General features: G+C 38.1%; 56 protein-coding genes (2 of these 56 running past the window's edge). 25 read left to right on the top strand and 31 right to left on the bottom strand.

The window, feature by feature from the left end:
• Window positions 1-1,493 carry the 5' portion of a glycoside hydrolase family 172 protein gene (locus EA772_RS07110; RefSeq protein ID WP_168187493.1) on the bottom strand. It extends 391 nt beyond the left edge of the window, so the window shows 1,493 of its 1,884 coding nt (coding positions 1-1,493); the start codon lies at window positions 1,491-1,493; its stop codon lies off the left edge, out of view.
• A gap of 231 nt (window positions 1,494-1,724) precedes the next feature.
• On the opposite strand from EA772_RS07110, the gene upp reads away from it, so the two are divergent.
• The 10 genes from upp to EA772_RS07060 all read left to right on the top strand — a co-directional run bounded on the left by upp (window position 1,725) and on the right by EA772_RS07060 (window position 10,155).
• Window positions 1,725-2,369: a uracil phosphoribosyltransferase gene (upp, locus tag EA772_RS07105; protein ID WP_124912096.1), complete on the top strand. Its 645-nt coding sequence runs from the start codon at window positions 1,725-1,727 to the stop codon at window positions 2,367-2,369.
• 9 nt (window positions 2,370-2,378) lie between these two features.
• Entirely contained in the window at window positions 2,379-2,696 is a 318-nt protein-coding gene (locus tag EA772_RS07100) for a low molecular weight protein tyrosine phosphatase family protein (RefSeq protein ID WP_124912094.1), read from the top strand.
• Window positions 2,697-2,735: 39 nt separating this feature from the next.
• Window positions 2,736-3,425 carry a YjjG family noncanonical pyrimidine nucleotidase gene (locus tag EA772_RS07095; protein ID WP_010599702.1) on the top strand — a complete coding sequence of 230 codons (690 nt, stop codon included), beginning with the start codon at window positions 2,736-2,738 and terminating at the stop codon, window positions 3,423-3,425.
• Window positions 3,426-3,445: 20 nt separating this feature from the next.
• Window positions 3,446-3,964 (top strand): DinB family protein, encoded by a 519-nt coding sequence (locus tag EA772_RS07090; RefSeq protein ID WP_124912092.1) that lies wholly within the window; start codon window positions 3,446-3,448, stop codon window positions 3,962-3,964.
• A gap of 37 nt (window positions 3,965-4,001) precedes the next feature.
• Entirely contained in the window at window positions 4,002-4,718 is a 717-nt protein-coding gene (locus tag EA772_RS07085) for a hypothetical protein (RefSeq protein ID WP_124912090.1), read from the top strand.
• A gap of 31 nt (window positions 4,719-4,749) precedes the next feature.
• Window positions 4,750-6,069, top strand: coding sequence for a flippase (locus tag EA772_RS07080; RefSeq protein ID WP_124912088.1), 1,320 nt, complete (start codon window positions 4,750-4,752; stop codon window positions 6,067-6,069).
• Window positions 6,066-6,713, top strand: a complete 648-nt coding sequence (locus tag EA772_RS07075; protein ID WP_124912086.1) for an FkbM family methyltransferase — start codon at window positions 6,066-6,068, stop codon at window positions 6,711-6,713. Before EA772_RS07080 ends, EA772_RS07075 begins: the two co-directional genes overlap by 4 nt.
• 8 nt (window positions 6,714-6,721) lie before the next feature.
• Entirely contained in the window at window positions 6,722-7,486 is a 765-nt protein-coding gene (locus EA772_RS07070; RefSeq protein ID WP_246834062.1) for a class I SAM-dependent methyltransferase, read from the top strand.
• Window positions 7,487-7,745: 259 nt separating this feature from the next.
• Entirely contained in the window at window positions 7,746-8,660 is a 915-nt protein-coding gene (locus EA772_RS07065) for a glycosyltransferase (protein ID WP_124912084.1), read from the top strand.
• A gap of 43 nt (window positions 8,661-8,703) precedes the next feature.
• Window positions 8,704-10,155 carry an alpha-L-fucosidase gene (locus EA772_RS07060; RefSeq protein ID WP_124912082.1) on the top strand — a complete coding sequence of 484 codons (1,452 nt, stop codon included), beginning with the start codon at window positions 8,704-8,706 and terminating at the stop codon, window positions 10,153-10,155.
• Here the strand turns inward: EA772_RS07060 and EA772_RS07055 are convergent.
• Both EA772_RS07055 and EA772_RS07050 read right to left on the bottom strand, forming a co-directional pair.
• A complete protein-coding gene (locus tag EA772_RS07055) occupies window positions 10,150-10,902 on the bottom strand; it encodes a bifunctional 2-polyprenyl-6-hydroxyphenol methylase/3-demethylubiquinol 3-O-methyltransferase UbiG (RefSeq protein ID WP_124912080.1) in 753 nt (250 codons plus the stop codon). The genes EA772_RS07060 and EA772_RS07055 overlap by 6 nt on opposite strands.
• A 165-nt stretch (window positions 10,903-11,067) precedes the next feature.
• A complete protein-coding gene (locus tag EA772_RS07050; protein ID WP_124912078.1) occupies window positions 11,068-14,256 on the bottom strand; it encodes a S41 family peptidase in 3,189 nt (1,062 codons plus the stop codon).
• 82 nt (window positions 14,257-14,338) lie between these two features.
• On the opposite strand from EA772_RS07050, the gene EA772_RS07045 reads away from it, so the two are divergent.
• The 4 genes from EA772_RS07045 to EA772_RS07030 all read left to right on the top strand — a co-directional run bounded on the left by EA772_RS07045 (window position 14,339) and on the right by EA772_RS07030 (window position 17,822).
• Complete coding sequence (locus tag EA772_RS07045) at window positions 14,339-15,610, top strand: glycosyltransferase (protein ID WP_246834061.1); 1,272 nt, start codon at window positions 14,339-14,341, stop codon at window positions 15,608-15,610.
• Between the two features lie 140 nt (window positions 15,611-15,750).
• A complete protein-coding gene (locus tag EA772_RS07040) occupies window positions 15,751-16,497 on the top strand; it encodes a glycosyltransferase family 2 protein (RefSeq protein ID WP_124912074.1) in 747 nt (248 codons plus the stop codon).
• Window positions 16,498-16,500: 3 nt separating this feature from the next.
• The gene (locus EA772_RS07035) at window positions 16,501-17,202 is read left to right on the top strand and encodes a hypothetical protein (RefSeq protein WP_124912072.1); all 702 of its coding nucleotides are present in this window, start codon (window positions 16,501-16,503) and stop codon (window positions 17,200-17,202) included.
• Window positions 17,203-17,261: 59 nt separating this feature from the next.
• A complete protein-coding gene (locus EA772_RS07030; RefSeq protein WP_116168629.1) occupies window positions 17,262-17,822 on the top strand; it encodes a type 1 glutamine amidotransferase domain-containing protein in 561 nt (186 codons plus the stop codon).
• 66 nt (window positions 17,823-17,888) lie between these two features.
• Here EA772_RS07030 and EA772_RS07025 read toward each other — a convergent pair whose 3' ends face one another.
• The 5 genes from EA772_RS07025 to EA772_RS07005 form a co-directional block, all read right to left on the bottom strand.
• Window positions 17,889-18,932 carry a hypothetical protein gene (locus EA772_RS07025; protein WP_124912070.1) on the bottom strand — a complete coding sequence of 348 codons (1,044 nt, stop codon included), beginning with the start codon at window positions 18,930-18,932 and terminating at the stop codon, window positions 17,889-17,891.
• Window positions 18,933-19,058: 126 nt separating this feature from the next.
• Window positions 19,059-20,249, bottom strand: a complete 1,191-nt coding sequence (locus tag EA772_RS07020; RefSeq protein ID WP_124912068.1) for a serine hydrolase — start codon at window positions 20,247-20,249, stop codon at window positions 19,059-19,061.
• Between the two features lie 32 nt (window positions 20,250-20,281).
• Window positions 20,282-21,199, bottom strand: coding sequence for a lysophospholipid acyltransferase family protein (locus EA772_RS07015; protein ID WP_124912066.1), 918 nt, complete (start codon window positions 21,197-21,199; stop codon window positions 20,282-20,284).
• A gap of 473 nt (window positions 21,200-21,672) precedes the next feature.
• Entirely contained in the window at window positions 21,673-23,478 is a 1,806-nt protein-coding gene (gene typA / locus EA772_RS07010) for a translational GTPase TypA (protein ID WP_124912064.1), read from the bottom strand.
• A 255-nt stretch (window positions 23,479-23,733) separates the two neighbouring features.
• Window positions 23,734-24,183, bottom strand: a complete 450-nt coding sequence (locus EA772_RS07005) for a VOC family protein (protein ID WP_124912062.1) — start codon at window positions 24,181-24,183, stop codon at window positions 23,734-23,736.
• Between the two features lie 116 nt (window positions 24,184-24,299).
• On the opposite strand from EA772_RS07005, the gene EA772_RS07000 reads away from it, so the two are divergent.
• Window positions 24,300-24,977 carry a TIGR02117 family protein gene (locus EA772_RS07000; protein ID WP_124912060.1) on the top strand — a complete coding sequence of 226 codons (678 nt, stop codon included), beginning with the start codon at window positions 24,300-24,302 and terminating at the stop codon, window positions 24,975-24,977.
• A 6-nt stretch (window positions 24,978-24,983) separates the two neighbouring features.
• Here EA772_RS07000 and EA772_RS06995 read toward each other — a convergent pair whose 3' ends face one another.
• Window positions 24,984-25,796 carry an esterase family protein gene (locus tag EA772_RS06995; protein ID WP_124912058.1) on the bottom strand — a complete coding sequence of 271 codons (813 nt, stop codon included), beginning with the start codon at window positions 25,794-25,796 and terminating at the stop codon, window positions 24,984-24,986.
• A 167-nt stretch (window positions 25,797-25,963) separates the two neighbouring features.
• Here EA772_RS06995 and EA772_RS06990 point away from each other — a divergent pair, with 167 nt between their 5' ends.
• The 9 genes from EA772_RS06990 to EA772_RS06950 all read left to right on the top strand — a co-directional run bounded on the left by EA772_RS06990 (window position 25,964) and on the right by EA772_RS06950 (window position 33,609).
• Entirely contained in the window at window positions 25,964-26,671 is a 708-nt protein-coding gene (locus tag EA772_RS06990) for an esterase family protein (RefSeq protein WP_010599722.1), read from the top strand.
• 98 nt (window positions 26,672-26,769) lie between these two features.
• Window positions 26,770-27,867, top strand: coding sequence for a hypothetical protein (locus tag EA772_RS06985; RefSeq protein ID WP_124912056.1), 1,098 nt, complete (start codon window positions 26,770-26,772; stop codon window positions 27,865-27,867).
• A 28-nt stretch (window positions 27,868-27,895) separates the two neighbouring features.
• A complete protein-coding gene (locus EA772_RS06980) occupies window positions 27,896-28,996 on the top strand; it encodes a carboxylate-amine ligase (RefSeq protein ID WP_010599724.1) in 1,101 nt (366 codons plus the stop codon).
• Window positions 28,997-29,004: 8 nt separating this feature from the next.
• A complete protein-coding gene (locus EA772_RS06975; RefSeq protein WP_124912054.1) occupies window positions 29,005-29,832 on the top strand; it encodes a type 1 glutamine amidotransferase in 828 nt (275 codons plus the stop codon).
• 121 nt (window positions 29,833-29,953) lie between these two features.
• Window positions 29,954-31,141, top strand: coding sequence for a hypothetical protein (locus EA772_RS06970; protein WP_124912052.1), 1,188 nt, complete (start codon window positions 29,954-29,956; stop codon window positions 31,139-31,141).
• Between the two features lie 53 nt (window positions 31,142-31,194).
• A complete protein-coding gene (locus EA772_RS06965; protein WP_010599727.1) occupies window positions 31,195-31,353 on the top strand; it encodes a FeoB-associated Cys-rich membrane protein in 159 nt (52 codons plus the stop codon).
• Window positions 31,354-31,365: 12 nt separating this feature from the next.
• Window positions 31,366-31,956, top strand: a complete 591-nt coding sequence (locus EA772_RS06960; protein ID WP_010599728.1) for a Crp/Fnr family transcriptional regulator — start codon at window positions 31,366-31,368, stop codon at window positions 31,954-31,956.
• Window positions 31,957-32,130: 174 nt separating this feature from the next.
• Entirely contained in the window at window positions 32,131-32,661 is a 531-nt protein-coding gene (locus EA772_RS06955; RefSeq protein WP_010603319.1) for a YceI family protein, read from the top strand.
• A 78-nt stretch (window positions 32,662-32,739) separates the two neighbouring features.
• Window positions 32,740-33,609, top strand: coding sequence for a pirin family protein (locus EA772_RS06950; protein ID WP_124912050.1), 870 nt, complete (start codon window positions 32,740-32,742; stop codon window positions 33,607-33,609).
• A 531-nt stretch (window positions 33,610-34,140) separates the two neighbouring features.
• Here EA772_RS06950 and ispF read toward each other — a convergent pair.
• The 3 genes from ispF to EA772_RS06935 form a co-directional block, all read right to left on the bottom strand.
• Window positions 34,141-34,620 carry a 2-C-methyl-D-erythritol 2,4-cyclodiphosphate synthase gene (ispF, locus tag EA772_RS06945; protein ID WP_010603320.1) on the bottom strand — a complete coding sequence of 160 codons (480 nt, stop codon included), beginning with the start codon at window positions 34,618-34,620 and terminating at the stop codon, window positions 34,141-34,143.
• 49 nt (window positions 34,621-34,669) lie between these two features.
• Entirely contained in the window at window positions 34,670-35,857 is a 1,188-nt protein-coding gene (porV, locus tag EA772_RS06940) for a type IX secretion system outer membrane channel protein PorV (RefSeq protein WP_124912048.1), read from the bottom strand.
• Between the two features lie 214 nt (window positions 35,858-36,071).
• Window positions 36,072-38,657 carry an AsmA-like C-terminal region-containing protein gene (locus EA772_RS06935; RefSeq protein WP_124912046.1) on the bottom strand — a complete coding sequence of 862 codons (2,586 nt, stop codon included), beginning with the start codon at window positions 38,655-38,657 and terminating at the stop codon, window positions 36,072-36,074.
• 253 nt (window positions 38,658-38,910) lie between these two features.
• On the opposite strand from EA772_RS06935, the gene EA772_RS06930 reads away from it, so the two are divergent.
• Window positions 38,911-40,593, top strand: a complete 1,683-nt coding sequence (locus tag EA772_RS06930) for an SUMF1/EgtB/PvdO family nonheme iron enzyme (RefSeq protein WP_168187492.1) — start codon at window positions 38,911-38,913, stop codon at window positions 40,591-40,593.
• Between the two features lie 64 nt (window positions 40,594-40,657).
• Here EA772_RS06930 and EA772_RS06925 read toward each other — a convergent pair whose 3' ends face one another.
• The 19 genes from EA772_RS06925 to EA772_RS06835 form a co-directional block, all read right to left on the bottom strand.
• A complete protein-coding gene (locus EA772_RS06925; RefSeq protein WP_124912044.1) occupies window positions 40,658-41,158 on the bottom strand; it encodes an acetyl-CoA carboxylase biotin carboxyl carrier protein subunit in 501 nt (166 codons plus the stop codon).
• Between the two features lie 2 nt (window positions 41,159-41,160).
• The gene (locus EA772_RS06920; RefSeq protein WP_124912042.1) at window positions 41,161-41,880 is read right to left on the bottom strand and encodes a DUF4159 domain-containing protein; all 720 of its coding nucleotides are present in this window, start codon (window positions 41,878-41,880) and stop codon (window positions 41,161-41,163) included.
• Window positions 41,877-42,581, bottom strand: coding sequence for a 16S rRNA (uracil(1498)-N(3))-methyltransferase (locus EA772_RS06915; protein WP_124912040.1), 705 nt, complete (start codon window positions 42,579-42,581; stop codon window positions 41,877-41,879). The genes EA772_RS06920 and EA772_RS06915 overlap by 4 nt, the downstream gene beginning before the upstream one ends.
• Window positions 42,582-42,589: 8 nt before the next feature.
• Complete coding sequence (locus EA772_RS06910; protein ID WP_116168644.1) at window positions 42,590-44,014, bottom strand: hemolysin family protein; 1,425 nt, start codon at window positions 44,012-44,014, stop codon at window positions 42,590-42,592.
• Window positions 44,014-44,565: an inorganic diphosphatase gene (locus EA772_RS06905; RefSeq protein ID WP_010602599.1), complete on the bottom strand. Its 552-nt coding sequence runs from the start codon at window positions 44,563-44,565 to the stop codon at window positions 44,014-44,016. The genes EA772_RS06910 and EA772_RS06905 overlap by 1 nt, the downstream gene beginning before the upstream one ends.
• A gap of 2 nt (window positions 44,566-44,567) precedes the next feature.
• Window positions 44,568-45,224 carry a DedA family protein gene (locus EA772_RS06900; RefSeq protein WP_010602598.1) on the bottom strand — a complete coding sequence of 219 codons (657 nt, stop codon included), beginning with the start codon at window positions 45,222-45,224 and terminating at the stop codon, window positions 44,568-44,570.
• 48 nt (window positions 45,225-45,272) lie between these two features.
• Window positions 45,273-46,646, bottom strand: coding sequence for an NADH-quinone oxidoreductase subunit N (locus EA772_RS06895; RefSeq protein ID WP_010602597.1), 1,374 nt, complete (start codon window positions 46,644-46,646; stop codon window positions 45,273-45,275).
• A 3-nt stretch (window positions 46,647-46,649) separates the two neighbouring features.
• The gene (locus tag EA772_RS06890; protein ID WP_124912038.1) at window positions 46,650-48,113 is read right to left on the bottom strand and encodes a NuoM family protein; all 1,464 of its coding nucleotides are present in this window, start codon (window positions 48,111-48,113) and stop codon (window positions 46,650-46,652) included.
• Between the two features lie 20 nt (window positions 48,114-48,133).
• Window positions 48,134-50,035: an NADH-quinone oxidoreductase subunit L gene (gene nuoL, locus EA772_RS06885; protein WP_371683161.1), complete on the bottom strand. Its 1,902-nt coding sequence runs from the start codon at window positions 50,033-50,035 to the stop codon at window positions 48,134-48,136.
• A 13-nt stretch (window positions 50,036-50,048) separates the two neighbouring features.
• Window positions 50,049-50,378 (bottom strand): NADH-quinone oxidoreductase subunit NuoK, encoded by a 330-nt coding sequence (gene nuoK / locus EA772_RS06880; RefSeq protein WP_010601897.1) that lies wholly within the window; start codon window positions 50,376-50,378, stop codon window positions 50,049-50,051.
• Window positions 50,378-50,881 (bottom strand): NADH-quinone oxidoreductase subunit J, encoded by a 504-nt coding sequence (locus EA772_RS06875; RefSeq protein WP_010601898.1) that lies wholly within the window; start codon window positions 50,879-50,881, stop codon window positions 50,378-50,380. Before EA772_RS06875 ends, nuoK begins: the two co-directional genes overlap by 1 nt.
• Before the next feature lie 113 nt (window positions 50,882-50,994).
• Entirely contained in the window at window positions 50,995-51,498 is a 504-nt protein-coding gene (locus tag EA772_RS06870; RefSeq protein ID WP_010601899.1) for an NADH-quinone oxidoreductase subunit I, read from the bottom strand.
• A gap of 2 nt (window positions 51,499-51,500) precedes the next feature.
• Window positions 51,501-52,538, bottom strand: coding sequence for an NADH-quinone oxidoreductase subunit NuoH (gene nuoH / locus EA772_RS06865; protein WP_010601900.1), 1,038 nt, complete (start codon window positions 52,536-52,538; stop codon window positions 51,501-51,503).
• Window positions 52,538-53,548 carry a 2Fe-2S iron-sulfur cluster-binding protein gene (locus EA772_RS06860; RefSeq protein ID WP_124912036.1) on the bottom strand — a complete coding sequence of 337 codons (1,011 nt, stop codon included), beginning with the start codon at window positions 53,546-53,548 and terminating at the stop codon, window positions 52,538-52,540. Before EA772_RS06860 ends, nuoH begins: the two co-directional genes overlap by 1 nt.
• Window positions 53,549-53,715: 167 nt before the next feature.
• A complete protein-coding gene (gene nuoF, locus EA772_RS06855; RefSeq protein ID WP_116168648.1) occupies window positions 53,716-55,083 on the bottom strand; it encodes an NADH-quinone oxidoreductase subunit NuoF in 1,368 nt (455 codons plus the stop codon).
• 74 nt (window positions 55,084-55,157) lie between these two features.
• The gene (gene nuoE / locus EA772_RS06850; RefSeq protein ID WP_010601903.1) at window positions 55,158-55,670 is read right to left on the bottom strand and encodes an NAD(P)H-dependent oxidoreductase subunit E; all 513 of its coding nucleotides are present in this window, start codon (window positions 55,668-55,670) and stop codon (window positions 55,158-55,160) included.
• Window positions 55,663-56,877, bottom strand: a complete 1,215-nt coding sequence (locus tag EA772_RS06845; RefSeq protein ID WP_010601904.1) for an NADH-quinone oxidoreductase subunit D — start codon at window positions 56,875-56,877, stop codon at window positions 55,663-55,665. Before EA772_RS06845 ends, nuoE begins: the two co-directional genes overlap by 8 nt.
• A 5-nt stretch (window positions 56,878-56,882) precedes the next feature.
• A complete protein-coding gene (locus EA772_RS06840; RefSeq protein WP_010601905.1) occupies window positions 56,883-57,383 on the bottom strand; it encodes an NADH-quinone oxidoreductase subunit C in 501 nt (166 codons plus the stop codon).
• Window positions 57,383-57,671, bottom strand: the 3' portion of a protein-coding gene (locus EA772_RS06835) for an NADH-quinone oxidoreductase subunit B (protein ID WP_039472971.1). It continues 254 nt past the right edge of the window; only the last 289 of its 543 coding nucleotides appear in the window; the start codon falls outside the window, past its right edge — the gene reads right to left on this strand; it ends in the stop codon at window positions 57,383-57,385. The genes EA772_RS06840 and EA772_RS06835 overlap by 1 nt, the downstream gene beginning before the upstream one ends.

Here is a 57,671-nt window from a genome sequence, read left to right as displayed (position 1 = left end):
ATCGTATTCTTAGCATCTGGTAATTGGGATGTTGAAATCGCTCTATCAGCATAGTAGAAAGCCACCGAAGTATAGTCGGCGGGTTTATTATTTTGCTCCGGCCCATGTTCAATGGTATGCAAAATAGTTTTCTGAAAAGGCATTTTATCCGCTAAAAATAACCTGTAACCTCCGGTTCGGCTGAATGAGAGGGAATAATCCAATGAACCATGCAGCGGCAAACTCATTTTACGGTCCCAACGATCGAGCAAGGCATACCAGCCGCCATTAAAATAATCTTCAGATCCGGTTCCATGCATGGTCATTTTGCCATCAATTACGGTGTAATCATCGCCTTCAAAAAACAAAGTCATACCAGGATTTAGTCCCTGAGCCTGCAAAATTGTACCCACGTAATGTCCTCTACCTGCTCCTTGTAAAAAAACGTGTGGTTTACCCAATGCGGCATTCTTATCACTGTTCCAAAAAGTGTAAAACTTTCCTTCTGTTTCCGGATCATGCGGTAATGGCGAAAAATACCATCTTGCCTTTATTGTTAATGGCTCTGCATGTCCATTCGAAATGCCTTTACGATAAATCAATTCTACTTTTGCGTTTTTTTCAAACGGCATCGGGAAGTAATTGTAATTGGTGTTATTCGCGGTGCCGCTTATCAAACTTTGCATGGAAATTTTACCAAAAGCATAGCCAAAAAAATCAGCCAGGGGAAGGTAAGCTGATGGCTGGACTTCATCGTCCCAGGTTATTTTAATATCGATTAACTTTTCTAATCCTTCAAACTGTTTGGCATTCTCGATTTCGAAACCTAAAAAACGGCCGGGCTTTGATACGCTAACCAGTGATAAACTTTGGCCAGGTGACAGGATTTTATCAACCGCAATTGTTTCGATTCCGGGAGATGAAAGAATGTTTTCCTTAATGGCTGTCCACGATGAGCTTAGCTTTTCGAACGCTGCTTTTTCTGATGCTGATAAATTGGGGTTAAATGTTTTAACATTGGCGTTTTTTCCAAAATTACGATACTGGATTTGATAGAATTCTAATTTCTTACCCCTGAAAACAACTTTGCATCCATTTTTATATGGGATAGGGAAATAACAAAAATATCCACCTACCTGATTGCCGCAAAGTGGCAGGTTAAAGGGGTATATTTTGCCTGAAAACAAGTCTGAAAATTTTATGGAATAAGAGGGTTTCTTACTGCGATCAAAATAAAAATCAAGCGTATCACTTGTCGGTGTCGGTGTCCAAATACGATTGATCACGCCTGCGCCTTTATCTTCAAAAATGACCAGACTGCTATCTGGATTTTTTCTGATAAAAGAATACTTCCCACTAAAACCATCATCGTTATTCCCTGTTGTATCATAGGAAGAAAACTGCTTTACCACAGCGTCCGTATACTTTGGAAGATTCGATATGGTTGTCATCGATTCCAATTCTGATGTAACGTTAACACTACTTTTTTGTGCAGAAGCGATCGTAGAAGCCATAACCGCAATAAAGCAATTTAGGCATATGGCTTTGATAAACTTAGCGTAGCTCATGGTAAAATCAAGATTTATATTTGGTTAGTTGGCAACTAATACGATTTAGCTGAATCAAAAAGTAAAGTAGATAATATATTTAGCCTACCATAAATATCCATAAAGTTGTTACTTACTCTCAACCCAAAACAGTAATTTAGACCATCAGGCCTGGCCTGACCAAAACAATAAAACATCATGATTTTCGACCTGAGTAAAATTAAATCCATCGCCAATACTTTTATTTCTGAAATGAGAGATGAAAACATCCAAAAGGATTCCATGCGTTTTAGAAAGAATCTGGAACGTGTCGGGGAGTTTTTCGCGTATGAAATCAGTAAATCTTTACCATACACCACCCGAGAGGTAACCACGCCATTAGGGGTTTCGCCTTGTGAGGTCTTGGTGCAGCAACCTGTTTTAGCTACCATTTTAAGGGCGGGTTTACCCTTGCAGCAGGGATTGCTGAATATATTTGATAAATCTGAATGTTGTTTTATTTCTGCATACCGTAAGGTTAAAAAAAGCGGCGATTTCGTGATTCAGATGGATTACATCTCCTCGCCTGATTTAGATGGAAAAGTATTGATTATGGCCGACCCTATGCTGGCTACAGGCCAAAGCATGGTAATGTGTTGCAAAGAATTATTGAACAGGTATAAAATAGCCGAACTTCATATTGTGGCAGCAATAGCGAGTACAGAGGGCGTAGCGCATGTTCGAGCAAACCTACCGAAGGCAAAGCTGTGGCTTGGTGCCATTGATGAAGAAATGACAAGCAAATCATACATCGTTCCTGGTTTAGGCGATGCCGGAGATTTGGCTTATGGAGAAAAAGTATAATTGCAATAAATGAATATTCTCTTTGTTTGCAGCAGGAATAAATGGCGAAGTGCTACCGCAGAAACCATCTACAAAAACCACCCCGAGCACCAGGTAAGGTCAGCAGGCACTGAGCCCTCGGCAAGAATTAAACTCAATGCAAAACATGTTATTTGGGCCGACCTTATTTTTGTGATGGAAAAAAAGCACAAACAAAGGATTGAAGAAAAGTTCAGTGAAGAAATTGCAGACAAGAAAATTGTAATTATGGATATTCCAGATGAATACCAATACATGGACAAAGAACTTATCGAGGAATTGAATTCGAAAACCCTCGACTATTTATAAATCTGGAACATTAGCCTACCTTTGTGAAAATCATTTCCAATGAAAAAACATATTTTTTTCGACCTCGATCATACCATTTGGGATTTTGATCGTAATGCCGAAGAAACACTCAATGAACTTTATCACACCTACAAATTAAATGAGATAGGTTTAAATTCTTGTGCCGATTTCATTTTAAAATATACTGAAAATAACCACCAGCTTTGGGCAGATTATCATTTAGGAAAAATTACAAAAGATTTTTTGCGGGCCGAGCGGTTTAGCAAAACTTTTATTGAGTTGGGAATCCATCCTGATGCTGTGCCGCATCAGTTTGAAGATGATTACGTAAGCATATCGCCAACGAAAACAAATTTATTTGAAGCTGCAGAAGATGTGTTGGCTTATCTCCAGCAAAAATATACCCTACACATTATCTCCAATGGATTTAAGGAAACCACTTTAACTAAAATGAATCTATCCAATTTAAATCCATACTTCGAAAATGTGATTATTTCTGAAGATGTTGGTGTAAATAAACCCAACCCGATTATTTTTGAATACGCACTGGATAAAGCAAAAGCTTCAAAAGAAGAAAGTATTATGATTGGCGATAGTTTGGAAGCCGATATTTATGGAGCGCTTAATTTCGGAATGGAGGCAATTTTCTTCAATCCATTGGAGAAAGATAAACCTGCAGATGTGAAAAATCAAATCACTCACCTGAAAGAATTACTACAGTTATTCTAATTGTATCTTATCTTTATGAAATGACACCTGCAAAAGTAAATGCCTCTATACATAAAATAGTCGACGCTTATAAAGCCCGACTCTCTCAATACGACGAGGAAATTTTTCAGGTGACACCACCCATTAACGGATGGAGCTACAGCGAGGTGTATTCGCATATTTTTGATGCAAGTTTACTCTCATTAATTGCATTGGAAAACTGCATTAAAGGCAAAGGCGAAGATCAGCCCACACACTTTATCGTTAAAGTGATTTTGTTTTTAGGCGCATTTCCTCCCGCACAAAAATATAAAGTGCCAAAACGCATGGCAGACCGGGTGAAGAAAATAACCAAAGCCGAAGCACTTGATTTTATTTTAGAATTTGAGTCTTCATTGTTGCATATTTATCCATCAGTCGGCGGTGCAGATCAGAGCGTTAAAACCAAACATCCCCGTTTGGGCTATTTAAACTCCAGGCAATGGCTTCGTTTTATTGAAATACATTTGAAACATCATTTAAAACAGCTCATTAGGATCGAAGATAGTTTTCAGCGTTAAAATTATTTTATCATCTTTGGGTAAACCACAGCGCTTTATGAAAAATCTCCTTTACCTCCCGGCAATCTTCGTGTTTTTTTCATGTAACAGTGAACAAAAAGATGCGAACCAAACTGTGATCACTACACCGGCAGGGTTGGAAGGACTTCAAAAAACTAATACATCAGCTGTTCCAGCGGCACAAACCTCTACTAAAACGCTAATTTTTAATCCAAAACATGGTCAGCCAGGTCATACATGTGCTTTGGCAGAGGGAGCACCTTTAAACCAAACTGCGGTAGCTCAGCCCCAACAAAATATAACTCAGGTACAACCTGCAGCTGCAAGCATTCCAGTAAATACAGATAAGGGGAATGAAAAGCTAAATCCTAAACATGGCGAACCAGGTCACCGATGCGATATCGCAGTTGGTGCGCCTTTATCTTCAAAACCAGTACAAGCTGTTCAAACCAGCACGACACAGCCAGTGGTTGCGCAAACCGTTAATACAAAAGTTGCCAAAGGGATGAATCCGCCACATGGGCAGCCTAACCATAGATGTGACATTGCTGTTGGAGCGCCGTTAAACTCAAAACCTGTACGAGCTGCAAGTTCCACACCTGCGCAAACGATAAATAAAGCAGAAACTAAAGCACCTTTAATTTTTCCAAATGAAGCTAAAGCACCCGAAGGCCAGGCCGGTGCAAAGTTAAATCCAAAAAATGGGGAACCTGGCCACAGATGCGACATTGCAGTTGGTGCACCGCTCACATAATTAACGCACATTTTTTTACATCTTTGCGCTAATGAAACTACCTACCATAAAAGGTTTTGATGAGGAGGCATTTAACAAGTATTTAAAAAATACGGGTTGGTTAATGTTTGGCAAGCTATTAAGTTTAGTAGTTGGCTTATTTATTGCCCGATATTTGGGCCCCGATCTTTTCGGCGATCTTACCTTCGGTCTTTCATTGGTAGCAATTTTAGCTGCAATAGGTGCTTTAGGACTAGATACCTTCATCATCAGAGAAATTATAAAAGAGCCTTCCAAAAAAGATGAAATTTTAGGAACTTCCTTATGGTTAAGGCTCATTACAAATGCCGCAGCTATTCCTGTTGCAATGGCTATTTACTACATCAGCCATAAAATATCTAAAAATCCAGGTGAGCCTTTGACGATTATAGTGGGATTGCTTGCCCTAGCCTCATTTTTCAAATCATTTAATGTGATTGATGCCTATTTTCAATCCCAAGTTCAGTCGAAATATGTAGTTCAGGTTCAAAATATTTGCTTAATAATCTCAGCCATTGTTAAGTTGATACTAATCTATCTAGGGTTTCCTTTGATTTACATTGTTCTTGCTTTAGTGTTTGATGGATTTATTTTGGCGCTGGGTTTGGTCATTGTATATCAAAAGCGAGGTTTTAATATTTTTGATTGGAATTTTGATTTCAGCAGAGCAAAATCGCTACTGAAACAGTCATCTCCACTTATTCTGTCTGCAGTGATGGTTTCCATTTACATGAAGATAGATGTGGTGATGCTTAAAGAAGTAGGAAGTAAAGCGGTCGGAATTTATGGCGCAGCAGCTAATTTAAGTGAGGCCTGGTATTTTATACCGGTTGCGATCGTAACTTCTGTTTTTCCAGCACTTATCAATGCAAGAAAAACTGATCTGGAACGTTACCATAAAAGATTAGGAAACCTGTACGATTTACTTGTTTACATCTGTCTTCCAGTAGGTATTTTCATTAGTTTTACTGCAAACTTCATTATCCATTTATTGTATTCAAATGAATATGAAGGCGCCGGAACAATGCTTTCTATTCATATTTGGTCTGGGATATTTGTATTTTTAGGAAGTGCCAGCTCACAATATCTGATTGCTGAAGGATATACAAAAATTGCTTTTTACCGAACTACGGCTGGAGCTATAGTTAATATTTTACTTAATCTTTGGCTGATTCCTAAATACGCGGGAATTGGTGCTTCTATCGCGACACTCATCGCTTGTTTTATTTCAACATTTTTCATCTTATTAATTCCAAAAACCCGACAGCAAGGAATAATGATGTTAAAATCATTATTTTTGATCACAACATTTCAAAAAATACTTAAACGTTGAGCACACTTAAAGCATTAGCCACACTACTTTCGAAACCTAACAGGTTAAAGGCACTATTATCATACGGACACAAAGGTTATTTAAATAGCATTGGCTGGTTTACAGCTTTTGATCAACAACAAGCTGTTGATGGAAATGGAAAAGCGCTTCCATGGGTAACTTATTCCTTTATCGATTTCATCAAAGAAAGAATCAATAACACACAGCATATTTTCGAATACGGTTCTGGAAATTCTACCATTTTCTATGCTGAAAAAGCAGCATCGGTAACTTCAGTAGAACATGATAAAAATTGGTTTGATAAGGTTAAAGGCAGCAGCCCTTCAAATGCAGAAATGATATACTGCGAGCTGCAACGCGACGGAGAGTATTCGAAAAAAGCTGCATTAATTGGCAAGAAATTCGATATCATCATTGTAGACGGGCGAGACAGAGTAAGATGTTGCAAATACAGCCTGGAAGCACTTTCTAAAAATGGTGTTATTGTGCTAGATGATAGTGAACGTGAAGTTTATGATCCAGCCCGAATATTTTTGAAAGAACAAGGCTTTAAGGAAATTAGTTTCAGCGGAATTTCTCCAGGTTTGTTCTATGAGAAAGCTACTTCTGTTTTTTACAAGGCAGATAACTGTTTAGGAATTTAATTTCAGAAATGATGTTAAGCGAAGAAGTAAAAACAGCCTACGATAACTTTTATACCAATAGCGATGTAGCCTGGCGCATGCTTGGCGCTAAATATAAGGCGCAAAATATTGTTGACGTATGTAAAGCTTTGAAACCTGGAAAAGTTTTAGAAGTTGGCGCTGGTGATGGAAGCATTTTACATTTTTTGAACGAATGGAATTTTGCACCTGAACTCTACGCCATTGAAATAGCCCAAAGCGGAGTAGATATTATTAACGGCAGAAAACTTGCCAGACTTAAGGAAGCACAAACTTTTGATGGTTATAAAATCCCCTATACTGATGACAGCTTTGATCTGGTAGTTCTTGCGCATGTGCTCGAACATGTGGAGCATGAACGCATTTTGCTTCGTGAATTAAAGAGAGTGTCCAAATATATTGTGGTTGAGGTACCAAAAGATTACCGTTTTGGTGTAGATACACGGATGAAGCATTTCCTGGATTATGGGCATATCAACATGTATACGCCAACCTCATTGAGGTTTTTATTACAAAGTGAAGGACTGGACATCCTTGAAGATAAAGTTTCGATGACCGCTCCAGAAACAGTAAAATTTAACGAATTTGTAAATAAGAAAGCACCAAAAACTTTTACAAAAAGCCTGAAGATTGAACTGGAATACAAAATCAAAAAAACCTTGGGTAACTTGCTAGGCAGGAAGAAACAGGAACAGTTCGCAAATGCCTATACCGTATTAACTAAGAAATCAGATCAAAATCTACATATATTTTAAGAATTACCTTGTAAGAATTTAAGGAAATATAAGTTCTTTTAAATCAGAAAGGTTAAATTTCCCTTTTAAAAATACATCCGTTAGCATTTAAATAACGATATATGTTTTTAACGAGGAAAGATTTAGGTTACAAAACAAACGCTGCGGCGATTGAAGTTTAAGGTCAGAAAATCTAAAATAACGAATTATATGAACGATTTTTTCAAGGCTATGGCTTAAATCAAACCTACATTACTTAAGTGGTAAAATAACATCAACAATGCAAAACCTCGCTCCTATAGCCCTTTTCGTTTACAATCGCCCACAACATACCGAGCGAACAATTAAGTTTTTGCAGCAAAATGATCTGGCCACTGAATCCAGATTATTTATTTTCTCAGACGGAGCAAAATCGCCTGCAGATGAAGATAAAGTAGCTAAAGTAAGGGCAATTATTAATAACGTTGATGGATTCAAATCTGTAAAGGTTTTTGAGCGTAAAACCAATGCCGGTCTTGCCAATTCTGTAATTGAAGGGGTTACAAAGCTCGTTGACGATTATGAACAGGTAATTGTTTTTGAAGATGACCTGATTAGCTCTCCACATACTTTAACCTATTTTAACGATGCCCTTAACCGTTATCGCAATGATCAAAAAGTCATGCACATTGGTGCATACATGTATCCATTGAAAGATGAAAACTTGCCGCAAACATTCTTTTATAGAGCAGCTACAAGCTGGGGTTGGGCAACCTGGGGACGTGCATGGAAAAACTTTGAGCCAAATATTGATACCTTAATGAAACAGTTCGACAAAAAGGAAAGAGCTGCCTTTTCTATTGAGAACAAGATGAATTTCTGGAAGCAAATGCAGGAATTTAAGAAAGGAAAAAACAATAGCTGGGCGATTCGCTGGTATGCCTCCATCTTTCTCAAAGGTGGTTTAACGTTAAACCCGTCGCAATCCTTAGTCAATAACATCGGCCATGATGGTACCGGGGTTCACTCTGGAATTAACGATATTTATAATGTAGTGATTAATCCAAAACCAATCACACAATTTCCTGATGTAATTGAAGAGGATAAAAAAGCCTATCAGACTATTAAAAAATTCCTTGCCAGCAGGAAAGGAAATATGGCCACCAGAATCAAACGCTTTGTACGTGAGAAATTAGCACAGTATTTCTCGAAGTAGTATAGAAATTCTTTGTATTTTGGCTTATCCCAAGCTATAAGATATGAAGCCGTTTTTCATCCTTTTATTACTGATTTCCTCAAAAGTTATTGCGCAAACCGCACCCAAACCTTATGGTTCGTTACCATCTAAAAGGCAATTAGCCTGGCATGATCTGGAAGTTTATGGTTTAATACATTTCACCCCTACTACTTTTGAAAACAAAGAATGGGGTTTTGGAGATGCTGATCCAAAAACATTTAACCCCACTGATTTCAATGCAGAACAAATCATACAGGCGGCTAAAGCAGGTGGTTTAAAAGGCATCATTCTTGTCGCCAAACACCACGATGGTTTTGCCCTTTGGCCAACCAAAACCACCGACTATAATATTACCAAAAGCCCTTTTAGGAACGGGAAAGGCAATTTAGTAAAAGAAGTGGAACAGGCTGCACGCAAAAACGGCTTAAAATTTGGTGTTTATTGTTCCCCATGGGATCGTAATAATCCGCTATATGGCACCAATAAATATCTTTCAGTTTATCAGGCGCAACTAAAAGAACTTTACAGCGATTATGGCGAGCTTTTTATGAGCTGGCATGATGGTGCAAATGGTGGCGACGGCTATTACGGTGGTGCGAGAGAAAAACGTTCTATAGATAATACCACATATTACGATTGGACCAACACCTGGGGCATCACTAGAAAAATGCAACCTATGGCCAACATTTTTAGCGATATTGGTCTAGATATTCGCTGGGTGGGCAATGAAGATGGCCATGCTGCGGAAACCTCATGGGCAACCTTCACTCCAATGGCACCGGATGGAAAAAATGCGGCCGTTCCGGGCCAGGCAAATTATCCGCAAAGTCCTGGTGGAATTAGAAATGGTAAATTTTGGATGCCTGCAGAATGCGATGTTCCGCTTCGTAAAGGCTGGTTTTATCATGAAACAGAAAAACCAAAAACACCCGAAATGCTTTTCGATTTATACCTGAAGAGTGTGGGCCGTGGAGCAGGACTTGATTTAGGTTTAGCGCCTGATACCCGTGGACAGCTTCATGATGATGACGTTGCCGCCCTTAAAGCTTTCGGAAGAATAGTAAAAAATACCTTTTCCAACAACCTCGCTAAAGGAGCAACCATCAGCTCAAGCCATTCAAGGGGCAAAAAATTTAATCCGGCATTGGCTTTAGATGGAAACAAACAAACGTATTGGGCTACGGCAGATGACACTTATAACGCCAGCTTCGAAATTGACTTAAAAGCACCTAAAAGTTTCGACATCATCAGTCTCCAGGAATATATCCCACTGGGACAAAGAATTGAAGCTTACACGATTGAGATATGGGAAAATAATAGCTGGAATAAAATTTATGAAGGTACCAGTATTGGCGCAAAGCGATTGATTAAACTAGACCAACCTGTAACAACCAATAAAGTAAAAATCAGCATTACTAAATCTCCGGTTTGTATTACACTGAGCGAAATTGGCTTGTATAAGAAAAGTTTATAAAGGTTTTTTAGCTTGTACAACGATGTAAGGAGATAAGGATTTACTTTCTACAGGTACCAGTCGTGTAAGTATCTTGCCGGTTAACCAAACCGCTTTCTTAAATAAACGAACGCCTGCAGATTTTTGACTTTCGTTTTCTAACCATACACTGAAACGGCCAAAATATCCTGCTTTCACTTCTTGCAAACCAGCTGTTTCACAAATTGATTTCAATAACGCTGGGTTCATGCTATCGATATTGTGTTTGTCATAGTTTTCTTTATCGAAGTTTTTCTGGAACCAGCCATTTACGGCTTTAAAGTTTGGCAAGGTAATAAATAACGTTCCGCCAGGTTTTACAAAAGCAACGTGGCGGTTAATGATATCGGCTGTATCATTAAAATGCTCAATTAAACCACAGCTCAGCACTAAATCATATTGTTTCTCCGGTTGATAACTGAACAAATCGGTTTCGATAATATGAATATCCTGCGCTCGTAATCCATTCTTTTCCAGTAGTTCGTTTACCACGGGTGGATGCACAAAATAATCTAAAAGGGTAACATCGAGCTTAAGATATTTTTTTAAAAATACCGCATAATAGCCAGGAAAGCCGCCCAATTCAATTGCAGTTTGAACTTGATTTTGATGTACAATATTTGTTAGTTGGCCATGAAAAACATAATCAGGAGGGAGTTGTACCGCAAGTCCTTTTTTACTTTCCCAATAATTTACCCAAAAAGCCCTGTCGGTTAATAAATTTGCCATGTTTAAAATAATTCCAAAGCCAAAGAAACGGAAAATTTGGTTAACTGTGTAAATTGATTAATTGTGTAATTCAAAAATAGCTGAAGCTATAAACGCAAAATTGGTTAATTGCAGATAGTTCGGCTATCCAACAATTAACCAATTCAAACAACTTATCAGTTAACCCTATTTTAAGTCTTTCAAAATCTCGGCAACCGCTTTTTCCAGTTGAGGATCTTTATCTGCCAGTCGATCTTCGAAAGTGTTCTTTACGAAAATATCAGGCTTAACCCCTTCGCTCTCCAGGTTTTTGCCATCCATAGTGTAACATCCCCACGACGGTAAACGGTAAGATGAGCCATCAACCAAACCCTTTGCAGAAGTAAAAATAATCCAACGGTAGGTTTCTGTTCCGATAATTTTCCCCAGTTTCAATTGCTTGAAACCAGCTGCGGTCATTTCCGCATCACTCAGCGATTGCTCGTTAATTAACAAGACAATTGGTTTTGCAGCAGGCCCGAAATTACTTTGTGGTGCCAATTTACCACCACGATATTTCCATTGTAAATACGGTCGCTGAGACAAGAATTTTAATACATCATCATGAACATTTCCGCCGGTATTATAACGTAAGTCAAGAATGATCGCATCTTTATTTTCTTCCTGAGCCACCATATCCAACAAGAAAACTTCCAATTCCCCACCTCCCATATTTTTCATGTAGGAATAGGCAATGCGATTATTCCCCCATTTATCAACGTTTTTACGGTTATTGGCAATCCATTCGTCGTAAAGATTTCCGCGTAAGGTTGCTGCACTTTCAGGATGAATATTAACATACACCTGCTTCCCTTTCCGCTCGAAAGTCAAGGTCATTTCTTTATCTAATGATGGCTTACTAAAATAATAATCGCGGTCGATCTTTTCATCAACCTTAATCCCGTTTACTTCGGTTAAAATATCTCCAGCCAAAATATTGGTTCCTGTACGAGACGCGTTGCTTTTTGCCGCGATACGCTCTACTTTTAAAGGATTTTCGTTATCGAAGATGATTCCGGTTTCGTTGGTGATGTAAGTAAGATTTTTCTTTTCCTCTGCGCCAAAACTATTGAAGCCCATGTGCGAAGAATTCAGTTCGCCAAGCATATCATTCAACAAAATTCTTAAATCACTACGGTTGTTTACGTAAGGCAGGTAAGCTGCGTAACGTGTTCTCATTTTATCCCAATCTACACCGTGGAATTTCTCATCATAAAAATTCTCATCCAAACCCACCCAGGTTTCGTAAAACATCTGATTAAATTCGGCATTGAGATTTCTGGTAAACTTGTAACCATGGTCAATTTTATCAAGCTTATTTGCTTCTAAGGTGTATTTGTTAATCACTCCACGAGAAAGTACGTAATACTTATCACCAGCCTGAATAATGGAATAATCGCCTCCATCAGCAACTTTTTCTGTTTTATTGGCTTCGAAAGGCTCAATGGTTGTACGGTAAAGTGCTGGTGCTCCGCCCTCATGGTTTGAAGAATAAAAAACATAAGTTTTATCGCCCTTGGCAAACACATCTGTGCCATACTGTCCACCAAAACTCGGGCCTACCAGTTCAATACGATCCAAAATATCCTGTGTATTAATGGTTATTATATTGGCAGGTTTTGGCGTTGGCTTAACTTCCATTTTCTTTTTAGTCGTGTCTGCCTTTCCATTTTTATCTTTAGTGATCACCACAACTGGCTTTACATCCGTTGGCTTAGTTTCCTTAAATAAATCATCAAATTTATCAGAGCGATAAGGCTCATCATAATTGTTTAACGCCATGCGATAAATATGTGCACTGTTCATTCCCGTTGGATAGGACGGCTTGGTACGGGCACTGGTAAAGAAAATATATTTTCCATCTGGCGACCATGCCGGACCAGTTTCGGTTACACCGGTATTGGTTAAATTGATGGTTTTATTGCCTTTAATGTTATGTACAACCAAATCTTGCTCAAAATTTCTGTAAACCGTGAACAACACATATTCATCATTTGGAGAGAAACTTGGTGCTGAGTTTTGAAAGGCCCAGAACTCATCAGTTACCAAAGTTTTACTGTCGAAAGTTTTGAGATCCATCAATTTCAACTCATTTCTTCCGCTTAAATAAACTGCCATCGTTTTGGTTTTATTCAGGGTAATATCCCGGTTGTTTGCTTTATCTTTGGTGAGTTGTTTAACCGTTCCCTTCCCATCGCCGGTGATGGTGAACCAATTTTGAAAACCGTTTGAGGTTTGACTAAACAATATCGTTTTATTATCGGCAAGCCATTTGCATTCCATTGCCCTTTCGCCGCTATTGGTAATTTTGCGGATAAATTTTCCATCGGCATCACTTACAAAAACTTCCCCACGGGAAATAAAGGCTATCTTTTTGCCATCAGTTGAGGCATCAAAAGCGGAAATATTTGAACGAACATCGTATTCTTGTTCTTTACTTAGCACCTGATTTCTTGAAGTGCTGATGTTTACTTTCTCAGTTTTTTTCGAAGCTACATCATAAGTATACAATTGATAATCTTTCTCAAAAACTACTGTTGTTCCGTTTGCAGCAACAAAAGGACGTTTAATAGAAGTTTCGAATTTGGTTAGACCTGTTTTTTTCCCGGCAAGGAAAGTATAAAGATTATACTCGTCGTTACCTTCATCTGAAACAAAAAACACATTACCTTTCTGATCGACGCTCGTCCAGAAATCTTTTCCAATATAATCGGTATAACGCTTATAAGCTTTGGTTTTAGGATTGTAAGATTGAATATCAGGATTATAAGCACCTTTGTAATGCTTGCGATTGGTGAATCGATAACTTTCCCAGGTATCATTAAAAAATAATTCTCCCGTTGGCGATTCGGCGATGTGGTGGGTGGTATTAAAATAATTATCAAACAAACGGGTTGCCGTTCCGCCGGTAATTCCAACTTTATAACTCGAGAAAGAATTGTATCTGCCAGATGTGAAATAGATCGTTTTTGAATCCCAGCTCCAGTTATCTACCTCATCAGAAGCATCATTGAAAGTGAGCTGTTTAATATCGCCGCCGTTAATTGGCATAATGTACACATCATGATTTCCAAACTGGTTTGCTGAGAAAGCCAGCCATTTACCGTCGGGAGAAACTTTTGGATTGATTTCCTCCCCCTGCATGGCGGTAATCCGCGATGCGACACCGCCTTTAACCGGAACTTTCCAGATATCGCCGTCGTAACTGAATACTATTGTTTGTGCATCGGGCGTTAGAGCAGGATACGATGCGAAATAAGTTTGATTCTGGGCGAAAGAATAGCTTGGCAACAAAAAAGCCATTGCTGTAAGCGATTTTAGCAGGTATTTAATCATGATTTCTGTTTGTTTGGCTTTGGAAAGCTGAATTTACACAACAGATTTTATATTCGTAACAATAAATGTATTTTTGATTGATTTGAAAGTAGTACACCTAAATACCTATGATGGAAATGGCGGAGCAGGACGAGCCTGTTTGCGCTTAAGTGATGCCCTGAAAGCAAGTGGCATTGATTCAAAAGTTTTGGTGTATTACAAGTTTGGACAAAATCCTGACATTGATACTTTTAGCAAATCGCCGATTCAAAAAGGGGCTGCAGTTTTTAACATTCTATCAGAACGGTATTATGCCAAATGGTTAAGTAAATCGGTAAAAACGCCTTTTAGCCTGCAATGGTTTGGCCGATCAATCAAAAATCATCCAGAGGTTAAAAATGCAGATATTATTCATCTTCATTGGGTGAATCATGGTTTTCTTACCCCTAAATTTTTAGCAGAGTTAGATGAACTGGAAAAGCCAATCGTATGGACTTTTCATGATAGCAATGCCTTTACCGGCGGCTGCCATGTACGTTATGGCTGCGAAAATTTTCATCAGCAATGTGGAAACTGCCCGATTCTAAAATTTAGCAGTGATAACGATATTTCTCATAAAACCTGGTTGCGCAAACAAAAAGCCTATGGCGAATTAAACTTTCATATTGTGGCGCCAAGCAACTGGATGGCAAAATCTGTTAAATTTAGCAGTTTATTGGGTACCCGAAAAACCACTGTTATTCCAAATACCATTGAAACTAAAATTTTTAAACCTTACGTCAAAGCGGAGGCGAAGAGGATACTCAAGATCAACCCTGATCATTTTGTGCTGATGAGTGGTTTTATGCCCTCGAAAAACGACAAACATAAAGGAACGCCGTACTTAATCGAAGCGCTGGAAATTTTATCCCGCAGACCTGGATTAAAAAAAGAAAATATCGAACTCGTTATTTTTGGTAATAAAGAAAATGCTGAAATGCCGGAGTTTCCTTTCAAAACCACTTTTTTAGGAACCATTAATAAAGATGATCATTTAGCGAAATGCTACTCAGCTGCCGATGCGTTCATTACTCCATCGTTAGAAGATAATTTACCCAACACGGTAATGGAAAGTTTGGCCTGCGCCACGCCGGTTATTGCTTTTACCACTGGCGGAATTCCTGATATGGTGAAGCACATGCAAAACGGTTATCTGGCTGAATATGAAAATGCTGCAGATTTGGCCAATGGAATTGAATGGTTGTATCATCGTCCGAATAAGGAAGAAGTGCAAAAGGCAGCAAGATTGAGTATTTTAACCGATTTCTCGGAGGAAGTTATTGCTGCCGAACATATCCACTTGTACGAAACCTTGATTGATTTACAGCCGAAGTAATAATTAAATATAATTAGTTTACAGGCTATTACATTTGGGCTGGAATAGTTACAATAAACAAATTTCACATTTCCTTTTATTCCAGCTATTAAATATCAGGCAATCTTTATTAAATTTATAGCGACTCAAAAGATCTAACCTTGCCTAAACTAACTGTCATCACCATTGTGTATAATAACGTTCGGGATATTGAACGAACGATTAATTCTGTCCTCAACCAAACGTATCCAAAAATTGAGTACATTATCATCGATGGAAAATCGAATGATGGCACTTTAGCAGTTATCGAAAAATACAGAAGCAAGGTTTCTAAAATCGTATCAGAACCTGATAAAGGAATTTACGATGCCATGAACAAGGGTTTGGCGATAGCCACTGGCGATTATGTGTTATTCATGAATTCGGGGGATGAAATTTTTGACGAGCATACGGTACAGGATATTTTTGATTCTGCTCCCGGTGCTGACATTTATTATGGCGAAACCGAAATGTATAATGATAATTGGCAGAGCCTTGGCCGAAGACGACACGAAGCACCAGAACAATTTGACTGGAAGAGCTTTAAATACGGAATGAGCATTAGTCACCAAGCCATTTACATTAAAAGAAGTATCATTGCGCCTTACGATTTGAGCTATAAATATAGTTCAGACATTGATTGGATTATTAAAGCCGCAAAAAAAGCATCGAGTATTGTAAACGTTCACCGGTATGTTGCTAAATACCTGGTTGGCGGAATGAGTAAGAAAAAACACCGTGAAAGCCTCAAAGAACGGTTTAACATCTTTACCAAATACTACGGTTTAATTCCAAATATTATCAATCACATTATTATTGCAGTTAATTTGGCTTTCTATTTCGTTAAACATCAAAGAACGAATGACTAAGTTATGAATGAGGAACTTAACGAACTAATTGCAGCTTATGAAGATGAAAGAAAAGAATTAACAAAGTGCCTAAATGAATGCCTAGAAGATTTTGATTACCTAGGGGCTCATAAATTTCAAAAAGGCATTGCGATGGCAAATCATCAACTACTGATTCTCAATTCAATAAAAGATCCATCTTACCCAGAAAAAACAGAGTTGGAGAATATGATCAGATATTATGATAGACTTAAAACATTGAGACCGCTGATTTCAGGGTATGCTGATGAGCAAATAGCGAAAACTAAAGTCAGGTTAAACATAGTGAGTAATCAGAAGATAACTCCATTTTATGATGGACAAGAATTTGATGACGCCATATTTGATTTGGCTTATGGTAAAATTTTATCCTTTGTGTTCCATCTTAAAAAGAGCTCAAATCTTTATCTTAAATTTAAATGCAATAAGAATAATCTTATTATTTCAATTACACCAGATGAGCAAATTGGAAATGAAATGTTTTTTCCAAAGGATAAAAAGAGATTGCTGAAATCATTAGGCTTCAAAAGAAATAAAACAAAAGAATATTTTCAGTTAAAGTTTTCTCTGACATCTTTTAAAGATGCACAACCTGTTAAAACTATTGTAAGCAGAGTGATTTACGACGTATTTTATAGAAATGAATTAGATACAGAAACAACACTCGTTATTCAATCAAATTTCTAAAAACAAATTTTCCGTAAATTCTGTCTTTAATATATACTTATTAAAAACAGAAAAAGATTATGGGACAATTAAGTAACCGCACTATTGCTGTTCTTTCAGAAAGCGGATTTGAAGAAGTAGAATTAACCGAACCAGTGAAAAGGTTAAAAGAAGAGGGTGCAACCGTTCACATCATCTCCTCAAAAAGCGGAAAAATTAAAGCTTGGGATCACGACCATTGGTCGATAGAAGTTGATGTAGATAAAACCATTTCAGAAGCAAATGCTGACGATTATAATGGATTACTTCTTCCAGGAGGCGTGATTAATCCGGATCAGCTACGCGTAAATGAAGATGCTATTGCATTTGTAAAATCATTTTTTAGTGATGGAAAACCTGTTGCTGCGATTTGCCACGGACCGCAAACATTAATTAATGCTGAAGTTGTTGAGGGCAGAAAACTCACATCGGTAAAGAACATTTCGCAAGATTTGATTAATGCAGGTGCAATTTGGAGTGATGAAGAAGTGGTAGTAGATCAGGGTTTGGTAACCAGCCGAACACCAAAGGATTTACCTGCCTTTAATGATAAAATTGTTGAGGAATTTGCAGAAGGTGTACACGAGGGACAACACGCCTAAACGTTTTGGACGCTCTTTCTAAATTCACTCAGAGAAACGGTTGGCAATTTTGTCAACCGTTTTCATTTATAGCTTAACCTGGCGAATGATATTTTTGATATTCAGTTCGATAATATCAGTCATGTTTTTGCACCTTAAATAGTTCGTATCCTTAAAATATTCGCTCATACTTTTTTTCAAAATGGCGATATTCTCGGGCGTGGTTAATTTCTCTTTGTTCGATACATCCCGAAGATCAGTTAAACGATGCCGCTCACTTCGAACCCGATGAACAATTGATGAACGCTCTTCCTGTTGATATTGAAGAACAGTTTTCTCAGTGAGCTGTTCCATGCTCATTTTTACGTAAGGCAAATTTTCCTTAAAAAATTGCGGCAAATAAACTTTTAGGTTTCCTTCATAAAATTGCTGATCAAAATCTATTGCCCGGATGCGAAATTGAATATCATCAAAATCAGGTGTGATCTGAACCACGAAATTATATGCCCGCATATCGCCTAGAAGCATAATTAAGCAGCGTTCGTTAAATTTTACAAATTCTTTGGCAATACGTGTGGGATTAAACTCTGGCGTATACAATTGTCCCTTTGTAAATACATCGCCAGGTATTCCGGCAATATGTTCTTCTACCAAAGTATCGCCATCAACTAAATAATTTACCTGATTTGGCGATAAAATCTCTTCCATTTCTAAACCGTAAATACGGGAGGCGTCAGCTTTTTTGATGTAGAAATAATCGTAAACATCATTTAATCGGTTTACAATACGAATCCGAAAAGGGTGTGTGTTCCCGAACGTACAATATTCAATTTTATCGATGTATTTATGTTCAACGATACGAAGATTTCCGGAAGCTTTTAGATTTGCATAGATTTCTTTTAAGCCATTGTGTAACGTTTCGATTAAGTCCTGAGCATAAATTGGTCCCTCCCAAAGCGAATCTTTCCCAAACTTATCCATCAAAGGAAAAGCTTCATTAAATTGCATTAAATCGTTATAACCGATAGGTAACTTCGCCTCACGCTGGTAAGTACGCAAATATTTCTGCAGCGCTGGCGTAACCGGAAAAATCGGTTTCTTTTTCAGGATTTTTACGTCTTCATTTTCCATGGAAAGGCAATGTAACATTTTAAAAAGTTAACCGCAAAGAAATTAAAAGCAAGCGCAAAGAGCGCTAAGCTAAACGTTAACTTTTCGTCCTTTGCGAATATTTCGTTGCGTTTTTTGCGGTTAAAATCAGTTTCTTGGATAACTGAAAGGCAACCCTGCAAAGTATCGGCTTATTTTTCTGTACGGATAATCGCCTGCGCCGTGGTCGGCAAATTGAACAATAATCGTATTTGTTTTTGAGTCTACATAAAGTCTTTGGCCCAACATCCCTTCCGCAGCGTAATCTCCACTATCGCCTTCCTGAGGAATCCACCAGAGGTAATGATGGGCCGATTTCTGCCAACCCTTAGCCGAAGCCGGTTTTTCATTACCAATGTTAACAGACTGTTTTACCCAATCTGCCGGAACAATTTGATTGTTATTATATTTTCCATGATGAAGATACAAGCGACCGATTTTAGCGAGATCAATGGCAGTAACCTGAAATCTACTTGCGGTGTTGGCCAGCCCACCTGGATGGTCCAGACCAAAAGATGCAGGATGCTCTGTCCCAATTTTCCGCCAGATATTTTCTTCAAAATTATGAGCAACTGATTTGCCACAGGCCTTTTCCAAAACCCAGCCCAACACTATCGGATCAATGCTTTTGTACTTCCATACGGTGCCGGGTTGATTCACCAACTTAACTTTCATTAGCTCAGCTTTCATATCATGTGTGTAATAATATTTGGCCTCATCTGAAAAAAAAGCTTTAACAACACCGCCCAATGCATCTTGAAAATCCAAACCCGATTTCATTTCCAGAAGATGTTTCAACGTTATATTTTCAAAAGCAGGATTAGATTTTAATTCAGGAAGATAAGCTGTTACCTTATCATTTAAATTTCTGATCTTTCCGGCTGCTAAAGCTTGCCCCAACATAATCGAAACCATGCTTTTTGCTCCTGAAAATATGGTTGTTAATGTACTGTCTGAATAACCGATACGATATTTCTCAAATAAAACAGTATCATTTCGAATCACGATGAAAGCATTTAACCTCCCCTGCTCGAAATAATCCGAAAAAGAAATCAATTTCTTGTCGCCATCACGAACTTTCAGCGCATTCAGGTCATTTCTCATTTTGGACGTGCGAGAGAAGTGGAAGGCAGAATCACTTTTATTTACGGTTTCCTGCGGAAATGCCTTATAAGTAGTTGCGTTAGGCGTACGATACCATAACACCCGTATCAGATAGGGATGCCAGATGAATAAACCTGCGAAGAGCAAAACAATAGATAGAAAAACACAGGTGATTGCTCTTTTAAAAATTTTCATCGGGTATTGATTATACCGACAAATATAAAATATTAGACCTCTTGATGATCTTGCGTTTTGGAAAAAACACTTGTTTTAGTTCTGGGCTGATATTTCCAGCGGCGGTGACTCCATAACCAATATTCGGGTTCTTGCCTGATAATTTCTTCGAGAAAGCGGGTATGCATTTCTGTAATTTCGAATTCCTGTGTTTCTGCCGGATTTAAGCAAAGTGGCACACAATCTACTTCGTAGTAACCTCGCTTTAGCACCTTAACTTTAAAATAAAATATCGGTCTATTGGTTTTCTTCGCGATTTTTTCAATGCCAAGCTGAATAGATGCCTGTTGATGCAAAAAGGTAGTCCAGTAATGCGATTCATCTTTTGATGGTGCCTGATCGTTTCCAAAACTGAAAATGTTAGGCTTCCCTTTACTCGCTGCCAATGCCCTCATAGTTTGTCGCATGGCAATCATCTTGTTTCCGAAACGGCTCCTTATTTTTTTAAACCAATCATCAAAAACAGGGTTAGTTAATGGCTTGTAAATTGGATAATGATCGCCCTGGAAATTGAGTCCGATGCCCATAGTACCCCATTCCCAGTTGCCATAGTGTGCCGAACAAACCAATACACTTTCACCCCTGTCTAAATAAGCTTGTAAAAATTCTTTATTCCTGAACACATACCTTTTTTCTATTTCCTTTTTTGAGATATGATTCATTTTCAAAATTTCGAAAATGAGCGAAGTTAAGTACTTGAAAAATTTTTTTTCGATGGCTTCTATTTCAGGGAGAGATTTTTCAGGCAAAGCCCGCAGCAAATTTTCTCGAACTACCTTTTTACGATAACCGAAAACATAATAGATTAACACATAAACTCCATCAGCTAAAACGTATAAAATAGATAACGGTAGTAAGGATAATACGCCTAAAAAAAATATTCCCAAGTGGGAAATGCCCTTTTTAATCATACCAGATTAGTTGTTTTGCAAAGCTAAAAATGAGCGAAAAAACTTATGCCATCAAAATGTTAGATTTTTATTGACAGCGATGGTTTGAAATTTTACTGACAGAAAATTATGCTCTTGATTAATTTAAACAGTTTTGCCAGCAACCTGATTAATTGCATTATTACAGGTGCTTTAAACCTTATTGCAGCGGTATACTTTTTGGCTAAAAACTTTTGCAGTTCCGCAGAAACTGAATTTAGCTTGGTTAGTTTTAAGCCGAAAAGATATAGCGGAAAGAAGGACTGACGTTAAAAATCAAACCGGAAACTGCTTTTCTAATAGAGTAGCAGAGGTATTTCTGATATTACACAGGCAACTCTTTGTATCAGAAAAAATTGAAGCGCTATGATTTTGCCCAATAAAAAAGCCCATCTCTATTAAGAAATGGGCTTATGTTATTTAAAATTCTTCCTGATGGATAGAATTGTAGGCTTCTAAGCGAAGTTTTTGCCTTTAACTTTACGTTCTTGTTCTGTTAAGAAGATTTTACGTAAACGCATACTTGCAGGTGTAACCTCGATATACTCATCGGCCTGGATGTATTCCATAGATTCTTCTAAAGAGAATTTAATTGCCGGTGCAATACGCGTGTTATCATCAGTACCAGAAGCACGCATGTTGGTTAAGGCTTTACCTTTAACAACGTTAATCACTAAATCGTTATCGCGGATGTGCTCACCAAGAATTTGTCCTTCGTAAATATCAACTCCCGGATCAACAAAGAAACGACCTCTGTCTTGTAATTTATCAATTGAATAAGCAGTAGTAGTACCTTTATCCATAGAGATTAATACACCATTTAAACGACCAGGAATTGTACCTTTCCAAGGCTCATAAGCTTTGAAACGGTGTGCCATAATCGCCTCACCTGCTGTTGCAGTTAAAACGTTATTACGTAAACCGATAATTCCACGAGAAGGAATTTCGAATTCCAGGTGTTGTAAATCGCCTTTTGGCTCCATAATTAACAACTCACCTTTACGTTGAGTTACCAATTCAATTACTTTACCAGAAACTTCAGCAGGTACATCTACAATTAGAGTTTCAATCGGCTCATGTTTTTTACCATCGATTTCTTTAACGATAACCTGTGGCTGACCTACTTGTAACTCATAACCTTCACGACGCATCGTTTCGATTAAAACTGATAAGTGAAGAATACCACGGCCATAAACCAGCCATGAATCTGGAGAAGCAGTTTCAACTACTTTTAACGCCAGGTTTTTCTCCATTTCCTTAATCAAACGGTCTTTAATACGTTGAGAAGTTACCAACTTACCTTCTTTACCAAAGAAAGGTGAGTTATTGATGGTAAACAACATGTTCATTGTTGGCTCATCAATACTAATTACAGGTAATTGCTCTGGTGCATCGAAATCAGCAATGGTATCACCAATATCAAAACCATCAATACCTACAACGGCACAAATATCGCCAGAACTTACTTCAGTAGCCTTAACTTTACCCAAACCTTCGAAAGTATAAAGTTCTTTTACTCTTGATTTAACAATTTTGCCATCACGTTTAATTAAAGTAACGGGTTGGTTTTCTTTAATTGTACCACGGTGAACACGACCAATTGCAATACGACCTACGAAAGATGAATAATCTAACGAAGTGATTTGCATTTGTAAAGTACCATCGTTAATTGGTGCCGCAGGAATATTTTCTACCACAGCATCTAACAAAGCAAAAATATCAGTAGTTGGTCTTTGCCAGTCGGTACTCATCCATCCTTGTTTAGATGAACCGTAAATTACCGGGAAATCCAATTGTTCTTCAGTTGCTTCAAGGTTAAAGAATAATTCGAAAATTTGTTCGTAAACCTCTTCCGGGCGACAGTTTTCTTTATCAACTTTGTTTACAACTACGATAGGTTTTAAACCTAAAGCCAAAGCTTTTTGCGTTACGAAACGCGTTTGAGGCATTGCACCTTCAAAAGCATCGCAAAGTAAAAGTACACCATCGGCCATTTTCAATACACGCTCTACCTCACCGCCAAAATCCGCGTGACCAGGTGTATCGATAATGTTAATTTTTACGTCTTTGTACTGAACAGAAACGTTTTTAGATACGATTGTGATACCACGCTCACGCTCTAAATCGTTGTTATCCAATATCAACTCTCCTGTTTGTTCGTTGTCACGAAAAATAGAACAAGAGTGTAAAATCTTATCAACCAAAGTGGTTTTACCGTGGTCAACGTGTGCTATAATAGCTATATTTCTAATCTTTTGCATAAAATGCGCCTCAAATTTGGCGCAAAGATAGTGTTTACAAATGGATTTTCTACTATACGTCTCACTAATTAATGCTATGATAATGTTGCAATTATCTCATTTTTAAGTTGAAAAGTAAGTGCTGAATCTTTTCGGCTTGGTTATGCCCCGCTGTACATTTTAGCCCTCATTAAAAGATTCGGGGCTGTCATTGCCATCGAGTTTATACCATTATACAATCATACTATCGAAGTTTTAAACCAAACTCTAATAACTTCATTGAGCGTTTAACCAATTTTCGTATGAAGTCACACCCAATTCCGGCTTTGCTTCTCCATCTAAAATGGCAATAAATTCTAAAACATGGCCATCAGGATCATGAAAGTAAATAGCTAATGCTGGCATCCATGCAAAAACCATCGGTTGATCGCTACCATCTTTCAGAAAATTATAAGGTTTTAATCCTTTCGATTTAAGAAAGCTAACCGATTGATCAAGAATATCCCCCAATTCACATCGGAAGGCAAAATGTCTAATCTCAACCTCTTCTTTGGATTTCTCCCAAATACCCAGCATATATTCTTTTGGTTTGCCCACCCAGAAAAATGCAGCTCGCCGGCTTTCTTCATAATAACACTGCGATAAGCCAAGCGTATTTTTATAAAAATCTATTGATCTTTCTAAATCTGCAACATATAAATGTGTTTCAAATAATCCTTTAATCATGCTGTGAAGTTATGGCATTACAAAAGTTATAAAAAATCATCTTTCTCGATCTGGGCATCAAAAAAATCGATTCATATTTATGGGTTACCCTAACTGGTGTTTCAGTATTAATATCGATGAGCAAAAGGTTTTTAAGATATACAGCAAGATTTACAATAGGGTTGCTTTCTTTAATCACTTTTTATTTTCTGCTTGCTTTTACTTTGTCGCGGATTTCAATTAACAACAAAGCCAGCAATTCAGAAGATATAACTATTTATATCATGACCAACGGTATCCACACTGATATTGTGGTACCGTCAAAAAACTCACTGCAAGATTGGACCCGTGAAATAAAATATAGCCATACCTTAGCAGCAGATAGCAGTTACAATTATTTAGCTTTTGGTTGGGGAGATAAAAAATTTTATCTGGAAACTCCAGAATTTTCAGATTTAAAAATCAGCACAGCGTTGCGGGCAATTTCTGGTTTAAGCGAGTCTGCAATGCATACAACGTTTTACAAAACCGTTGTAGAAGATCAGCATTGTAAAAAACTACACATTAGTAAAGCACAATACCAGCAACTGGTTGAGTATATTTCTGCAAGTTTTAGCAAAGATCAAAACGGAAATTTCATCCATATTAAAACCAGTATTCATTACGATCAAACAGATGCTTTCTATGAAGCTATAGGCAGCTATAGTATACTTAAAACCTGCAACACCTGGGCTAATAATGGACTAAAAGCCAGTAACCAAAAGGCTTGCCTTTGGACCATTTTCGATACGCCGATTTTTCAAAAGTATAAATAAGAATTGCTAAACTTCAAATGCCCAATCTAAAAACGCAGGCATTACACTTTCCCAGGTTGGCACATCATGCTTTCCACCAACTCTTTCATAATAAAAAACGTGTTCAGGGCGCTTATAACCTTTTTTTAGCAGTGACTTAACCACATCAATTGTATCATCAATTGAATCGATGATCAGGTTTTTATTGCGATCTGCCTTTTCATCTTCAGTACCCGTCATCAACCAGAATTTCATGTCTGATTTCGTTGAAGTAGAATCGATCAAGGCATGCATAATGCGATCTGCATCAGTGTAGCCATCAGCCAAATCTTTTTTCCGCCACCAAAAAGCACCAGAGAAAACTCCTATCGCATCAAAAACAGAAGGATTATTCCAGGCGATATCAAAGGCAGATAACCCACCTAATGAGAAACCAGCAAATGCTACTTTACCAGTGATTGGCATCGCGATTTTCTTTTTTATAAAAGGCAACAGTTCTTTAATCACAAAATCAGTATACAAATTTGCTTTGGCTCCCCTGCCTTTAAAATCAGGAACACCCGCTACACCGTATTCCATCAACCGATCTTCTGATGCTTTAATGGCAACAACAATTAGCCGGTGGTTTCTCTTATTATGATGTGCATTCTGAAGGATTTTAGCAAAATCCATTTTGGCTACATCTTGTCCATCATTTAAAAGAAGAAGTTCTATTTTTTCATTACCTAAAATGCCTTCAGGTGCATAAATATCTATTTCAACCTCACGCTTTAAATAAGCAGAAGGTATTCTAAAATTGCTGGTGTTAATGTTAACTGATAAAATTGTAGTATAAATCATGTTCAAATCCTCATATCGCTCGCCACAGCCTCAAAATTTTTGCAAAGGTACAAATCTTGATAAACTATTAATTATCAGCAGCAAATTTTTGCATGATGAGACATTTTAGGAGGATTAGATTCTTTTTATTCAATTTAATATCTATCTTAAAGCATTCAATTTTATATATGGTTAAAGAAGAACATAAAAAGTGGTACAGCCCGAACTTAAGTGCTGAAATCGACATGCTCATCTTTGGTCACGGCGGTATCCCTATTCTGCTGTTCCCAACGAGTATGGGACGATATTTCGAAAACAAAGACTTCAAATTAATAGATTCTGTAGAGGGATTTATTAATGAAGGAAAGATCAAGATTTATTGTCCGGATGGCATTGATAAATTAAGCTGGTACAACAAAAGCATACATCCCGCAGATAGAGTAAAAAATCACATTTGGTACGACAGGTATCTACTGGAGGAAGTTGCACCTTTAGCCAGACACGAAACCGGGCACAGCAAAATTATTACTGCTGGCTGCAGTTTCGGTGGATACCATGCTGCCAATTTTGCCTTCAGGCACCCCTGGTTGGTGAGTCATATGTTTAGCATGAGTGGAGCATTTGACATTTCAGGGCAGTTAGACGGTTTTTATAATGATGATGTTTACTTTAATAATCCTGTTGATAACCTGATGAATAACAGCAATCCGGAACTTCATTATATGAAAATTGTACTTGGTACAACAGATAGAGATATGTGTAGACCTGACAACGAGCGTTTATCGGGCATTTTGGCCCAGAAAGGTATTAATCATTGGCTGGACATTCGTCAAAATGCCGATCACGATTGGCCGATTTGGCGGGAAATGTTTCCTAATTATATCGCCCAGCTATAAATTACCACTTTATAGTAAAACAATTAACTACTAAACTACTTATACAATTAACCGATTAAACGGTTAATAAATTTTACAATAAAACTTAAATAGTACCAATGAAAAAAATAGGGATTTTATTTGGCCAGGAGCGCTCTTTTCCTGAAGCCGTTGTAGAGAGAATTAATCAGAAAGCAGAGAAAGGCATTAGCGCTGAAGCAGTTAAAATTGAGAAGATACTTCAAAACAGTCCATTAGATTACGCGGTAATCATCGACCGTATTTCACAGGATGTACCTTTTTACCGGGCATCGTTAAAAAATGCTGCCATTACCGGAACAGCGGTAATTAACAACCCATTTTGGTGGAGTGCTGATGAAAAGTTTTTTAACAACGCATTGGCTGAACAAATTGGGGTTCCGGTTCCGAAAACCGCTTTAATTCCATCACGTCAACATCCAACAGGAACCACTGGCGAATCTTTTTCAAACTTAACTATGCCGTTAAATTGGGATGCGATTTTTGATTATGTAGGTTTCCCAGCCTATATGAAACCTTATGATGGCGGAGGATGGAGAGATGTATATAAATTGCATGATAAGGAAGATTTCTTTGATAAACATAGCGGAACGGAACAACTGGTGATGCTTTTGCAGGAAGAAATAATTTTTGATGAATATTTCAGATGTTACTGTATCGGTGGAAAACATGTTCGTATTATGCAATATGAGCCACGCAATCCGCACCATTTGCGTTATGCTGTTGACGGCAAAACACCAGACCCTAAATTGTTAAAAACGGTTGAAGAATATACATTGAAACTATGCCAGTACCTGGGTTATGATTTCAATACAGTTGAATTTGCAGTGCGTGATGGTGTGCCTATCGCCATCGATTTCTGCAACCCTGCTCCCGATGCTGATATTAAAAGTGTTGGTCAGGAAAATTTCGATTGGGTAGTGGAAACAACAGCAAACTATGCCATCGAAAGAGCAAAAGCTCAAAAGCCGGGGCAGGATAATTTGACCTGGGGAGAATACATTAAAGCATCAGTTGCAGGTAAACCACTCATCGCAAAAACCACGGCACCAACCGCTCCAAAAGCAGCACCTAAGGTAGAGGCGCCTAAAGCAAAAGTTGAAAAAGCACCTGCAAAACCAAAAGCTGAACCGAAAACAGAAACCAAACCAGTTGCGAAGAAAAAGCCAATAAAATAAAAAGGGATTATAACCAAATATTACTAGAATGAATGAATTCACGCTTGGCATAGAGGAAGAGTACATGGTAATTGATCCCGTTACCAGGGAACTTACCTCGCATGACCAAAAAATTGTAGAGGCCGCACAAAAAATCCATAAAGACCAGGTTAAAGCAGAGATGCACCAGGCCGTTGTAGAGGTAGGTACAGGCATTTGCAAAACCACAGAAGAGGCCCGTAAAGAAATTTCTCAGTTGAGATATACGGTTTCTCAGCTTGCAGGAGAGCAAGGTTTAAGAATCGGCGCAGCCGGAACCCACCCATTTTCACATTGGGAAAAACAGTTAATTACAGAACATCCCCGTTATAATGAAATTGTAAACGAGTTGCAGGAGGCAGCTCGTTCAAACTTAATTTTCGGCTTACACGTACACGTTGGTTTCCAATCACGTGAATTGGCCATACACATCGCCAATCAGGTTAGGTATTTCTTGCCACACGTTTTTGCGTTATCAACTAATTCTCCTTTCTGGGAATCGCGAAATACAGGCTATAAATCTTTCAGAACCAAGATTTTTGATAAGTTTCCACGTACTGGAATTCCTGATATTTTTAATAGCATTGAAGATTACGACAACTATGTAAAATTGCTCATCAAAACCAATTGCATGGATAATGCAAAGAAAATTTGGTGGGATATTCGCGTACACCCCTTCTTCGACACCGTTGAGTTCCGCATTTGCGATTGCCCAATGTTAATTGATGAAACCATGGCTTTTACAGCACTATTCCAGGCGCTGTGTGCAAAATTATATAAACTTCGTTTGCAAAACATGGAATTTATCAGTTATTCCAGAGCCTTAATTAATGAAAACAAATGGCGTGCTGCCCGTTATGGAATTGATGGAAATTTAATCGATTTCGGAAAAGAAATGGAAGTGAATTGCAGAAACCTGATTTTAGAATTACTTGATTTCGTGGATGATGTTGTTGATGATTTAGGTTGCCGAAACGACTTAAATTACGTCCATAAGATATTGGAGCATGGCACCGGTGCAGACAGACAGTTGGCAGTTTACCAACAAACTGGTAACTTTGAATCCGTAGTAGACTACATTACTACTCAAACACTTATAGGCGCAAAGTAATTTTTATCATGGATAAAAGAGGTTTAAAGGTCGCCGTTATTGATATGAATAACGGCGCACCTAATCAGGGTATGCGGGGAATTCAGGAAATTTTATCCCGGTTTAAAAACGACAATAACATTAACCTTTCTTTCGATATTTTCGATCTAAGGCAAAAAGGTGAAATACCTGGCATTGAGTATGATGCCTATATCTCGAGCGGCGGCCCAGGCAGTCCGGTCGAAAGTGAGGGAGAAAAATGGGAGAACGATTTTTTTAACTTATTGGATCAGATTGAAGCTTTCAATAGTGCAAACAGCGATCAAAAAAAATATGCATTTTTAATTTGCCATTCATTTCAGCTGGCTTGTAGAAAATATGCTTTAGGAAATGTTACCGAAAGGCGCTCAAATGCGTTTGGCATTTTCCCGATCACCTTAACGGAAGATGGTGAAAAGGACGAAATCTTTAGCGGCATTACTAATCCGTTTTTCTCTGTTGATAGCAGAGACTGGCAGGTAATAGAGCCTGATTTTGCTGCGTTCGAAGCAAAAGGCGCTAAACTTTTAGCTATAGAAAAAGAGCGCAAGCATGTTAATTTAGAAAGGTGTATGATGTCTATCCGTTTCTCTAATGAAATTATCGGCACACAGTTTCACCCGGAAGCCGATCCTGTTGGCATGAAAATGTATTTGCTTCAGGATGAAAAAAAGAAAGCCATTGTCGATTTACATGGAGAGCAGAAATATTTAGATATGCTCAATAGTTTAGATGATCCGGCAAGAATTGTATTAACGCAAAGTGTTATTCTTCCCAATTTTTTAAGCAAAGCGATAGGAAATTTGCAGGAGGCATAATCACTAATCAGCCCTCATCGTGAGGCACGAAGCAATCTTAAAACACCAGCTAATCAACTTATAGTGTAAAGATTGCTTCATACCAATCAATGGCTTGGCTGTTCAACAAAATATTCAAATTATGATACCCGCTCAACGTCAAAAATATAACCAGCAATTTACCCAGGAAAAGTATGAAAATTTCATGCTTGAGCTTGAAAAAGGATATCCTGAAATTCCTTTTCGCGTAGCAGAAACACCTGTGTTTGTACCAATAGCACTGAAGGAAAAACTAATTGCGGCGGGCGAAGAAATCATAAACTTAATTAGACAGCCAAATTTCAAGGAATTGACACAAAAATCAATTCCAGCTGACTGGAATGTACCAAACGAGAATGAGCAACCACATTTTTTAACCTTCGATTTCGGCATCTGCAAAAACGAGGCAGGTGAACTAACCCCAATGCTTATCGAAATGCAGGGGTTTCCATCACTTTATGGTTTCCAGATTCATCTATCAAATACTTTCAGGAAGTGTTTTGAGATTGATCATTCAACCAATCATTTCTTAAATGGTTTTGACGAGGGGCAATACATCAAACTATTTAAAGAAGTTATTATAGGTAAACATCAGCCACATGAAGTGGCTTTGATGGATGTTGATGCCCCAAATCAGAAAACAGCTATCGACTTTTTTGTCACGCAAAAAATGCTGGGCATTAAAATTCTGGCGCTTGAAGACATAAAGAAAGTTGGCAAACAATTATTCTATGAAGAAGATGGCCAGCAGATTCAATTGAAGCGGATTTATAATCGTTTAATTTTTGATGAAGTTGCTGGAAATAGTGACATTTTTAAAGACAGCTTCGATCCGCGGGAAGAATTAGATATTGAATGGGTCACCCATCCCAACTGGTTTTACCGAATCAGCAAATACACCATGCCATTTTTAAACAGTGAATTCGTTCCGGAAACCCGCTTTCTAGATCAGGTTGAAAGTATTCCTGCAGATTTGGAAAACTATGTATTGAAACCACTTTTCTCCTTTGCTGGTATGGGCGTAATTATTGATGTTACTGAAGCAGATATCAATAAAATTCCTGATCCTGAAAACTGGATTTTACAGCGAAAAGTAAACTATGAGCCAGCAGTACAATCGCCCGATGGTGGTGTAAAGGCGGAAATCAGGATGATGTATTTGTGGCCGGATGGCGGCGAACCGCAACTTTGTATCAATTTAGCAAGATTAAGCCGGGGAAAAATGATAGGTGTTCGTTATAATGCAGATTTTGATTGGGTTGGTGGAACGGTTGGCTTTATGGAGGAATAACCTTTTTACATTATGCTGAATTCAAAACCGCAAAATCAGCTTATATTTGTTTCATGGATACGCAAACGATTTTAGTCTTTTTACTTTTTGCGGTTGCATTGGTATATGTTGGCCGTTTGGTTTACAAATCTCTACAGGTTAAAAAAGATGGCTGCGGTGGCAATTGCAAATGTGGCGTCGATTTTTCTGATATTAAGCCTACTAAAAAGTAATCGTTCTCTTTTATGATTGATCAGTTTAAAAATTACCTTAAAGAAAAAATACAAATAACTGATGAACAATTCGACAGCATTTCTACGGATTTAAAGATAAAGAAGTTTGATAAAAACGAAATCATTCAATATACCGGCGACATTACTAAACACGGTTTCTTTGTTTGCAAGGGTTTACTGCGGGCATATTCTATTGATTCAAAAGGCAAAGAACACATATTACAGTTTGCCCCAGAAAACTGGCTGATTTCCGATCGGAATAGTATGAATAATGAAGCATCCGTATTTTTTATTGATGCCATCGAAGCGACAGAAGTCATCATTATGCCAAATGATTTTATGGAACAGGCAGCCATACAGGTTCCGTGTTTACAGCCCATGCACACCAGATTGCTAAATAATTCTATCCGCTTCATGCAGAAGAGGATTAACATGCTTTTAAGCGCAACTGCCGAGGAACGTTATCTCGATTTCATCAAGTTATATCCAAACCTCACCTTACGGGTTCCGCAATGGATGATCGCTTCTTATTTAGGTATTACACCAGAATCGCTTAGCCGGGTAAGAAAAGAGTTAGCCAATAAACACTTCAGGCCTTCGTAAATTTAAATCAGTTAATTTTGAATGATTGAATGACTAATCGAAATCCTATTCTCTCATCCACTAATTTGCTAATTCTCTCATTCACTAATTTTAATTACCATACATCAATTTCAAGCCAAAATCCTTGCTGTACTTTTGTGTTGTAAATATTAAACATCTCAAAAACAAAAAGATATGGCAACTACTAAATGGGCATTAGATCCAACCCACAGCGAATTACAATTCAAAGTAAAACACTTAATGATTACTACCGTAACGGGTAGCTTAAAATCTTTCTCAGCAGAATTAACATCAGAAGGCGACGAATTCGAAAATGCTGAGATTTCTTTTAAAGGAGATATTGATTCTATTGACACCGGAAATACCGATCGCGATAATCACTTAAAAAGCGCTGATTTCTTCGACGCTGAAAAATTTGCTTACATCGAGTTCAAATCTTCATCAGTAGAAAAAGATGGCAGCGACTATATTGTTAAAGGCGACTTAACCATTAAAGGCGAAACTAAACCTGTAAAGTTAACCGCAGAATTTGGTGGCATTGCTACCGATCCTTGGGGAAATACAAAAGCAGGGTTTACTTTAAGCGGAAAAATTAACCGTTCTGATTTCGGCTTAACCTGGAATGCAGCATTGGAAACTGGCGGCGTAATGGTAAGTGAGGAGGTGCGTCTTTTAGGAGAATTACAGTTTGTAAAACAAGCATAGTCTAAGTGCAGAGCTTTGAGCTTCGGGCATAGCAATCACTATGCCCATAGCCCCATGCCTCAGTTATTTAATAAGGTGATGGAAACAAAACAAATAGCCAAAATATTAAAAGCCCCGGCTCCACACATGGTTGGCGATGGCTTTAGGGTTCACAATTTTTTTCCTGGCGGATACGAAATCGACATGAGTCCATTTTTTTTAATGGATTATGGCTCCAAGATTGAATTTTCTGCAAGAAAAGAACCTCGTGGTGTCGGTGTTCATCCGCATCGCGGCTTTGAAACCGTAACCATAGCGTATCATGGGTCTGTTGCACATCATGATAGCACCGGAAATAGCGGCGTTATTTATCCTGGTGATGTACAATGGATGACGGCGGCAAGTGGAATTCTGCATAAAGAATATCATGAAGAATCTTACAGCTTGAAAGGTGGTCCGTTTCAAATGGTACAACTTTGGGTTAATTTACCCGCAAAGGATAAAATGAGCAAGCCTAAATATCAGGCTATAAAACAAAGTGAAATGGCTCATTTCGATTTGACGGATCAAGGTGGAAAGATTGAAGTGATTGCAGGTAAATATAATGGTATAGCCGGCAGCGCCAGTACCTTTACACCAATAGAGTTATATAATGCCAGATTAAATGAAGGTGGAAAAGCAACATTTAATTTTCCTGAGAAATACAATACTGGCTTTATGGTAATAGAGGGCAAAGTGAAAATTGGTGATCGTGAAATCGCTTCAGCTGATCATTTCGTTTATTTTGGAAACACAGGCGAACATATTGTACTTGAAGCTTTATCCAAAAGCATTGTTTTGATTTTAAGCGGCGAACCCATTAACGAGCCAATCGTGCAATACGGGCCGTTTTTAATGAATACACAGGCTGAAATCACGCAGGCTATTGAAGATTATAATCAAGGCAGGTTTGGTTATATAGAAGAATAATACAGGTTAATAATTTATATTTTTGAGCCGGCCTTTTGCAAAAATTGCCGGCTTTTTTATTTGGAGAATTTCGAATGACGGTGCATCCTTCTCACTTCCAGTTATTTTTATACAATCTTCATATCCATTAGAGACATTTGAATACCAATCAGAGAAAATGTAATGCTGGAAACCTGGGCAACTTTAAAAAGAACGGGAAATGTGAAAGAGATAATAGTTAAAATACTGAAGCGCAAACGATCATTACATATTTTTATAATTTGAAAATGAACGGTCCAATGATCATCGCGGACATCAGCCCTGCCATTCGCTGTAGTCCCGATGAAGAATCGGGAGCTGCCGCTACTGTCAGGTTTACGAACATAGTTTTAGCACCTGGCTATTGTGGCCATGACATACTGTTCTTGATTTATAGCCCCGGTTGTAGCGTTACCCTGCAGCGAGGAAGTATGACGAGCGAAGCGTAAAAGCAAAAAACGGGAAGACAGTTAATTCCTTATGCTGCTTTTGCGCTTCAAAACATTTAATGATTTAAGCCTTCTCAATTAAACATACTGCATAGGCTACAACGCCCTCTTCTCTACCTACAAAACCCATCGTTTCGTTGGTTGTGGCTTTGATCGAAATTTCATCGGTAGAAATTCCGATTGCATTGGCGATGTTTTCTTGCATGGCGGGAATATGTGGATTAATTTTTGGCGCTTCCAGGCAAAGCATCGCATCAATATTGCCCACCTGCCAGCCTTTATCAGCCAATAACTTTACCGTTTCTTGCAGCAAAATAACACTGCTAATTCCTTTCCAACGGTCATCAGTATTTTTAAAATGAAAACCAATATCGCGAAGGTTCGCGGCACCTAGCAAGGCATCGCAAATGGCATGAAGCAGCACATCGGCATCTGAATGGCCAAAAGCCCCTTTATGATGTTCCAAGGTTACGCCACCAACTACAAAAGGATGTTGATCTTTCAGTTGATGTACGTCAAAGCCAAAGCCTACTCTAATTTTCATTTTAAAAGTTTAATGATGGAAAATGTTTCTTTTGAAGGAAATCAAAATTCTATTTAATGATTTTCTTATCGCCAAAGTTAAACAAAAGGCCAAAACGTAAGGTATTGGCTAATGGACTTGTTTGTGCATTGGCCAATAAATAAGAGAAATCGATATTGAAGACATTGTATTTTAACCCCAAACCCAACGTAAAATATCGGCTATCGCCTTTCATAGGACTTTGATAATTATAACCAGCCCTTAATGCAAACTGCTGATTGTACCAGTATTCTAAACCTGTAGAAATACCAACCTCTTTCAATTCTTCGCTAAAGCCTCCAGGTGCATCCGAGAAGGAGCCAAAAATACCTGCAGGAACTGAGCGATTTGGATCTTTACCGCTTACGATGTTATTATCCAAATCGTAAATAGGTTGCGTTGGAACGAGTAACTTGTTAAAATCGACTGCAAATGTAACGGTGCTATAATCATCAACGGCTATTGTTGAAGCACCGCCAAGCTTGAAATTGGTTGGCAGAAAAAAGTTTTCGCCACCGTCTGAATAGCTCATTTTGGTGCCAATATTCGATATATTAGCTCCAGCTGATAATATTGCTGGTTTGCCAAACATGGTGGCAGAAGTTTTATACAATCCAGATACATCAACTGCAACGGCTTTGCCACCTCTCACTTGCCCGGATGATGACAACTGACCGGAAGCTAAATTGGAGTAAATATATCTTAACGAAGAACCTAACGAAAATTCTTCACCGAAACTTCGGGCAAATGAAACGTCAAAAGCCAGTTCATTAGGGCTAGCAATTCCTAAATCCTGTTGGTTGATATCGGTTAACTGAATAGATCCTAAAGAGAAATAACGAAGTGATGCGCCAATGGTATTCCGATCATCAAGCTTGTAAAAACCGCTTAGATAGGCCAGGTTGATATCAGGAACCAAACTTTTTAGCCACGGACTATAAGAAACGGCAAAACCATAAGGTTTATCAATAAAAGCCAGTTTGGATGCATTGATACTGGCAGAATTTACGTCACCAGCAACAGCAACGCCCGCATCTCCCATCGCACCAGAACGGGCATCGGGTGTAATTAATAAAAATGGTACTGCAGTAACAATATTATTCGATTCACTACCATTGGTTTGGGTATTACCTATAGTAACTTGAGCATTTGTTTTACCAAATACCAAGGCCAAAGAGAGTGCAGAAAAAGCAAGTTTACTGATGTACTTGAAATTCATCCTTTAAAGGTACGTAATTTTAGATCTTCGGGATATTGTTATTTGGAGACTAGCTTGATAACGCAAAACCAAAAATTATATTTCACCAAATTACGAATTATGTGACTATTTACTAATTAAAGCTACGATTTTTACAGTTTGATGAAACCATAAAAATCGTAACTATTAATGGATTAAGTACTTATATATCAAAAAAGACGTTAATCTTTTTTAACTAATTTTTTCTTTTGAACAGACCATTCAGTTTATCGGCAATAGCGTCTTTAACTTTTTCAGTAGCTTTTGCCTTTACGGTATCAATTTTTGCCTGGGCTTTGGTTTGTAGTTCAGCTTTTTTCTCTGCAATCACCGCATTTACGGCATTTTTTGCTGTTGCCTTAGCATCACCAGCACCATACTTTAATCCAATGGTGGGTTTCAAAATGGTGCCGCCCAAAACAGCATTAACTTTGATGTTTTCGCTTAACGCAACGTTTGTACCTGCTTTACTGTTCAATTTTGCAATCATAGCATTGGCAGTTTCATTCGCCTTTGCACCCAACATTGCCCGGGGAACATTTAACGCTAAATCATAAGCCATCGTTTGGTCGAGGCCATTTGAACCTTGAACATTCATAACGATTCCATCTTTTTTAATATCAAATGGAGAAACATTCAGTCGGCCATCTTTTATTTTGAACTTGGTCATCACATTGTTCAACTCGAGTTTTTTAAATTTATCAGAACTTAGGGCTGATGCCAGCTTTTCTAGTGGCTGAAATCCATCTACTACCGCTTGGATGATATTAGCCAATCCTTCAGCATTAATAGAAGAGTAAACAGGCATCATATTTTGATCAAGATCTGAATTGAACTTAAGGTTGGTAGAAAAGGTTCCTTTGGTGAACTTGGCAACCGGAGCCAAAAGTTTTACCGTATTAAAAGCACCAAAAGCCTTTTGAATATCCATTTTCTCTATTCCGAAGTTAACATCAACTTTAGGCTTCTTAGGGTCGGTCGTTGCATAAAAACCGTTCATGTTCACTTCTCCACCCAACATATTCATACCCATATCTTTGAAAGTGATGGTTTTATTTTTTACCAATAAAGCACCTTTGGCATTAGTAATATCGTAGTTATCGTAAAGTACCCGGTCTGCTTTTGCTGCTACTTTAAAATCAATATTGCCTGGAACTTCAAATACAGAAAGTTTCGAATCGGGTTTCTTTGCAGCTTCATTCTTTGAAGCTGCTTTTGGCCCCATCAGTTCATTCACATCAATCAAACTAGCGGAAAGGTTAAAATCTCCCTGTAATGCCTGGTTCTTTTTAAAAAAGTAGCTCAAATAGTTGTTAACCGAGCCATTTGCTGAAAAATCACTCTTCCCCACTTTTGCGATTAAGTTACTGAGAGTAATGTTTTTAGGACTAAAGTTCATTTTTGCTGAAGGCACATTCACTGGCATAGGCACATTTTTACCAGCATAGGTGAAATTATTTGCAATCATTTGTCCTGAGGCTTTAAATGCGTCATATTGACCTTTATCTATAGATGATTTTCGCCCTGCAGCCTGAACGTCAGCATCTAAAATTCCTGTTAAGGTCATGTCTTTCATCGGAAAGATGCTGGTTAACTGTTTCAAATCAAGTTTGCCTTTCAATGCCATATCAACGAAAGGATCTGTGGTTGGATTTTTTAAGAGTAGTCTGCCATCTACCGGAACCGCACCAAATTCCAGATGGAATGCCGGAACATTAACAACCGTATGATCAATTACTCCATCAGGGTTATTTATATTCGATTTGACTTGAATGTTGTTAATCGCAGATGGCAGAGAAGGATATTTTATTTTGCCATTTTCGATTGAAAGGTTTACATCGAATGCAGGAAGTGAGTTTTCATTATAAGTTCCTTTGGCAGTTCCGTTCATTGCAAATTTACCTGTAGCTTGCATATCCTTAAAATTAGAAGCATAAATAGCCGGAATTAGCGACAGAAAATTTTTAAGTTCTGATTGTTTGGCATCAAACTTCAAATCCATCACCATATCGCTTGCATTAGGCATTGCGAGGTAACCAACGACTGATAAGATCAATTCATTCAATTGAATTTTATTTTCTGAAAAAGTGAATTTCATCTTCTTCATGTCGATATCAAGCGGTAAGTCTGCATCAAGTGTAACCTGATTTAAATAGGGAATGCCTCCATATTTAACTGTTAACTTTTCAATGTCCGACTGGGTTTTCAGGGTAAATAAGTCTTGCGTAAAATCACCTTTTCCAGTGTGATTTACATTTTTTAATTCCATAAAGAAATTAAGTGCTGCATCATCGTAAGTGATGTTTCCTTTTTCGATCGCGTATTTTTGAAGCGCAGCTTTGAAAGTAGTTTTAGCAGTATCGGCAGAGGTTGAGCTAGAATCTTTTTTCATAATGTCCCAATTGGCCTGTCCGCTTTTTAAAACCTTCGCGTAAATTATTGGTTCACTCAAATCAATAGATTTAACTTGATAGGTTTCTCCCTTAATTACGCTTAATAAATTAACATTTAGCTGCAATTGTTTAACATTTGCCAATGTATCTTTAGCAAAACTGTCAATCCCTACAATGGTTAGGTTGTTGATTTTTATCCCCAGATTGGGGAAAGAACTCAGCAGGCTTAAGTCAAAATCAGTAAAATCTACCTTAGCTTTAACATTATTATTTATGGTTGATTTGAGTTTGGCATCGATTTCCTTTTTGAAAAACAGCGGAACGGCAACAGCGCCAGCTAAAAGTATTAAAACAATAGCGGCAACAGTTAGAGAAATTTTTTTAAGCATGGTAAAATCTTTAAAGATGATAATGTTTGGTACCCATCACTTACAATTAATGAACCAATTATATCATGCTTGTTTTTAAGATTTTAACTAAAAAATGTATTAAAAGTTTAAAAGACACAATACGTCATAAAATAATACGTTAAGGGATAAAAATATAATCAGTATTTTATTGTCACAATATTTATATATTCATTTAAATTTGTTTAATTTTATCGGTTGAATAGTCATTGGGCGACTTTCTTTAGTATCATATATGAAAAAACTTATACTATATTCTTTTACTTGTTTGTCTTTAGCTGCACTGCTTACCGCTTGTAGCTCAAAAGGTGGAAACAGCTCCAGCAAAACAGGCGTTCCTTATGCGGATAGAAAGAGCAGGAACAACCAATCGGGAGCTTTTGCCGTTGCTACGCAGTATAAAAGAGCACCTGGACCAGGACTAGTGGCGATTGAAGGTGGGGTTTTGGTTGTAGGCGGAAGCGCAATCGAAGTTCCTGGTGTAGAACCAAACATTTACAACTACAAGAGACAGGTAACAGTTCCATCTTTTTATATGGATGAAACTGAAGTATCAAATACAGATTGGTTAGAATACTTACACTGGATTAGATATAACTTTCCCGAAGATCAGGAGTTTTATTACAATGAGTTACCTGACACTTTAGTTTGGAGAAGTGCGCTTTCATACAATGAGCCATACGTTGATAACTATTTACGTCATCCGGCTTACCGTGATTACCCTGTAGTAGGTGTTTCCTGGGAGCAGGCATCTCGCTACTGCCAATGGAGAACATCGCGGGCGAATGAATTTATTTTGCGTGAAAAAGGTATCTTAACAGATTACAGAACATTAGCCGGTGGAAATACAGGCCGTAATAACAATGCAGCAACTGCTGCTGCAACGCCAAGACCTGACAAGCCTTTTAACACAGATGCTTATTTGAATGGTCAGTATGATGACAAGGGTAGAAATGCTCCAATCGATTATAATACTAAAGCTGGTGCAGCGACAGGTACTGCAGGTGCTACTGCTGGTGGAAGAGGCAATAACCAACCAAGGAGAACTGCTACTCTGGAGGATGGGGTAATTATGCAGCCGTATCGCTTACCAACAGAAGCAGAATGGGAATATGCTGCATTAGGCTTAATTGGTAACACCGAATATGAAAATATCAACCAGAATAAAATTTACCCTTGGAACGGTTTAGGTGTTAGTTCAGCAAGTAAAAAAACAAGAGGTTTAATTCAAGCCAACTTCAAAAGAGCGCCTGGTGATTACATGGGTGTTGGCGGGTCATTGAATGATAAAGGTGATTTAACTGTTCCGGTGATTCAATATACGCCAAATGATTTTGGCTTATATAACATGGCTGGCAATGTAAATGAGTGGGTAAATGATGTTTACAGAACAGGAACATTTACGGATGCTGATGCCTTTAACCCTTATCGTGGTAACTATTTCGAAAATAAGAAACTCGATAACGCACAATCTGGAAAAATTGCCTTAGATAAATACGGCAATCCGATTAAAGAAAATGCTTATTCAGGCAGAAAACAAACCTGGGCTGAAAAGCAAGCACAAGCCAAACGTGCTGATTCAATTTCAAGATCAACAGATCCACAGAGTGTAACGGCATCTACCACTTATCAAGCCGATCAGAGAGGTTACAGAGACAGACAAAATCTTCTGTTAAATGAAGAAGGCGTTACCCTGATCAATGATAAATCACGCGTATATAAAGGTGGCTCATGGAATGATATGGCTTATTGGTTAAATCCTGCCACGAGACGTTTCCTGTCACAAGATGAATCATCAGCAGAAATTGGTTTCCGTTGTGCCATGACCATGTTAGGTGCGCCAGAAATCAGTACCGGTGGTAAAAGAAGTTTCAAAACTCCTCCTCCAAGACCATACAGAGTGAGCAGAGGTAAATAAATAAAAAAGTCCCAGTTCGAGAGAATTGGGACTTTTTTTTTACAATGGTTTTTGTAGAAAAGAATTATTTAAACTGTATCAGAATTTGATTCTTCTCCACCTTATCACCTTTTATAACCGCTATCTTCTTCACAATTCCATCGGTCGACGATTTTAGGATATTTTCCATCTTCATTGCTTCCAATATTAACAGACTGTCGCCTTTCTTCACTTCAGCATCTTCAGCAACCATTACGTTTAAAACCAACCCCGGCATAGGAGCCTTTATTTCGGTGATTTTATTGCTGACTAAAGTATCTAAGCCAAGTTGCTGCAGAAGCTGATCATACTGATCTTCAACACCTACCGAGTACACCGTTCCATTGACCTTGACTTGGCAAGTTTTCGCAGCTTTATCAATTGAGATTACTTCAGCATTATACGATTGATGTTTATAAAGCAAATGAGCAGTGCCATTGTCTAGCGCAGCTGAATCAATAAAAATCTCTTCACCGTTTATCTTCAAATTGTTTTTTTCAATCTCAATATCGAACTGAAACTGCTCGTTGACTTTTACTTTATACATAATTATTGTGTTAAAGCGTATTGTACCAAATTCGCACCCATTCTAAGCGCTTTGCTGCGTGTTTCCTGCGTATCCTCAGGATAGGTACCAAAGTCTTCCCAACCATTCCCTAAATCGCACTCAAAGGTGTAGTAGCACACAACTCTACCCTTATAAATCAATGCAAAACCCTGAGGTCGCTTGTTGTCGTGTTCATGAATTTTAGGTAAACCGCCCGGAAACTTAAATTTTTGATTATAGATGGCATGATTGGCAGGCAACTCAACGAAGTTAAGTTCCGGAAAAACCTTTTTCATTTGTGGCCTGATAAATTTATCTAAACCATAGTTGTCATCAATATGCAGAAACCCGCCACCAATTAAATATTGTCTTAAATTTTTCACATCCTGATCGCTGAAAACCACATTTCCATGCCCGGTCATGTAAACAAAAGGATAATTAAACAGTTCCTTTGATCCAACTTCAACAATGCTTTCCTCTGGATAAAAATTGGTTTTTAAATTGGAATTGCAGAAAGCAATCAGGTTAGGCAGCGCCGTTCGGTCAGCGTACCAGTCTCCACCTCCGTTATACTTTAGTTTCGCCATGCGATAAGAGGGAACGGTAAATGAAATAAGAATAAGGAGTAAGGAACAGGCAACAAAGAAAACCGACAATGAACGCAGTCGTTTTACCAATAATGAACCTAAAACTTTCAACTTATAACGTTCAACTCTTTTCATCGGTTAAGGTAATTGATTTCAAAACAAACAGACAATGCAGCGGTTTCGGTGCGCAATCTGTTATCTCCTAAAGTTAATGGTTTAAAGCCTTTGTTCAAAGCTGAATTAACTTCTTCAGGTGTGAAATCTCCTTCGGGGCCGATAAGCACTAAATATTTTTGATGAGGCATGACAAGTTCAGAGATGTACTTTTTTTCCTGATTGTCAATACAATGAGCAATTAACTTTTCTCCTTCGATAGAAGAGTTTAGAAATTTATTAAATGGAATTGATTCATTTAATATGGGGCGATAAGCTTTGATAGACTGTTTAACTGCAGAGGTGATTACTTTATTCAAACGATCTTCTTTCACTACTCTCCTTTCAGAACGATCAGTAATAATCGGCGTAATTTCGTCAATACCGAGTTCTGTCGCCTTTTCTAAAAACCACTCAATTCGGTCGATATTTTTTGTAGGTGCTACCGCGATATGCAGGTAATGATTTCGCTTATTGAATTCTGTTTCTACCTTAAGAATGGTCAGGCTTACCTTCTTTGGATTATCTGATGTAATCTCTGCGGTGTAAAAACCGCCTCTTCCATCAACCAGATTAACTAGAGCGCCTATAGGCAATCTCAATACCCTTACACAATGTTTACTCTCCTCTTCGTTAAGTGTGTAAATATTTTGAGTGATATCTGGCGTATAAAAAATATGCATTGTTGAGATTAGTGAATGTCAACCTGATCTTCTTTATTAAGAACCAATTCTAATTTAATGGTTTCGATGTTTTGTTCTGTTTTTTTAAGAATGGTGAACAGGTAACCGTATGACATGTTGCTCTCTCCCACCTCAGGAATACGCTCAAAAATATGCGAAACCAAGCCTCCAATGGTATCAAAGTCTTCGTCTTCAGGTAAGTCATGTGGCAAATATTCGTTCACGTCATATACGGTAGCAAATGCGTTGACGATAAATTCATTGTCAGAAACCTTTTCTACCAATGGTTTTTCCTCGTCATATTCATCCTGTATCTCACCAACTAATTCTTCCACAATATCTTCCAGAGTAACCATACCTGCTGTTCCACCGAATTCATCTAAAACAATAGCAATTTGAATGCGGTTGCTTTGCAACTCACTCATCAAATCATTTATCTTTTTCGTCTCCGTTACAAAATATGGTTTACGAATGATATCATTAAGCGTCCAGTGCTGATTACCTGATGCTACCAGCGGTAAGATATCTTTTGCATGGATAATCCCTACAATCTTATCCATAATCTCATCATATACCGGCAAACGGGAATAACCTTCTTTAATGATTTTATCAACAACTTCTTCTTTTACTGATGTAAGTTCGATGCCGGATATTTTGGTTCGCGGAACCATAATATTTTTCACCACACGTTCATTAAAATCAAAAACATTTTTGATTAACTCGTGCTCATTATTATCCAATGCCCCGCTTTCCTTTCCCTGATCCAATAGATACTGTAATTCTTCAGTACTGTGAAGCGATTCATGACCAGCTGAAGTATCGATGCCAAAAGGCTTTAAAATAACAGCAGCAAGACTGTTTAAAGTCCAGATGAACGGCCTAAAAACAACATAAAAGATTTGTAATGGAACAGAAACAAATAATGTTGTGGCAACCGGCCTCTGAATGGCGAAAGATTTAGGAGCCAGCTCACCAAATACAATATGCATTACGGTAATTAATGAGAAGGCAACGATGGTGGATGCAGTATGGATGGTTGCATCGCTGAAGCCCCATTCAAGGCTGTCAAATAAATTTTTAAAGATGGTATGCATTACACCTTCACCAACCCAACCCAGGCCAAGTGATGCAAGTGTAATACCAAGCTGTGTAGCCGCTAAATAACCATCCAGATTATGAATGATCGTTTTAGCCATTTTACCAACGCGGCTTCCTGTTTTTGCTTTAATTTCGATTTGAGATGCACGAACTTTCACAATAGCGAACTCTGCCGCAACGAAAAATCCATTCAGTAGCACTAAAAATAATGCTAGAAATAATCGCCAACCTACTGAAGTAGTATCTGGTTCTTCTAACGCAACCAAGATTAAATTGGTGGGCAATATTGCACTTAACTCTGTATTTAAAAACAAGCAGGCCGTGGGTAAATCCATTATGCTAATTCTCTAAATGTTGTATTGTAAAGTTCTATACTTTCTTTAATTACCTTATGTGCGTAACGAACTCCTAATAAATGTTCGATGGTTACGTTTTTACCTTCTAAAGCTTTATAATCCTGAAAGAAGCGAACAATCTCTTTCATCTGGTGTGGAGGTAACTGATCTAAATCATTGATATAATTTACAGACATATCATGTGCAGCAACTGCAATGATTTTATCATCCTGCTCGCCATTATCTACCATATGCATTACACCAACAACCTTCGCTTCAATTAATGTCATTGGATAAACATCAACAGAACAAAGCACCAAAATATCTAATGGATCTTTATCATCACAATATGTTTGAGGGATAAAGCCATAGTTAGCAGGGTACATTACTGATGAAAAAAGAACCCTGTCTAATTTGATTAGTCCTGATTCTTTATCTATTTCATATTTGGCTTTTGAGCCTTTTGGAATTTCAATGATTGCGTTAACTGTTTCTGGAAGGTTACTTCCTGGAGATACGCTATGCCATGCGTGGTTTTCTTCTTTTGCCATTTTTAATTTAAATCTGTCTTTTCCTCTTCAGAGCTATTCACTTTACTTTTCACAAAGGTAATCAATAAAGGGATAGTTGTGATAGCGATAAAGCCAATAATAATATATAATAAGTAATCGTTAATTTCTTTTTCAAATCTTCTGCCCAAAAAATAACCCAATAAAGTGAGCGAGCAAATCCATAGTATTGCACCAACAACATTATAAAAAGCAAATCGTTTGAAATCTAATTTTACTACGCCTGCAAAAATTGGAGCAAAGGTTCTTACGATTGGAACAAATCGCCCCATAATTAATGCAAAAGCTCCTTGTTTGTTGTAATAAGCCTCAGCAGCTTTCAAATATTTTTTTTTGAAAAAAAAACTATCTTTTCGGGTATACAATAAAGGCCCAGTCCGACGACCGAACCAATAACCTGTGAAATTACCAGATATTGCAGCAATACATAAACCTGCAAGTAAAACAGCAATGTTTACATCTAGCTTTCCCGTGGCTACAAACATGCCTGCCAGAAACAATAAATAATCACCTGGAAGGAAGAAACCGAAAAACAGACCTGTTTCTGCGTAGATCACAAACAGAACAAGATAGAAACCGCCCTCCCTCAATAATTTTTCGGGGTCAATTAAATGTTGTAGGTTAGTCCAGAAATCCTGCATATTTCAATTATTCGTAAAACTACAAATAATTATCTAACAAGTGTATACCTATATTAGGTTTAAAATGATTGCCGGATAAATACCCAAAATTAGTGTAATAGCCACCGAAACAGCCAAAACCACTTTGTATTGAGACGGGGTTGACAATTCAACTTCTGCCCCATCTTTAAACCAAACCGCAACGATCACCTTGAAATAATAGTAGAAACCAACTAAAGCATTTAAGATTGCAAAAGCAACCAATAGCATTTTGTATTCTCCCATTACGTTCAGGAACATCAAATATTTACCAATAAAACCTGCCGTTAAGGGAATACCTGCTAATGAAAGCATCGCAACAGTAAGCGATAAGGCAACCAAAGGATTCTTCTTTCCTAAGCCATTGAAGCTTTCAAAGCTATCGCTTCCTGTTTTTTGTTTAACAAGAATTAATACCGCAAATGCGATGATTGAAGCAAATGTATAAGCTGCGGCATAAACCAAAACACTGTTCTGAGAATTGGCACCAATTACTACTAATGAAAATAATAAGTAACCTGCATGAGATATACTTGAATAGGCTAACATTCTTTTGAAGTTCTTTTGGAACAAAGCCGTAACGTTGCCAATAAACAAAGTGATACAAACGATTACAATTAATGGTGCAACCCAGAAATCGTGAAGTGGTGCAAATGCGTCAGCAAATAATCTTAAGAAAGCTGCAAAGCCTGCTGTTTTAACAACAGTACTCATGAAAGTTGTAATCAATGTTGGCGAACCCTCGTAAACATCTGGTGTCCAGAAATGGAAAGGAGCAGCACCAACTTTAAAGCACAAGCCAATCATCATTAAAATAACACCAGGATAAAAAATTGGTGAGATTGCTTTGCTGTTATCTACTAAATAAGCTTGAATTTTATCTAAATCGAATGAACCAGATGCACCGTAAATTAATGTAATACCGAATAACAAGAAGCCAGTCGAGAAAGCTCCCATCAGGAAATATTTCAATGATGCCTCATTTGAAGCAAAATCCTTTTTACGAATACCCGCAAGAATATATAAACTTACCGACATGATTTCCAGCCCCACAAATAACATTGCCATGTTTTTGTATGATACCATCATAATCATCCCCGCAAGGGCAAAAAGAATTAAGGTATAATATTCGGCTACGTTATCGCTTTTGGCGTGAAAATAATTTTGTGTTAATAGGAAAATTAATAACGTTCCAACAATGCAGACACCTGAAAATGCCAATGCAAAATTATCAGTCTGCATCATGCCGAAGTGTACAGCATTGCCATTCCATGCAGCGGCAGTAAAGCCCAAAGCAGTAAGTAAGCCAACAACAGTAAGCGGTAATAATGCTTTTTTTGCTTTAAACAAACCTGCATAAAGAACAATAAAAGCGGTTATACTAATGGTTATAATAATATTCATTGCTTATTTTACTGATGTTAATTTTTGATTTACCTGTTCTAATAAATGTTGTACAGATGCCTCTGTTAAGTGCAATAATGGTTTCGGGTAAACCCCCAGAACAATGATTAAAGCACAGATAATATAAAGAACCAATTTCTCAGTTCCCTGAATGTCGGTAAAGGTGATGGTTAATTCGTTGGTTTTTCCGAGCATCACATTTTGGTACATCCGTAACATGTAAACCGCTCCAAAAATGATGGTTAATCCTGCAATAGCTGCAGCCCAGATTCCATAATTGTAAACGCCCATTAACAATAAGAATTCTCCGATAAAACCATTTGTTCCTGGTAAAGCTACCGTTCCTAAAACGATGATTAAGAAAACAATGGCCAATTGAGGTGCCGCTTTTGCAATGCCTCCCAACTCTTCAATTTTATTGGTTTTGGTACGAGAAAAGATAATATCTAATACGAAGAACAAACCAACAACATTAATTCCGTGACTTAACATTTGAACCATCGCTCCTTGCAAACCTTGCTGATTTAAGGCAAAAATACCTGCCGAAATTAAACCAACGTGAGCAATAGAAGAATAAGCCACTAAACGTTTTGCATCTTTCTGCGTAAAAGCAATCAGCGATGCATAAACTATTCCAATGATAGACAGAATCATCGCTAAGCAAGACCAATCCTGAACACCAGCAGGAACAATTGGCAACAACCATCTGATTACGCCATAAATACCCATTTTTAGCATAATACCCGAAAGTAACATAGTTCCTTGAGTCGGCGCTGCTGTATATGTATCAGGCTGCCAGGTATGGAAAGGAAAAATCGGCATCTTAATGGCAAAAGCGATGAAGAAAGCCCAGAAAATCCAACCTTGTTGTGCACTATCTAAATTCAGGGCATAAAATGCTTGAATTTCGAAATTGTTTGCAGGGTTTTGTAAATAGAGATAAATAATCCCCATCAGCATAAACAATGAACCCGCAATCGTGTAAACGAAGAATTTCATGTTAATGCGGATTCTATCTTTTCCTCCCCAGAATGCGCAGATGAAATAAATTGGAATCAACGCCGCTTCCCATCCAATGTAAAACAAGAAAGCATCCATTGCGGTAAACACCAACAATAAGCCAGTCTGCATGAACAAAATCAATGCATAAAAAGCCGCAGGATTTTTATAATCGTGTTTATAACTTGATAAAATGATAATCGGAATTAACAAATTTGTAAGCAATACGACCAGCATGCTAATACCATCGATACCGGCATGAAAACGAATGCCCAAATCTGCAATCCATGGCAGGTTTGCTTCAAACTGCGTAGTTGCATTTGGAATGAAGTTACAGGCGATGAACAAAGCCAGGCCTAAAGAAACCACCGAAATTACGGTAGAGACTATTTTAGCCGACTTACCTGCAAACGCCGTAATAATAGCACCTGCAAGCGGAAGAAATATAAGTAGTAAAAGTTGTTCCATTATTTATTTTTGAACCCTTTTTATATGTAATAAAATGTATAAGCAAGCAATGCAATGATACCAGCGACCATCATAAATATGTAGAAACCTACATTTCCACTCTGTAACAAACGAACACCTTTACTCGCCTCGTTTGTACTCCAGCCTAAACCGTTTACAATTCCATCGATGAATTTCGTGTCGATAATTCTGTAGAAAAATCTTGAAAAAGCATCTAATGGTTTTGTAATGATGAAATCGTAAATCTCATCTAAATAGAATTTATTGTATGATAATTTTGCCAGTGCTGAGCGTGGCGCCTCATCTGCTACAGGAACACGAGCACCTTTCACATATCTGGTATAAGCATACAATAATGCTACAATTGCCGCTACCACAGATACACCCATTAACGTAAATTCCGTTGAATGACTTAATTCTAATTCATGTTGTGCAACGCCAGCACCACTTAACCAGTGAGCCAGCCATTCGTTTCCACCGAAAACATGAGGAATGTTGATGGCCCCACCAATAGCAGCTAAAATTGCCAATATGATTAATGGAATCGTCATTGCTTTTGGCGATTCATGGACATGGCTTTCTTCGTGATGTGTACCTCTGTATTTTCCTGAGAAAGTAAGGAACATCATTCTGAACATATAAAACGAAGTTAAGAATGCCGTTAACACACCTACACCCCAAAGAATTGGACTTGCCTGGTATGCATTTGCTAAAATTTCATCTTTCGAGAAGAAACCTGAAAAAGGCGGTAAACCTGCAATCGCGATGGTTCCAATCATCATGGTTAAGAACGTAACGGGAAGTTTTTTCCTTAATCCACCCATGTGGCGCATATCTTGTTCGTGGTGCATCGCATGGATAACCGAACCAGCACCTAAAAATAATAAGGCTTTAAAGAATGCATGCGTTAACACGTGGAAGAATGAACCTGTATAAGCACCAACGCCCAAGCCTAAGAACATATATCCCAGTTGAGATACCGTTGAATAAGCCAATACCTTTTTAATATCAGTTTGCGTTAAAGCGATTATTGCTGCTACTAAAGCGGTAGTAATACCAACAATGGCAATGATATTTTGTGTAAGCGGTGCTAAATCGAACAACACACTCGACCGGGCAATCATATAAATACCTGCAGTTACCATCGTTGCTGCGTGGATTAATGCAGAAACTGGTGTTGGACCAGCCATCGCATCAGGCAACCAGGTAAATAGTGGCAACTGAGCTGATTTACCACAAGCACCAATAAACAAGAGCACTGTAATTAAAAACAAGATATTGTTACCAGGCAACATATTCGCCGCCTGAGGGAAAACTTTTGCAAATTCTACACTGCCGAAAGTAGTAAAGATTAGGAACACCCCTAATAAAAAGCCTAAATCTCCAATACGGTTCATTACAAATGCTTTTTTAGCTGCTGAAGCATAAGCACTGTTTGTGTACCAGAAACCGATTAAAAGGTATGAGCATAAACCTACACCCTCCCAACCGATAAACATCACGATATAGTTTGAACCCAATACTAATAATAGCATGAAGAACACAAACAGGTTAAGGTAGGAGAAAAATTTCCCGAAGCCCTCATCATCATGCATGTAGCTGGTAGAATATAAATGGATTAAGAAACCTATTCCAGTTATAATCAAAAGCATGATTGAACTTAATGGGTCAACCAGAAATGAAAGTGGAATATGCAATGCTCCTGCGCTAATCCAATCGAATAAAAATACTTCGTGAGATTTTTGTGTATCGCCTTGTAAACTAAAGAAAATAACTACGCTGATGATGAAAGAAGCTAAGATTACGCCACTTCCAATGATGCCAACAAGTCCTTTAGATAAAGATTTTCTGCCCAGTCCGTTAATTACAAACCCTAAAAAAGGAAGTAAAGGAACTAACCAAATCAATTGTTCTATTGTCATTCTTACTATATATTTACCACTTAAGGCGATTTAAAACATTAATATCTATCGACTTCGTATTTCTGTAAACCATTACGATAATCGCCAAACCAACTGCAACTTCAGCAGCAGCAAGCGCCATAATAAAGAATACGAAAACCTGTCCGGATGGGTCGTTGCTATGCACTGAGAAAGCTGTTAGTAACAAGTTAACTGCATTTAACATCAACTCAACCGACATAAAAATTACGATTGCATTTCTACGAGTTAACACGCCAATTACACCAATCGTGAAAATAATTGCACATAAATAGATGTAGTGATTTAGCGGAACGCCTGCCATTTGTGTAGTTAAATTTTCCATTATGCTTCTACCTCATCTCTTTTAGATAATAAAACGGCTCCCACCATTGCTGCCAATAGTAATAGAGATGATAATTCGAATGGTAATAAGAATGGGCCAAAAAGCTCCTTACCTAAGTTTTCAACTAAACCTAGTCCTGGGTTTTTTAAAATCAAAGGGCTGTTAATGCTTGCCGCTTTGAAAGAACCTACTAAAGTTACCACTAAACAACATCCGGCAATCACACCTACAATCTTAATTAGTGGTGATTTTACTGGTTCGGTTTCTTTATTTAAATTGAGAAGCATCAGTACGAATAAGAATAATACCATAATGGCTCCCATGTAAACAATGAAATTTACAACCGCTAAAAACTGCGCATTCAACAATACGTAATGTACCGTAAATGTGAAAAAGGTAAGAATTAAGTACAAAACGCTGTGGATTGGATTTTTTGCAAAAATCACCATCAGCGAAAAGATGATACTTAATGTGGCTACGAAATAGAATACTTGTGTACTCATTAATTTGTTATTTGTTTATTTGTTTCTTCGTTCAACATTGCGAAGCTCGAAGCAATCTCATTTTTATTGTCATCGCTTAGGTCCCGATTAATCGGGAGGCGCATTGGTAAAAATTATTTTTTCATTTCCAATGGAGCCTCAACCAATTTATCTTTTCCGTAAATGAAATCCTTACGTAGATAATCTGCAGGTACGATTGGTCCATCTAAATAAATTGCTTCTTTCGGACAAGCTTCTTCACATAATCCGCAGAAAATGCAACGCAACATATTAATTTCGTAAGTTGCTGCATATTTTTCTTCACGATATAGATGTTTTTCTTCCGGCTTACGTTCTGCTGCAATCATAGTAATTGCTTCAGCAGGGCAAGATAAAGCACACAAACCACAAGCTGTACAACGTTCTTTACCGTTCTCATCACGTTTAAGTGAGTGCATCCCTCTAAAGTTTGCAGAAAATTCACGTTCTACTTCCGGATATCTTACTGTAGCCTCTTTTTTGAATAAGTGGCTGATGGTAATGCCCATACCTTTTGCAATAGCAGGTAGATACATGCGTTCCATAAAGCTCAAGGGCTTTTGTTCCAGTACTTTTTTCTTATTACTTAATGATTCCATAATTAAAACTTCTCAATAATCGCAATCACAATTCCAGTTATTATAATGTTGGCAATAGCCAAAGGTATTAAACCTTTCCAACCCAAATTCATCAATTGGTCGTAACGGAAACGAGGGATTGTCCAACGTACCCACATGAAGAAAAAGATAAAGAAAACGATTTTCACAAAAAATACTCCAACACCAAAAAGAGGCGCCCAGGTTGGGCCAAGCAATGTTGCCATATAATCCATACCCGGGTAATTGTAACCACCAAAATATAATGTTGCCATTACTGCTGATGAAACAAACATATTGATATACTCAGCGAAAAGGTAAAAGCCTAACTTCATTGAAGAATATTCTGTATGGTAACCTCCGATTAACTCGGTTTCACACTCAGGTAAATCGAATGGTGCTCTATTAGTTTCGGCAAAAGAACAAACCATAAAAATTAAAAATCCTAATGGCTGATACAATACGTTCCATCTCCACCCATGTTGTTGATCTACAATTTCTTTTAAGCTTAAAGTATTAGTCATTAAAAGCAAAGCGATGATAGACAAACCCATTGCAATTTCATAACTGATATTTTGCGAAGCAGCACGGATAGCACTCAATAATGAATATTTATTATTTGATGCCCAGCCACCAATCATTACGCCATAAACACCTAACGAAACTACACCAAAGATGTAGAGTACACCAACGTTGATATCAGCAACCTGAAGCGGAACAATTTTACCGCCAATTTCCATCGGGCTTCCCCAGGGAATAACTGCCGTACCAATACAAGCACAAAGTAAAGCCAAGCCGGGTCCGACGATAAATAACCATTTGTTTGATGTGCTAGGAATAATCTCCTCTTTCATGAACATTTTCACGCCATCGGCGAGTGGTTGTAAAATACCAAAAGGACCAGCTCTATCCGGACCTAAACGGTCTTGAAGATAAGCTGCTACCTTACGCTCAGCATAGGTAGAATACATGGCAATTACCAAACTGATACCGAAAATTACCGCTACCAGAATAAATTTTTCTATGATAAAACCTGTATCCATTAGTATTTTACTGATTTATGTAACTCAATTTCATTTGCAGCCTGTAAAGCCTGATTAGGCTGAATCACATGCAAAGGTTTTAATGTTTCGTAATGGTTAGACGCGATAACAGATGTATCATCGATGTGTGTTGGCTGTTCGATTACCCAATCTGAAGTTGCCTTTTTATCAAAACGACAGGTATTACAGATAAATTCTTCTACCTCACCAAACTGGTCTTTACGAGCAGTAACACGTAAAACATCTTCTCCTTTATACCAAAGCGTTACTTTACCATTGCATTTTTCGTGGTCGCAATTGCGATGTGCATCAACTGGCTTGGTAAACCAAACACGATTTTTGAAACGGAAAGTTTTATCCGTTAAAGCACCAACCGGGCAAACATCAATCACATTTCCTGAGAAATCATTATCAACTGCTTGTTGGATATAGGTAGAAATTTCGGAGTGGTCGCCACGGTTTAAAATACCATGAACACGCTTGTTTGTAATCTGGTCGGCGGTAAAAACACAACGGTAACACAGAATACAACGATTCATGTGCAACTGAATTTTATCACCAATATCTATACGTTCGAAAGTACGGCGCTCAAACTCATAACGAGTTTTTTGCAAACCATGCTCATAACCTAAGTTTTGCAAATCGCATTCACCAGCCTGGTCGCAAACCGGGCAATCCAATGGGTGATTAATTAATAGAATTTCCACTACACCCGCACGTGCTTCCAAAACTTCTGGCGAAGTAATGTTTAACACTTCCATTCCATCCATTACGGTTGTACGGCAAGATGCAACCAATTTTGGCATCGGGCGTGGGTCTTTTTCCGAACCTTTCGTTACTTTAACAATACAGGTACGGCATTTACCACCACTGCCTTCTAACTTAGAATAATAGCACATAGCTGGCGGAACGATGTCACCTCCAATTTGCCTTGCAGCATTTAGGATAGTGGTTCCGTTATCAACCTCTACTGTTATTCCGTCTATCGTAACCTTAACTTTTTCACTCATGGTTAATGATAATCTTATTTTTTATGCTTTTTGCCGTAATTGCGAGGCACGAAGCAATCTAATTTCTTAATTCATCTATTGCATTAGGACTGCTTCATTCCTCGCAATGACGTGGTGTTTAAACGCTCACCCTGGCGGTGTGTCCTCACAGACCACGGTTTGTTAAACTATTTTTCCTCCGTTACCGGAGCTTTTTCTATTGGCGTAGCGTAATTTGCTAAACCATAATTTTGTTGTTGACTCTTAACTGGCTCTTTAATGTGCCATTCAAATTCATCTCTAAAATGGCGAATTGCACTTGCAACCGGCCATGCTGCAGCATCGCCTAATGGACAAATGGTATTCCCTTCAATTTTACGTTGAATATCCCAAAGCAAATCTACATCATCCATTGAACCATGACCATGCTCAATTTTGTGCAATACTTTTTCCATCCATCCGGTACCTTCACGGCATGGCGAACATTGTCCGCAACTCTCGTGATGATAAAAGCGAGAGAAATTCCAGGTATTACGAACAATACACTGGTCTTCATCAAAAGCAATAAAACCACCAGAGCCCATCATGGTTCCGGTAGCAAAACCACCTTCAGATAATGATTCGTAACTCATTAAGCGAGGTTCGCCATTGGCTAACTTCAAAGTTAAATTAGCGGGCAAAACCGGAACAGATGAACCACCTGCAACCGTTGCTTTCAACTTTTTGCCATTTGCAATACCACCGCAGTATTCATCAGAATAGATAAATTCCTCAACTGGTAAGCCTAATTCAATTTCATAAACACCTGGTTTTACTAAGTTTCCAGATGCTGATATTAACTTTGTACCTGTACTTCTACCGATACCAATTTTTGCATATTCATCGCCACCATCATTAATAATTGGCACCACTGCAGCAATAGACTCTACGTTATTTACTACCGTTGGGCAACCGTATAAACCTGCAATAGCTGGAAATGGTGGTTTAATTCTTGGATTACCTCTTTTACCTTCAAGTGATTCTAACAAAGCAGTTTCTTCACCACAAATGTAGGCACCGCCGCCCGGCTGAACATATAATTCTAAATCGTATCCCGTCCCTAAAATGTTTTTACCTAACCATCCGGCAGCTTTCGCTTCAGCAATTGCTTTTTCCAGAATGCGGATTTGAGGCATCATTTCTCCACGAACGTAGATGTAGGAAACCTTTGCGCCCAAAGCAAAACTTGAAACGATCATTCCCTCAATTAAAGCATGAGGAATGTAAGTCATCAGGTAACGGTCTTTGAAAGTTCCGGGCTCCGACTCATCCGCGTTGCAAACTAAATAGCGTGCAACTCCTTCTGGTTTTGCCAAAAAGCTCCATTTCATCCCGGTAGGGAAACCCGCACCACCACGACCGCGTAAGCCTGATTTCTTAACTTCTTCAACAATCTCTTCAGGTGTTAAAGTTTTAAGGGCTTTTTCCACGGCACGGTACCCACCTTTTTGGCGATAGACCTCAAGTGTATTGATGCCTGGTACGTTTATATGCTCAAGTAATAATTTGCGACTCATTTTTTATACCCCTAAATCCCCTAAAGGGGACTTTTCCCCTCGTTATCAAACTCCCCCTTCAGGGGGCCGGGGGGTTATTTATTTTTTAAATCTTCAATCAGTTTATCTACACTTTCCGTAGTCAGGTTTTCATAAAAAGTATATTCCGGGCTAATTTGCAACACCGGACCGAAGCCACATGCCGCTAAACATTCAACTCCTCTAAAGCTGAATAAACCATCTGCCGTAACTTCGCCTTCTTTAACACCTAACTTATTCTCTAAGTGGTCTAATATTTTTTCTGCACCTACCAGGCAGCAAGGGCCAGTACGACAAACCTCCAAAGCATATTTACCTTGTGGTTTTAAAAAGTACATGGTATAAAATGTTGCTACTTCGTAAACTTCAATCGGCTGAATGTTTAAATATTCAGCAACCTGATCCATTGCAGATGTAGGTACCCAAAGAAACTCCGCTTGTACCAAATGTAATAATGGTAATAGAGCTGATTTATGTTTCCCTTCAGGATAACGGCTTTTAACTTCATCAAATTTGGCAAGCAATTCTGACGAAAATTGTACAGGTGTTTGTTCTTCTACTTTAAGCATCTAATTCTCCTGCAATAATATTCATACTACTCATGTTGATAATGGCATCAGACAATAACATGCCTTCGCTCATTGGTGCAAACATTTGGTAATTTATAAAACTTGGTCTACGGAAGTGTAAACGATATGGTGTACGGCCGCCATCATTAATTAAATAGAAACCCAGCTCACCATTTCCACCTTCTACAGCGTGATAAACCTCTGCTTTTGGTGCATCAATCTCACCCATCACAATTTTAAAGTGATAGATTAAAGCTTCCATGTTATTGTAAACCTCTTGTTTCGGAGGAAGATAAAATTCAGGAACATCAGCATGAAAAATGCCTTTTTCTTCCGTTTTTAGCTTTACAAGGGCTTGCTCGATAATGCGAACACTTTGCCACATTTCTTCGTTACGCACTAAATATCTGTCGTAAATATCGCCACTTGTACCAACCGGAACTTCAAAATCGAAATCCTGATAAGAAGAATACGGATCACTCACTCGAACATCATAGTCTACACCTGTAGCACGTAAAAGCGGACCAGTCCAGCTGTATTCTAAAGCAGTTTCCTGAGTAACCTCAGCAACGCCAGCCGTTCTATCAATAAAGATACGGTTACGGGTTAAAAGGTTTTCAAACTCCTTTAATGCAACCGGGAACTCTTTTAAGAATTTATTAATTTTTGCAAATGCGATTTCATTGAAATCTCTCTCAAACCCTCCAATACGGCCAATGTTAGTGGTTAAACGGGCGCCACAAACTTCTTCAAAAATTTCGTAGATGTGCTCACGAAATTGGAACAGGTAAAGGAAAGTTGTTGTTGCTCCGGTGTCCTGACCGATGATCGTATTACAAATGATATGATCGGCAATACGGGAAAGTTCCATGATGATTACGCGAAGATAATCTACACGTTTTGGCATCTGGATGTTCAATAACTTTTCAACCGTCATGTGCCAGCCCATGTTATTGATAGGCGATGAACAATAATTTAAGCGATCGGTTAAAGGTGTAATTTGATAAAACGGGCGATGCTCGGCAATCTTTTCGAAAGCACGGTGAATGTACCCGATTGTAGAGACGCCGCTTACAATACGCTCGCCATCTAATTGCAAAACGTTTTGGAAAACGCCGTGGGTTGCAGGGTGTGTTGGACCTAAGTTTAAGGTTACCAGCTCACTTTGCGGGTCGTTATCTGTAAATACCGGATGGTTATGATTCATATAAATTACCTTCCAAAAAATTCGTCTTTTTTATCTACTCTATTTGGGTCTTCCAATGGATATTGCTTCAACATTGGGTGAACGCCTAAATCATCCATATTTAAGATACGGCGTAAATCAGGGTGACCTTCAAATTTAACCCCAAACAAATCATAGGTTTCACGCTCCATCCAGTTAGCACCTTTCCAAACAGTTGTTGCAGTCGGAATCGTTGGATTTTGCTCTGAAATAAATACTTTAATTCGAACCCTAACCTTTTCTACCATATTATGTAAATGGTAAACCACAGCAATACCATGGTCTTTACCAGGATAATGAACCGCCGTAATATCAGTAAGGAAATTGAATTTTAATTCTTCTTTAAGATGTGAAAGCACATTGATGATAACATCTTTGTAAGTCACAAACGTTAATAAACCATAAGGCTCAGAAACGGCGGTAACTTTTTCGCCAAACTTTTCAGTAAGCTTAACGTGGATGTTGTTATTTAGTGTCGTTTCTTCCATTATTTAATGCCGTATTGACCTAAAAGTTCTTTGTAATAATCAGAGTTTCTTCTTCTGCCAGATTCGTTCTTCACCAAATCCTGAATGCGCTGGAAACCATCTAAAATAGCTTCTGGTCTTGGCGGGCAACCCGGAACATAAACATCAACCGGAATAACTTCATCAATACCTTGAAGTACGGAGTAAGTGTCAAAAATACCACCACTACTTGCACAAGCTCCAACAGCCATTACCCAACGCGGCTCTGCCATTTGAATATAAACCTGCTTTAAAACAGGAGCCATCTTT

The sequence above is a fragment of the Pedobacter sp. G11 genome, from assembly GCF_003860265.1.
GTDB classification, from domain to species: Bacteria; Bacteroidota; Bacteroidia; order Sphingobacteriales; family Sphingobacteriaceae; genus Pedobacter; species Pedobacter agri.
This window is presented reverse-complemented; position numbering and strand designations above follow the sequence as displayed.

Excerpts from the sequence above, each read along its gene's own strand:
- upp (WP_124912096.1), top strand. The coding sequence starts at position 1,725 with ATGATTTTCGACCTGAGTAAAATTAAATCCATCGCCAATACTTTTATT.
- EA772_RS07100 (WP_124912094.1), top strand. The coding sequence starts at position 2,379 with ATGAATATTCTCTTTGTTTGCAGCAGGAATAAATGGCGAAGTGCTACC.
- EA772_RS07095 (WP_010599702.1), top strand. The coding sequence starts at position 2,736 with ATGAAAAAACATATTTTTTTCGACCTCGATCATACCATTTGGGATTTT.
- EA772_RS07090 (WP_124912092.1), top strand. The coding sequence starts at position 3,446 with ATGACACCTGCAAAAGTAAATGCCTCTATACATAAAATAGTCGACGCT.
- EA772_RS07085 (WP_124912090.1), top strand. The coding sequence starts at position 4,002 with ATGAAAAATCTCCTTTACCTCCCGGCAATCTTCGTGTTTTTTTCATGT.
- EA772_RS07080 (WP_124912088.1), top strand. The coding sequence starts at position 4,750 with ATGAAACTACCTACCATAAAAGGTTTTGATGAGGAGGCATTTAACAAG.
- EA772_RS07070 (WP_246834062.1), top strand. The coding sequence starts at position 6,722 with ATGATGTTAAGCGAAGAAGTAAAAACAGCCTACGATAACTTTTATACC.
- EA772_RS07065 (WP_124912084.1), top strand. The coding sequence starts at position 7,746 with ATGCAAAACCTCGCTCCTATAGCCCTTTTCGTTTACAATCGCCCACAA.
- EA772_RS07060 (WP_124912082.1), top strand. The coding sequence starts at position 8,704 with ATGAAGCCGTTTTTCATCCTTTTATTACTGATTTCCTCAAAAGTTATT.
- EA772_RS07055 (WP_124912080.1), bottom strand. The coding sequence starts at position 10,902 with ATGGCAAATTTATTAACCGACAGGGCTTTTTGGGTAAATTATTGGGAA.
- EA772_RS07050 (WP_124912078.1), bottom strand. The coding sequence starts at position 14,256 with ATGATTAAATACCTGCTAAAATCGCTTACAGCAATGGCTTTTTTGTTG.
- EA772_RS07035 (WP_124912072.1), top strand. The coding sequence starts at position 16,501 with ATGAATGAGGAACTTAACGAACTAATTGCAGCTTATGAAGATGAAAGA.
- EA772_RS07030 (WP_116168629.1), top strand. The coding sequence starts at position 17,262 with ATGGGACAATTAAGTAACCGCACTATTGCTGTTCTTTCAGAAAGCGGA.
- EA772_RS07025 (WP_124912070.1), bottom strand. The coding sequence starts at position 18,932 with ATGGAAAATGAAGACGTAAAAATCCTGAAAAAGAAACCGATTTTTCCG.
- EA772_RS07020 (WP_124912068.1), bottom strand. The coding sequence starts at position 20,249 with ATGAAAATTTTTAAAAGAGCAATCACCTGTGTTTTTCTATCTATTGTT.
- EA772_RS07015 (WP_124912066.1), bottom strand. The coding sequence starts at position 21,199 with ATGATTAAAAAGGGCATTTCCCACTTGGGAATATTTTTTTTAGGCGTA.
- typA (WP_124912064.1), bottom strand. The coding sequence starts at position 23,478 with ATGCAAAAGATTAGAAATATAGCTATTATAGCACACGTTGACCACGGT.
- EA772_RS07005 (WP_124912062.1), bottom strand. The coding sequence starts at position 24,183 with ATGATTAAAGGATTATTTGAAACACATTTATATGTTGCAGATTTAGAA.
- EA772_RS07000 (WP_124912060.1), top strand. The coding sequence starts at position 24,300 with ATGAGCAAAAGGTTTTTAAGATATACAGCAAGATTTACAATAGGGTTG.
- EA772_RS06995 (WP_124912058.1), bottom strand. The coding sequence starts at position 25,796 with ATGATTTATACTACAATTTTATCAGTTAACATTAACACCAGCAATTTT.
- EA772_RS06990 (WP_010599722.1), top strand. The coding sequence starts at position 25,964 with ATGGTTAAAGAAGAACATAAAAAGTGGTACAGCCCGAACTTAAGTGCT.
- EA772_RS06985 (WP_124912056.1), top strand. The coding sequence starts at position 26,770 with ATGAAAAAAATAGGGATTTTATTTGGCCAGGAGCGCTCTTTTCCTGAA.
- EA772_RS06980 (WP_010599724.1), top strand. The coding sequence starts at position 27,896 with ATGAATGAATTCACGCTTGGCATAGAGGAAGAGTACATGGTAATTGAT.
- EA772_RS06975 (WP_124912054.1), top strand. The coding sequence starts at position 29,005 with ATGGATAAAAGAGGTTTAAAGGTCGCCGTTATTGATATGAATAACGGC.
- EA772_RS06970 (WP_124912052.1), top strand. The coding sequence starts at position 29,954 with ATGATACCCGCTCAACGTCAAAAATATAACCAGCAATTTACCCAGGAA.
- EA772_RS06965 (WP_010599727.1), top strand. The coding sequence starts at position 31,195 with ATGGATACGCAAACGATTTTAGTCTTTTTACTTTTTGCGGTTGCATTG.
- EA772_RS06960 (WP_010599728.1), top strand. The coding sequence starts at position 31,366 with ATGATTGATCAGTTTAAAAATTACCTTAAAGAAAAAATACAAATAACT.
- EA772_RS06955 (WP_010603319.1), top strand. The coding sequence starts at position 32,131 with ATGGCAACTACTAAATGGGCATTAGATCCAACCCACAGCGAATTACAA.
- EA772_RS06950 (WP_124912050.1), top strand. The coding sequence starts at position 32,740 with ATGGAAACAAAACAAATAGCCAAAATATTAAAAGCCCCGGCTCCACAC.
- ispF (WP_010603320.1), bottom strand. The coding sequence starts at position 34,620 with ATGAAAATTAGAGTAGGCTTTGGCTTTGACGTACATCAACTGAAAGAT.
- porV (WP_124912048.1), bottom strand. The coding sequence starts at position 35,857 with ATGAATTTCAAGTACATCAGTAAACTTGCTTTTTCTGCACTCTCTTTG.
- EA772_RS06935 (WP_124912046.1), bottom strand. The coding sequence starts at position 38,657 with ATGCTTAAAAAAATTTCTCTAACTGTTGCCGCTATTGTTTTAATACTT.
- EA772_RS06930 (WP_168187492.1), top strand. The coding sequence starts at position 38,911 with ATGAAAAAACTTATACTATATTCTTTTACTTGTTTGTCTTTAGCTGCA.
- EA772_RS06925 (WP_124912044.1), bottom strand. The coding sequence starts at position 41,158 with ATGTATAAAGTAAAAGTCAACGAGCAGTTTCAGTTCGATATTGAGATT.
- EA772_RS06920 (WP_124912042.1), bottom strand. The coding sequence starts at position 41,880 with ATGAAAAGAGTTGAACGTTATAAGTTGAAAGTTTTAGGTTCATTATTG.
- EA772_RS06915 (WP_124912040.1), bottom strand. The coding sequence starts at position 42,581 with ATGCATATTTTTTATACGCCAGATATCACTCAAAATATTTACACACTT.
- EA772_RS06910 (WP_116168644.1), bottom strand. The coding sequence starts at position 44,014 with ATGGATTTACCCACGGCCTGCTTGTTTTTAAATACAGAGTTAAGTGCA.
- EA772_RS06905 (WP_010602599.1), bottom strand. The coding sequence starts at position 44,565 with ATGGCAAAAGAAGAAAACCACGCATGGCATAGCGTATCTCCAGGAAGT.
- EA772_RS06900 (WP_010602598.1), bottom strand. The coding sequence starts at position 45,224 with ATGCAGGATTTCTGGACTAACCTACAACATTTAATTGACCCCGAAAAA.
- EA772_RS06895 (WP_010602597.1), bottom strand. The coding sequence starts at position 46,646 with ATGAATATTATTATAACCATTAGTATAACCGCTTTTATTGTTCTTTAT.
- EA772_RS06890 (WP_124912038.1), bottom strand. The coding sequence starts at position 48,113 with ATGGAACAACTTTTACTACTTATATTTCTTCCGCTTGCAGGTGCTATT.
- nuoL (WP_371683161.1), bottom strand. The coding sequence starts at position 50,035 with ATGACAATAGAACAATTGATTTGGTTAGTTCCTTTACTTCCTTTTTTA.
- nuoK (WP_010601897.1), bottom strand. The coding sequence starts at position 50,378 with ATGGAAAATTTAACTACACAAATGGCAGGCGTTCCGCTAAATCACTAC.
- EA772_RS06875 (WP_010601898.1), bottom strand. The coding sequence starts at position 50,881 with ATGAGTACACAAGTATTCTATTTCGTAGCCACATTAAGTATCATCTTT.
- EA772_RS06870 (WP_010601899.1), bottom strand. The coding sequence starts at position 51,498 with ATGGAATCATTAAGTAATAAGAAAAAAGTACTGGAACAAAAGCCCTTG.
- nuoH (WP_010601900.1), bottom strand. The coding sequence starts at position 52,538 with ATGGATACAGGTTTTATCATAGAAAAATTTATTCTGGTAGCGGTAATT.
- EA772_RS06860 (WP_124912036.1), bottom strand. The coding sequence starts at position 53,548 with ATGAGTGAAAAAGTTAAGGTTACGATAGACGGAATAACAGTAGAGGTT.
- nuoF (WP_116168648.1), bottom strand. The coding sequence starts at position 55,083 with ATGAGTCGCAAATTATTACTTGAGCATATAAACGTACCAGGCATCAAT.
- nuoE (WP_010601903.1), bottom strand. The coding sequence starts at position 55,670 with ATGCTTAAAGTAGAAGAACAAACACCTGTACAATTTTCGTCAGAATTG.
- EA772_RS06845 (WP_010601904.1), bottom strand. The coding sequence starts at position 56,877 with ATGAATCATAACCATCCGGTATTTACAGATAACGACCCGCAAAGTGAG.
- EA772_RS06840 (WP_010601905.1), bottom strand. The coding sequence starts at position 57,383 with ATGGAAGAAACGACACTAAATAACAACATCCACGTTAAGCTTACTGAA.